47 protein-coding genes and 4 pseudogenes (2 of these 51 running past the window's edge) are annotated in these 57,671 nt (G+C 71.1%); 30 read left to right on the plus strand and 21 right to left on the minus strand.

Going from position 1 to position 57,671, the window contains the following annotated elements:
• From OG254_RS41025 to OG254_RS41040, 4 genes are all read left to right on the plus strand, one after another.
• A protein-coding gene (locus tag OG254_RS41025) for an ANTAR domain-containing response regulator (protein ID WP_405592485.1) crosses the window boundary here: on the plus strand, positions 1-436 show its 3' portion. 281 nt of this gene lie to the left of the window's left edge; only the last 436 of its 717 coding nucleotides appear in the window; its start codon lies off the left edge, out of view; it ends in the stop codon at positions 434-436.
• Positions 437-614: 178 nt separating this feature from the next.
• Positions 615-1,652 (plus strand): hypothetical protein, encoded by a 1,038-nt coding sequence (locus OG254_RS41030; protein WP_405592487.1) that lies wholly within the window; start codon positions 615-617, stop codon positions 1,650-1,652.
• 206 nt (positions 1,653-1,858) lie between these two features.
• The gene (locus OG254_RS41035; protein WP_405592489.1) at positions 1,859-3,106 is read left to right on the plus strand and encodes an aminotransferase class I/II-fold pyridoxal phosphate-dependent enzyme; all 1,248 of its coding nucleotides are present in this window, start codon (positions 1,859-1,861) and stop codon (positions 3,104-3,106) included.
• Positions 3,103-4,140 (plus strand): MBL fold metallo-hydrolase, encoded by a 1,038-nt coding sequence (locus tag OG254_RS41040; RefSeq protein WP_405592491.1) that lies wholly within the window; start codon positions 3,103-3,105, stop codon positions 4,138-4,140. Before OG254_RS41035 ends, OG254_RS41040 begins: the two co-directional genes overlap by 4 nt.
• Positions 4,141-4,219: 79 nt before the next feature.
• On the opposite strand, the gene OG254_RS41045 is transcribed toward OG254_RS41040, so the two are convergent.
• Complete coding sequence (locus OG254_RS41045) at positions 4,220-4,840, minus strand: DedA family protein (RefSeq protein WP_405592493.1); 621 nt, start codon at positions 4,838-4,840, stop codon at positions 4,220-4,222.
• Positions 4,837-5,610, minus strand: a complete 774-nt coding sequence (locus OG254_RS41050; RefSeq protein WP_405592495.1) for an MBL fold metallo-hydrolase — start codon at positions 5,608-5,610, stop codon at positions 4,837-4,839. The genes OG254_RS41045 and OG254_RS41050 overlap by 4 nt, the downstream gene beginning before the upstream one ends.
• An 84-nt stretch (positions 5,611-5,694) precedes the next feature.
• Here OG254_RS41050 and OG254_RS41055 point away from each other — a divergent pair, with 84 nt between their 5' ends.
• The 7 genes from OG254_RS41055 to dnaK all read left to right on the plus strand — a co-directional run bounded on the left by OG254_RS41055 (position 5,695) and on the right by dnaK (position 14,751).
• On the plus strand, positions 5,695-6,102 hold the full coding sequence (locus OG254_RS41055) for a hypothetical protein (RefSeq protein ID WP_405592497.1): 408 nt from the start codon (positions 5,695-5,697) through the stop codon (positions 6,100-6,102).
• A 285-nt stretch (positions 6,103-6,387) separates the two neighbouring features.
• The gene (locus OG254_RS41060) at positions 6,388-8,418 is read left to right on the plus strand and encodes a phage holin family protein (protein ID WP_405595494.1); all 2,031 of its coding nucleotides are present in this window, start codon (positions 6,388-6,390) and stop codon (positions 8,416-8,418) included.
• Between the two features lie 102 nt (positions 8,419-8,520).
• Complete coding sequence (locus OG254_RS41065) at positions 8,521-9,582, plus strand: ATP-binding protein (RefSeq protein WP_405592499.1); 1,062 nt, start codon at positions 8,521-8,523, stop codon at positions 9,580-9,582.
• Complete coding sequence (locus OG254_RS41070) at positions 9,579-11,420, plus strand: DUF2201 family putative metallopeptidase (protein ID WP_405592501.1); 1,842 nt, start codon at positions 9,579-9,581, stop codon at positions 11,418-11,420. Before OG254_RS41065 ends, OG254_RS41070 begins: the two co-directional genes overlap by 4 nt.
• A 64-nt stretch (positions 11,421-11,484) precedes the next feature.
• Complete coding sequence (locus OG254_RS41075) at positions 11,485-11,913, plus strand: OsmC family peroxiredoxin (RefSeq protein WP_405592503.1); 429 nt, start codon at positions 11,485-11,487, stop codon at positions 11,911-11,913.
• Between the two features lie 125 nt (positions 11,914-12,038).
• Positions 12,039-12,758 carry a glycerophosphodiester phosphodiesterase family protein gene (locus tag OG254_RS41080; protein WP_405592505.1) on the plus strand — a complete coding sequence of 240 codons (720 nt, stop codon included), beginning with the start codon at positions 12,039-12,041 and terminating at the stop codon, positions 12,756-12,758.
• 115 nt (positions 12,759-12,873) lie between these two features.
• Positions 12,874-14,751, plus strand: coding sequence for a molecular chaperone DnaK (dnaK, locus tag OG254_RS41085; protein ID WP_405592507.1), 1,878 nt, complete (start codon positions 12,874-12,876; stop codon positions 14,749-14,751).
• A gap of 10 nt (positions 14,752-14,761) precedes the next feature.
• Here the strand turns inward: dnaK and narI are convergent, their stop codons facing one another.
• From narI to OG254_RS41115, 6 genes are all read right to left on the minus strand, one after another.
• Positions 14,762-15,484 (minus strand): respiratory nitrate reductase subunit gamma, encoded by a 723-nt coding sequence (narI, locus tag OG254_RS41090; RefSeq protein ID WP_405592509.1) that lies wholly within the window; start codon positions 15,482-15,484, stop codon positions 14,762-14,764.
• Positions 15,481-15,975 (minus strand): nitrate reductase molybdenum cofactor assembly chaperone, encoded by a 495-nt coding sequence (gene narJ / locus OG254_RS41095; RefSeq protein WP_351193804.1) that lies wholly within the window; start codon positions 15,973-15,975, stop codon positions 15,481-15,483. The genes narI and narJ overlap by 4 nt, the downstream gene beginning before the upstream one ends.
• Positions 15,975-17,573, minus strand: coding sequence for a nitrate reductase subunit beta (gene narH / locus OG254_RS41100; RefSeq protein WP_405592512.1), 1,599 nt, complete (start codon positions 17,571-17,573; stop codon positions 15,975-15,977). The genes narJ and narH overlap by 1 nt, the downstream gene beginning before the upstream one ends.
• Positions 17,573-21,292: a nitrate reductase subunit alpha gene (locus tag OG254_RS41105; protein ID WP_405592514.1), complete on the minus strand. Its 3,720-nt coding sequence runs from the start codon at positions 21,290-21,292 to the stop codon at positions 17,573-17,575. The genes narH and OG254_RS41105 overlap by 1 nt, the downstream gene beginning before the upstream one ends.
• A 79-nt stretch (positions 21,293-21,371) precedes the next feature.
• Positions 21,372-22,187 (minus strand): SAM-dependent methyltransferase, encoded by an 816-nt coding sequence (locus tag OG254_RS41110; protein WP_405592516.1) that lies wholly within the window; start codon positions 22,185-22,187, stop codon positions 21,372-21,374.
• 106 nt (positions 22,188-22,293) lie between these two features.
• Entirely contained in the window at positions 22,294-23,157 is an 864-nt protein-coding gene (locus tag OG254_RS41115; RefSeq protein WP_405592518.1) for a helix-turn-helix domain-containing protein, read from the minus strand.
• 217 nt (positions 23,158-23,374) lie between these two features.
• On the opposite strand from OG254_RS41115, the gene OG254_RS41120 reads away from it, so the two are divergent.
• Complete coding sequence (locus tag OG254_RS41120; protein ID WP_405592520.1) at positions 23,375-23,800, plus strand: hypothetical protein; 426 nt, start codon at positions 23,375-23,377, stop codon at positions 23,798-23,800.
• On the opposite strand, the gene OG254_RS41125 is transcribed toward OG254_RS41120, so the two are convergent.
• Positions 23,782-24,612: a helix-turn-helix domain-containing protein gene (locus OG254_RS41125; RefSeq protein WP_405592522.1), complete on the minus strand. Its 831-nt coding sequence runs from the start codon at positions 24,610-24,612 to the stop codon at positions 23,782-23,784. The two genes, OG254_RS41120 and OG254_RS41125, sit on opposite strands and share 19 nt — an antisense overlap.
• 327 nt (positions 24,613-24,939) lie before the next feature.
• On the opposite strand from OG254_RS41125, the gene OG254_RS41130 reads away from it, so the two are divergent.
• The 7 genes and pseudogenes from OG254_RS41130 to OG254_RS41160 all read left to right on the plus strand — a co-directional run bounded on the left by OG254_RS41130 (position 24,940) and on the right by OG254_RS41160 (position 30,294).
• Positions 24,940-25,242: a 4a-hydroxytetrahydrobiopterin dehydratase gene (locus OG254_RS41130; protein WP_147995934.1), complete on the plus strand. Its 303-nt coding sequence runs from the start codon at positions 24,940-24,942 to the stop codon at positions 25,240-25,242.
• A 5-nt stretch (positions 25,243-25,247) separates the two neighbouring features.
• Positions 25,248-25,991, plus strand: coding sequence for a class I SAM-dependent methyltransferase (locus OG254_RS41135; protein ID WP_405592524.1), 744 nt, complete (start codon positions 25,248-25,250; stop codon positions 25,989-25,991).
• Between the two features lie 66 nt (positions 25,992-26,057).
• Positions 26,058-26,273, plus strand: a pseudogene (locus tag OG254_RS41140) (SAM-dependent methyltransferase); the annotation flags it as partial.
• 327 nt (positions 26,274-26,600) lie between these two features.
• Positions 26,601-28,475, plus strand: a complete 1,875-nt coding sequence (locus tag OG254_RS41145) for a rhamnogalacturonan lyase (protein ID WP_405592526.1) — start codon at positions 26,601-26,603, stop codon at positions 28,473-28,475.
• 107 nt (positions 28,476-28,582) lie between these two features.
• Positions 28,583-29,041: a MarR family winged helix-turn-helix transcriptional regulator gene (locus OG254_RS41150; RefSeq protein ID WP_405592528.1), complete on the plus strand. Its 459-nt coding sequence runs from the start codon at positions 28,583-28,585 to the stop codon at positions 29,039-29,041.
• Positions 29,042-29,243: 202 nt separating this feature from the next.
• Positions 29,244-30,104: pseudogene (locus OG254_RS41155) on the plus strand (MFS transporter); the annotation flags it as partial.
• A 43-nt stretch (positions 30,105-30,147) separates the two neighbouring features.
• On the plus strand, positions 30,148-30,294 hold the full coding sequence (locus tag OG254_RS41160) for a hypothetical protein (protein ID WP_405592530.1): 147 nt from the start codon (positions 30,148-30,150) through the stop codon (positions 30,292-30,294).
• Positions 30,295-30,429: 135 nt separating this feature from the next.
• Here OG254_RS41160 and OG254_RS41165 read toward each other — a convergent pair whose 3' ends face one another.
• Complete coding sequence (locus OG254_RS41165; RefSeq protein WP_405592532.1) at positions 30,430-33,345, minus strand: glycoside hydrolase family 48 protein; 2,916 nt, start codon at positions 33,343-33,345, stop codon at positions 30,430-30,432.
• 260 nt (positions 33,346-33,605) lie between these two features.
• Here OG254_RS41165 and OG254_RS41170 point away from each other — a divergent pair, with 260 nt between their 5' ends.
• Both OG254_RS41170 and OG254_RS41175 read left to right on the plus strand, forming a co-directional pair.
• A complete protein-coding gene (locus tag OG254_RS41170) occupies positions 33,606-35,084 on the plus strand; it encodes a cellulase family glycosylhydrolase (RefSeq protein WP_405592534.1) in 1,479 nt (492 codons plus the stop codon).
• Positions 35,085-35,114: 30 nt separating this feature from the next.
• Positions 35,115-36,824: a glycoside hydrolase family 6 protein gene (locus tag OG254_RS41175; protein ID WP_405592536.1), complete on the plus strand. Its 1,710-nt coding sequence runs from the start codon at positions 35,115-35,117 to the stop codon at positions 36,822-36,824.
• A 112-nt stretch (positions 36,825-36,936) separates the two neighbouring features.
• On the opposite strand, the gene OG254_RS41180 is transcribed toward OG254_RS41175, so the two are convergent.
• A complete protein-coding gene (locus OG254_RS41180; protein WP_405592538.1) occupies positions 36,937-37,707 on the minus strand; it encodes a phytanoyl-CoA dioxygenase family protein in 771 nt (256 codons plus the stop codon).
• A gap of 137 nt (positions 37,708-37,844) precedes the next feature.
• Here OG254_RS41180 and OG254_RS41185 point away from each other — a divergent pair, with 137 nt between their 5' ends.
• Entirely contained in the window at positions 37,845-38,762 is a 918-nt protein-coding gene (locus OG254_RS41185) for a class I SAM-dependent methyltransferase (protein WP_405592540.1), read from the plus strand.
• Positions 38,763-38,870: 108 nt separating this feature from the next.
• Positions 38,871-39,572 carry an SDR family oxidoreductase gene (locus OG254_RS41190; RefSeq protein ID WP_405592542.1) on the plus strand — a complete coding sequence of 234 codons (702 nt, stop codon included), beginning with the start codon at positions 38,871-38,873 and terminating at the stop codon, positions 39,570-39,572.
• A 13-nt stretch (positions 39,573-39,585) separates the two neighbouring features.
• Here OG254_RS41190 and OG254_RS41195 read toward each other — a convergent pair whose 3' ends face one another.
• Positions 39,586-40,281 (minus strand): glycoside hydrolase family 75 protein, encoded by a 696-nt coding sequence (locus tag OG254_RS41195; RefSeq protein ID WP_405592544.1) that lies wholly within the window; start codon positions 40,279-40,281, stop codon positions 39,586-39,588.
• A gap of 205 nt (positions 40,282-40,486) precedes the next feature.
• Between OG254_RS41195 and OG254_RS41200 the strand changes: the two genes are divergently transcribed.
• Positions 40,487-41,098, plus strand: a complete 612-nt coding sequence (locus OG254_RS41200; protein WP_405592546.1) for a hypothetical protein — start codon at positions 40,487-40,489, stop codon at positions 41,096-41,098.
• Positions 41,099-41,255: 157 nt separating this feature from the next.
• Here the strand turns inward: OG254_RS41200 and OG254_RS41205 are convergent, their stop codons facing one another.
• The gene (locus OG254_RS41205; protein ID WP_405592548.1) at positions 41,256-42,089 is read right to left on the minus strand and encodes an aldo/keto reductase; all 834 of its coding nucleotides are present in this window, start codon (positions 42,087-42,089) and stop codon (positions 41,256-41,258) included.
• A 285-nt stretch (positions 42,090-42,374) separates the two neighbouring features.
• Between OG254_RS41205 and OG254_RS41210 the strand changes: the two genes are divergently transcribed.
• Together OG254_RS41210 and OG254_RS41215 are read left to right on the plus strand one after the other, a co-directional pair.
• Entirely contained in the window at positions 42,375-43,157 is a 783-nt protein-coding gene (locus tag OG254_RS41210) for a Tat pathway signal sequence domain protein (RefSeq protein ID WP_405592550.1), read from the plus strand.
• Positions 43,158-43,201: 44 nt separating this feature from the next.
• Entirely contained in the window at positions 43,202-44,329 is a 1,128-nt protein-coding gene (locus OG254_RS41215; RefSeq protein ID WP_405592552.1) for a PQQ-dependent sugar dehydrogenase, read from the plus strand.
• A gap of 16 nt (positions 44,330-44,345) precedes the next feature.
• Here OG254_RS41215 and OG254_RS41220 read toward each other — a convergent pair whose 3' ends face one another.
• Together OG254_RS41220 and OG254_RS41225 are read right to left on the minus strand one after the other, a co-directional pair.
• Positions 44,346-46,172 (minus strand): AMP-dependent synthetase/ligase, encoded by a 1,827-nt coding sequence (locus tag OG254_RS41220; RefSeq protein ID WP_351193743.1) that lies wholly within the window; start codon positions 46,170-46,172, stop codon positions 44,346-44,348.
• A gap of 250 nt (positions 46,173-46,422) precedes the next feature.
• Complete coding sequence (locus OG254_RS41225) at positions 46,423-47,922, minus strand: MFS transporter (RefSeq protein ID WP_405592554.1); 1,500 nt, start codon at positions 47,920-47,922, stop codon at positions 46,423-46,425.
• Between the two features lie 118 nt (positions 47,923-48,040).
• On the opposite strand from OG254_RS41225, the gene OG254_RS41230 reads away from it, so the two are divergent.
• The gene (locus OG254_RS41230) at positions 48,041-49,012 is read left to right on the plus strand and encodes an Lrp/AsnC family transcriptional regulator (protein ID WP_405595496.1); all 972 of its coding nucleotides are present in this window, start codon (positions 48,041-48,043) and stop codon (positions 49,010-49,012) included.
• 14 nt (positions 49,013-49,026) lie between these two features.
• Here OG254_RS41230 and OG254_RS41235 read toward each other — a convergent pair whose 3' ends face one another.
• Positions 49,027-49,890 carry a LysR substrate-binding domain-containing protein gene (locus OG254_RS41235; RefSeq protein WP_405592556.1) on the minus strand — a complete coding sequence of 288 codons (864 nt, stop codon included), beginning with the start codon at positions 49,888-49,890 and terminating at the stop codon, positions 49,027-49,029.
• 182 nt (positions 49,891-50,072) lie between these two features.
• Here OG254_RS41235 and OG254_RS41240 point away from each other — a divergent pair, with 182 nt between their 5' ends.
• A complete protein-coding gene (locus OG254_RS41240) occupies positions 50,073-51,083 on the plus strand; it encodes a bile acid:sodium symporter family protein (RefSeq protein ID WP_405592558.1) in 1,011 nt (336 codons plus the stop codon).
• On the opposite strand, the gene OG254_RS41245 is transcribed toward OG254_RS41240, so the two are convergent.
• The 3 genes from OG254_RS41245 to OG254_RS41255 all read right to left on the minus strand — a co-directional run bounded on the left by OG254_RS41245 (position 51,019) and on the right by OG254_RS41255 (position 55,207).
• The gene (locus OG254_RS41245; protein ID WP_405592560.1) at positions 51,019-52,254 is read right to left on the minus strand and encodes a DUF4185 domain-containing protein; all 1,236 of its coding nucleotides are present in this window, start codon (positions 52,252-52,254) and stop codon (positions 51,019-51,021) included. The genes OG254_RS41240 and OG254_RS41245 overlap by 65 nt on opposite strands.
• A 19-nt stretch (positions 52,255-52,273) precedes the next feature.
• Positions 52,274-54,157 carry an exo-alpha-sialidase gene (locus OG254_RS41250; RefSeq protein WP_405592562.1) on the minus strand — a complete coding sequence of 628 codons (1,884 nt, stop codon included), beginning with the start codon at positions 54,155-54,157 and terminating at the stop codon, positions 52,274-52,276.
• 132 nt (positions 54,158-54,289) lie between these two features.
• Positions 54,290-55,207 (minus strand): zinc-binding alcohol dehydrogenase family protein, encoded by a 918-nt coding sequence (locus OG254_RS41255; RefSeq protein ID WP_405592564.1) that lies wholly within the window; start codon positions 55,205-55,207, stop codon positions 54,290-54,292.
• On the opposite strand from OG254_RS41255, the pseudogene OG254_RS41260 reads away from it, so the two are divergent.
• Positions 55,130-55,521, plus strand: a pseudogene (locus tag OG254_RS41260) (MarR family winged helix-turn-helix transcriptional regulator). The gene OG254_RS41255 and the pseudogene OG254_RS41260 overlap by 78 nt on opposite strands.
• A 3-nt stretch (positions 55,522-55,524) precedes the next feature.
• Here OG254_RS41260 and OG254_RS41265 read toward each other — a convergent pair.
• On the minus strand, positions 55,525-56,244 hold the full coding sequence (locus OG254_RS41265) for an SDR family oxidoreductase (protein WP_405592566.1): 720 nt from the start codon (positions 56,242-56,244) through the stop codon (positions 55,525-55,527).
• A 134-nt stretch (positions 56,245-56,378) separates the two neighbouring features.
• On the opposite strand from OG254_RS41265, the pseudogene OG254_RS41270 reads away from it, so the two are divergent.
• Positions 56,379-57,231: pseudogene (locus OG254_RS41270) on the plus strand (LysR family transcriptional regulator).
• A 70-nt stretch (positions 57,232-57,301) separates the two neighbouring features.
• On the opposite strand, the gene fdhD reads toward OG254_RS41270, so the two are convergent.
• Positions 57,302-57,671 carry the end of a formate dehydrogenase accessory sulfurtransferase FdhD gene (gene fdhD, locus OG254_RS41275; RefSeq protein ID WP_405592568.1) on the minus strand. 479 nt of this gene lie beyond the right edge of the window, so 370 of the gene's 849 nt are visible here — the last part of the coding sequence; its start codon lies beyond the right edge, outside the window — the gene reads right to left on this strand; its stop codon occupies positions 57,302-57,304.

Below are 57,671 nucleotides of genomic sequence, written 5' to 3' on the forward strand. Positions count from 1 at the left end.
CGAGCGCTGGCCGCAGTACCGCGTCCTGGCGCTCGACTCGGGCGTACGGTCCAGCGTCACGCTGCCGTTCCGCCGGTCCGGGCTGACGGTGACGCTCAGCCTGTACAGCTTCCGTCCGGGCGCCCTGGAGGACGCTCCGCACGGGCCCGTGCACGCCCTCGGGGAGTTCGCCGCGAGCTGCCTCGTCCGGGACCGCTCCTACCGCGCCGCGCTCACCGAGCTCGACCACCTCGGCACCGCCCTGCGCTCCCGGCCCGTCGTCGACCAGGCGTGCGGCATCGTCATGCACGTCCTCGGCTGCGACGCCGACGCCGCGTTCGGCGTACTGCGCCGCATCTCGCAGGGCACCAACCGCAAGCTGGCGGACGTCGCGTCCGGCGTCGTCAGCAGGCGGGGGCGCGGGCTGGAGCGGGACCTGGCGGCGCTGCTGAACTGACGGGCGTGAGGGGCGGGGGCCGCGGCGGCTTGCCGGGCCGCGCGATGTCACCCACTCGGCCGTCCCCCGTCCCGCGAATGGTGTCCGGCCGCGCGCGCCCGGGCGCCGGGCGGGCTGTCATGGCTGCGGGGGCACGACCGCCGTTCCCCCGCAGTCGTCGGCCGAAGGAGCTCACCCCATGCGCCGCACCGCCCGTGCCCTGTCCGTCGCCGCTCTGGCCGGTGCCGTCGTGGGCGCCCCCGCCTCGGCCGCCTTCGCGGACCCGGCCGCGGAGGTCAGCCCCGGCAGCGTCTCGCCGGGCGGCAGCATCACCGTCTCGGTCACCTGCGACGCCCTCGACGGGGCCGCGCCCGCCACCCTGGAGGCCACCTCCCAGGCGTTCGAGGAGGGCACCGTCGAACTGAAGCGGGTCTCCGGCACCGACGCGAAGGCCGCCGGGGCCGCCTACCGCGGCACCGCCCGCGTTCCCCCGGCCGAGAACTTCGAGGGCGACCCGGACGCGGCCGGACCGGAGTCGGCCTGGACGGTCGACGGCACCTGCCCGGCGGCGGGCGGCGGGGAGGGCAAGGAGTGGAGCGCGACCTTCACGGTGGCCGGTGAGAGCGGGAGCGGCAAGGGCGGCAAGGGCTCAGAGAGTGGCGGTGGCCACCAGAGCGGCACCAGCGGCGGCGGGGAGAGCGGCTGGGGCGGCTCCGGCGGCCAGGGCGGAACCGAGGGCGGCGGCCGTACCTGCACCGAACCCCCGTCCGACTGGACCGGAGCCGAGAAGCCCGAGGCCGGCCAGCGCCAACCCGAGTGGGACGGGACCGAAGCCGAAGGAACCGGGGCAGGTGGAACCGGCATCGGCGGGACCGGGACCGGGGCCGACGAGTCCGAGTCCGGGGCCGACGAGTCCGGAGCCGGAGGGACCGGCACGGGCGGGACCGGCACCGGTGGCATCGAGCCCGAGTGGGACACCTCCGACGCCGGCGAGCCCGACCCCCACGCGAACGCGGCCGAGCCCTCCCAGGACGAGAGCGGGCTTCACTCCGGCAAGGGCGAGTCCGGAGCCCAGGACTGCGCCGGCGCGGGCGACCAGCAGGGTGTGCAGGCCGGTACCGGCGGTACGTTCACCGACTCCGTTCCCGCCCTGGTCGCCGGCGGCGTGCTGATGGCGGGCGCGTTCGGGGGCGCGGTGTACCGGCTGCGCCGTAGGAGGCCCACGACGCAGGACTGATCGGTACGGCCGCTCCGGTGCCCGGCGCAACCCAGGCGGCCACCCGCGGGAATTGCGCCACCATAGGTACGCGGGGCGCGCGCGACGCACCTGCGGCCCCCGCACCGCAGGAGCCACAGAGCACGCAGCAGCCAGCACGCAGCATCAGCCGCACGGAGCACCCGACGACGTCGAACCACCACGGCACCAGGCACAGCGGAGGCACGATGCGCCGGACGGACCCCGAAGGCCACGGCCCCGTCCGATACGGGCCGCCGCTCCCGGACGACGGGCTGCCCGTCCTGCCCGAACTGGCCGCCGTGCTCGCCGCGGCCGCGGGCCGGGCCGAGAGCGAGCCGATCGGCGGCGGCACCGCCCTGCTGGAGGCGGCGTGCGGCTACTGGGGCCGGCGCGGACTGCCGACCGAGCCCCAACAGGCAGTGGCAGCCCCCGGCGCGCCTTCCCTGCTCCTGGGACTGACCTTCGCGATCGGCGGCGACATCCTCGTACCGCGGCCCTGCGCGGCCTGGTGGGCGCCGTACGCACGCCTGTTGGGCAGACCCGTCTTCCATGTGGCGACGTCGGCTGAGTGCGGCGGTGTCCCGGACCCGTACGCCCTGCTGGAGACCGTCCGCCGGGTCCGTGACGAGGGCGGTGACCCGCGGCTGCTCGTGCTGTCCGTCGCCGACGACCCCACCGCCACCGTCGCCCCGCCCGAACTGCTCCACGAGACCCTGGAGGCCGCCACCGGCGAGGGACTGCAGCTGGTCAGCGACGAGACCTGGCGCGACACCGTGCACACCCCGTACGACACCGTGCTGGTCAGCCCCGCCGAGATGCTGCACGAGCAGGTCACCGTCGTCACCGACCTGGCCGGCGCCCACCTCCCGCCGGGCTGGCCGGCCGCGGTCGCCCGGTTCCCCGCGCACGACGCCGGAAACGGCCTCCACGCGCGCGTGCTCGACGTGCTGACCGCACTGGGGGCCGGCGTCGCCGGCCCGGTCGCCCTCGCCGCCGGGTACGCGCTCGCCGAGCCCGAGCCGGTCGCCGAGCGGATCGGCGCCGCCGTACGCCTGCACGCGCGCGTGGCCGCCGCCGCGCACGCCGCCGCCGTGGGTGCCGGCGCACTGGCACGGCCCCCGCAGGCCGGACGGCACCTGTATGTCGACCTCGGCCCGCTGCGCGCCGGGCTGTCCGCGCACGGCGTGGGGGACGCACAGGACCTGGAGGACTTCCTCGCCGATCGGCTCGGCATGCCCGCACCGGGCGGGCACCGCTTCGGCGACGACCTCGGGGCGCTGCGCGTGCGGCTGTCCACCGGCGCGCTGCTCACGGGCACCGACGAGGAGCGCGCGGAATGCATCAGCTCACCCTCGCCGTTGGAACTGCCACACGTGCACCGCGCGTTGATCCACTTGAAGTCGGTCTTCGACGATCTCCGCGACGACGCCGAGCGATGGGAGCCTCCTCGATGACGCAGCAGTCCGAGTCGCCCACCACGCGCAAGGCCACCTCACGGCCGGCGGCCCCGCCCCCGCTGCCGCCGCTCGCCGCACCCCGCCCGCTGGGCGAACGCAGGGTGTGGCCGCGCACTTTCCATGACCGCCTCACCGCCCCGCTCCCCGGCATCAAGACCCTCGCCCGCTTCGCCCGCGAGGGCGCCGTACGCCCGGGCAGGGAGGGCCTCGCCGACATCCCGCGACTGCCCTTCGAGCCGGGCCCGCTGCCCCGCGTGGACGCCCGCACGATCGCCGTCTCCTGGGCGGGCCACGCCAGTTGGGTGGTCCGGATCGGCGGACTGACCGTGCTCACCGACCCGGTCTGGTCGCGCCGCATCATCGGCACCCCGGCCCGCATCACCCCCGTCGGCGTCGCCTGGAGCGCCCTGCCGCGCGTGGACGCGGTCGTCATCAGCCACAACCACTACGACCACCTGGACGCCCCCACCCTGCGCCGACTCCCGCGCGACACCCCCGTGTTCGTGCCGGCCGGCCTCGCCGCCTGGTTCCGGCGCCGCCGGTTCACCCAGGTCACCGAGCTGGACTGGTGGGAGGCGGCCGAACTGTCCGGCGTCCGCTTCGACTTCGTGCCCGCACATCACTGGTCCAAGCGCACCCTCCTCGACACCTGCCGCAGCCTGTGGGGCGGCTGGGTGCTCACCGCCCCCGACGGACAGCGCGTGTACTTCGCGGGCGACACCGGATACGGCCACTGGTTCACCCGCATCGGCGAGCGCTACCCCGGCATCGACCTCGCCCTGCTCCCCATCGGCGCCTACGACCCACGCTGGTGGCTCAGCGACGTCCACTGCGACCCGGAGGAGGCGGTACGGGCGGCCCAGGATCTGGGCGCGCGGCGGATGGCGCCGATGCACTGGGCGACGTTCGTGCTGTCGGCGGAGCCGGTCCTGGAGCCCCTCACGCGGGTGCGGGCGGCGTGGGAGAAGGCGGGGCTGGACCGGGAGGACCTGTGGGATCTGCCGGTAGGAGGATCGCGAGTACTGAACTAACCGACAGTCATGGGGGCAACCAAGGGGCGCGGGGAACTGCGCGACCAGCCACAACGAACCCGCACCTCGCGACGAAACATCACTTGGCAGATCGAACCCGTTTCCAAACACTCGGCGCCGCGCTGATCACCACGGTCAGCACGACCGCCGCCACAACCCCCTCCCACGGCTCGTCGAACAGTGATCCACCCAGAATCCCGATCAACTGATACGTCACAGCCCAGGCCAGGCAGGCCGGAAAGTTCCCCCGGGCAAACCGCCGCATCGGCCATTCGGCCAGCAGACAGGCCAACATCACCGGCAACCGCCCCGCCGGCACCAGCCGGGACAGCACCAGCACCGCCACCCCGTGCGCGGCGAGCCGATCCTGCGCCTGCGTGAGCCGCTCCTCCGGCGCCCGCGAGCGGATCGCCTCCAGCCAGCGCGAACCGTTCTTCGAGCCCATGCCACGCCGCCCCAGCCAGTACAGCGTCACATCGCCCAGAAACGCGGCCGTGGACGCCGTCACGAAGACCAGCGCCAGCGAGAACGGCGCCGTCTGGTGAAACGCCACCACCGCCGCCGAACTCACCAGCGCCCCCGTCGGCACGATCGGCACCAGCGCCCCGATCAGCACCAGCAGGAACAGCGACGGATAACCGATCGCCTGCTGCGTCGACTCGTGCGGCACCGTCGTCGCGGCGGCGGCCAGCACGGTCACCGGGCCACCTCCAGGCGCACACTCTCTCCGTGCGCGAGCCGGTGCACCGACACGCCGGGCGCGCGCTCGGCCGCGAGACGCGCGAACTCGTCCCCGGGCGCGTGGAATTCATGAGGGCGCACGGCGTCCATGCCGATCGGCCAGTACGTGCCGTAGTGCACCGGCACCGCACTGCGCGGCGCCAGCCGGACCAGTGCCTCGGCCGCGCGCCCCGCGTCCAGGTGGCCCGCCCCGAGATACGGTCCCCAGCCGCCCACCGGAAGCAGCGCCACGTCGACCGGGCCGACCTCCTTCGCCATGGCGTCGAACAGCCCGGTGTCCCCGGCGAAGTACGTACGTCCCTCCCCCTCGACGACATAGCCGAGCGCGGGGGAGCGGTGCCGCCCGACGGGCAGCCGCCGCCCGTCGTGCCGCGCCGGAACGGCCCGTACCGCCACGTCGCCGACCGTGGTCATGTCCCCCGGCGCCATCTCGGTCACCCGCAGATGGGAGAGCCGGCGCAGACCCGGTACCGCGCCGGGCGCGCCCCGGGGCACGAGCAGGCGGGTGTCCTGGGGCAGCCCGGCCAGTGACGGAACGTGCAGGTGGTCGGCGTGGAGGTGGGAGACCACGGCGACGTCAGCGCGCCGGGCGTCGGGCGCCGGTAGCGCGCCCCGGCGGCGGTGCAGGTGTGCGAGCCGGCGCGCGAACAGAGGATCGGTGAGGATGCGCACGTTCGAGTCCTCGATCGTGCAGGTGGCGTGACCCCACCAGGTGATCTCCACCGGCACCTTCTTTGCCTCCTTCGCGCGACTCCCCGAAGCGTACGGGCTGGAGTAGGGTCGGCGGCGAAACCCGGAGGTGAGGGGGACGCCATGGGGCCATCCATAGTGCGCGTCACGGCGATCGCCAGTCTGACGCCGCTCGAAGAGCTGGACGCCGACCCCTTCCTGGTGGACTCCCGCAGCCAGCACGCGATGTGCACGCGCTGGGCCGCCGAGCACGGGTACTTCGTGGCGCGCGAGCTGCTCGTGCGCGGGTTGCGCGCCGACCACAGCGTCCTGTGGGAGGGCGTCCGCCCCGGCCTCGACCTGTTCGTGGCGCCGAGCCGGCGCGTGCTGGAGAGCGCGTTGTCGTCGGTGGAGGAGTTCACCGCGGAGTGCGCCCGGCGCGGGGTGCGGGTGGAGACGGTGGGGCGCGCGGAGCCGTTCTACGACGCGCAGATGAAGGCACGGGTGCATCGGAGGCTGTCGATGCCGACGGCGGGGTACGACGGACGCTAGGCGCTCCGCTGGTGGTGCCGGGTTGGGTCGTCTTTTGTCTGCGGCGCCGTTGTGGCTGGTCGCTCCCCCAAGCTCTCGGCTTCGCTCGAGCAGGGGGGACCCCCATCGCGGCGGAGCCGCAGATGAATACAGCCCCGCGCCCCTTGGCGGCGTCAAAGGGAACCGGCGCCCGTGCAGAGCCGTTGTGTCAGTCTGGGGGCGTAAGGCCCGTTTCGGACGTGAGGTGGGCTGGGCGTGCGTGGGCGTTGGCGGCGGGTTGCCAGTCAGGTCGGGCGGAGTGTGACCGTGTGGGCGGTCTCCACCGTCACCATGCTCGTGCTCGCCGGGATCCTGCCGGACTTCCAGCTGCAGTCGGCGGACGGTGACAGCGCCACCCGTATCGCCGTCACCGCGGCCCTCGGCGCCGGTGCCTTCGGTCTGCTCTCCGCGCTGGTCTGGCCCCTCCTCGTCCGGCTGCTGCTCCTCGTGCCCGCGCTGGTGCTCGGCCTGCTGGTGTTCTTCCTCAACGGCTCGCTGCTCATCGTCGCCCTGCGCCTGGTGCCCTCCGGCGACAGCGAGGCCGCCCCCGAGACCGCCGTCATCGTCGCCGCCGTGATGTCCGCCGTCGCCTCCGCCACCGGCGGTGCCCTGGCCGTACGCGACGACGACGCCTACCGGCGCCGGCTGTACCGCCTCGCCGACCGCCGGCGCCGGGCCCTGCCACCCGGCCCCTCCAGCCCCGGCACCGTCTTCATGCAGCTCGACGGCGTCGGCCACGACCTCCTCCTCGCCGCCGTCGGCAAGGGCCTGATGCCCACCGTCGCCCGCTGGCTGGGGGAGGACACCGGTCACGGTGTGCGCACCACCCACCGGCTCACCCCGTGGCGCACCGACTGGTCCAGCCAGACCGGCGCCAGCCAGCTCGGCATCCTGCACGGCAGCAACCACGACGTCCCCGCGTTCCGCTGGTACGAGAAGGCCGGCCGCGAGGTGATGGTCTGCAACCGGCCCACCAGCGCCGCCGAGCTCCAGCGCCGCGCCATCGACCGCACCGGCGACGGCGGACTGCTCAGCGCGGACGGCGCCAGCCGCGGCAACCTCTTCAGCGGCGGCGCCGACGAACAGGCACTCGTGCTGTCCATCGCGACCAGGCGGCGAGATCGCCGCAACCGCTCCCGCGCGGGCTACTTCGCCTACTTCTCCGACCCCGCAAACGCCGTCCGCACCGCCCTGTCCTTCGTCGCCGAGGTCGGCCGCGAGATCGGCCAGTCCACCAGGGCCCGCGTCCGAAAGGCCCGGCCGAGGGTCTCCCGCGGCGGCCTCTACCCGCTCATCCGCGCCTTCGCGACCGTCGTCGAGCGGGACGTCGTCGTCGCCGCGGTCATGGGCGACATGTTCGCCGGCCGCACCGCCGTCTACGCCGACCTCGTGGCCTACGACGAGGTCGCGCACCACTCCGGGCCGTTCGGCCGCGACGCCGAGAAGGTCCTCGAACGGCTCGACCGGGCGCTGGCGTTGATCGAGAAGGCCGCCGAGCACGCCCCCCGGCCGTACCGGATCGTCGTGCTGTCGGACCACGGCCAGAGCCCCGGCGAGACCTTCCGCGCCCGCTACGGCCTCGGCCTCGGCGACCTGGTGCGGGCCGGCTGCGGGCTGCCGGTGCCGCGCCGTGCGCGGCGCACCCACAGCGGCGCCGAGGCCCGCGCGGCCGTGCGGGCGGCGCTGCGCCGGCCCGTCGAGGAGGGCGGCGAACAGCACCGCCCCTCGCGCCGCCGCTCCGAGCCGCTGGTGCTGGCCTCCGGCAACCTCGGCCTGGTCTCCTTCCCGGACGTGCCGCACCGCATGACCAAGGAGGAGATCGACGCCCGCCACCCGGCCCTGCTCACCACGCTCGCCAACCACCCCGGCATCGGCTTCCTGCTGGTGCGCAGCGAGCGGCACGGCGGGGTCGTGCTCGGTGCGTACGGGGCGGAGATCCCCCTGGACCGGCTGGACGACGATCCGGGGCCGCTGGAGGTCTTCGGGCCGGGCGCCGCCGACGCCGTGCGTCGTACGCACTCCTTCCCGAACACCGCCGACATCATGGTCAACTCCGCGTACGACCCGGCCGACGGGGAGGTCCTCGCCTTCGAGGAGCAGATCGGCTCGCACGGCGGGCTCGGCGGCGCGCAGGGCAGACCGTTCCTGCTGTCGCCGCTCGCCCTGTCCGCGCCGCTCGACGACGGGGAGGACCTCGTCGGCGCCGAGCATGTGCACCGGGTGCTGCGGCGCTGGCTGCGTGAGGCGAACGGGCCGCAGGTGCCGGTGGAGGCGGAGCCGCAGGAGCGGGCCGCCTGAAAATCGGATGACGACCGCAACCGTCAATTGAGAACCTCGACGGCGAGCAACCACATCCGCGAGACCGGCGCCGGTTCAGGCGCAAAGAGGGGAGCACCTGCCTTGCAGGCAGCCGTCACCGTCACGCCCACCCGTATCCCCGAACTCCTCCTCGGCCTCGCCACCGTGCGGCCGGTCTTCATCTGGGGCGCTCCCGGCATCGGAAAGTCCTCCCTCGTCAGGGACTTCGCCGAGTCGCTGGGGCTGGAGTGCGTGAGCCTGCTCGGCACCCAGCTGGCGCCGGAGGACCTGATCGGCGTGCCGCAGATCCGTGACGGACGCTCGGTGTTCTGCCCGCCGGAGGCCATCGCCCGCGACGAGCCGTACTGCCTGTTCCTGGACGAGCTGAACGCGGCGACGCCGGACGTGCAGAAGGCGTTCTACTCGCTGATCCTGGACCGCCGTATCGGCAACTACGAACTGCCCAAGGGCTCCATCGTCATAGGCGCAGGCAACCGCGCCACCGACAACGCGCTCGCCCGGCCCATCGCGTCCGCGCTGGTCAACCGGCTCACCCACGTCCACCTGGAGGCGTCCGCCAAGGACTGGCTGACCTGGGCCGCGAACAACGGCATCCACCCGTGGATCCTGGACCACCTCACCGACCGCCCCGACCACCTGTGGTCCAAGCCGCCGAAGACCGAGGAGCCGTTCTCCACGCCCCGCTCCTGGCACATGCTCTCCGACGCGCTGCACTCCTTCGGCCGCGACCTCGACGAGGAGACCCTGAAGGTCGTGGCGCACGGCACGCTGACGCCGACGCACGCCACCGCGTTCTGCGGATACGTCAAGATCGTGCGCAGCCAGTACGGCATCGAGGCGATCATCAAGGGCGACGCCCGCTGGCCGCACCGTATGCAGGACCGTGACCTGCTCTACTACCTCGCCGAGTCCTTCCGCGGCCGGCTGATCAAGGAACTGCCGGTCAGCAAGGAGCACATGTCGGCGAGCGGCCGGCAGACCGCGTACCGCGCGAAGTCGCTGCTGGTGCAGCTCGCGGAGATCTCCGTCGAGGTCGCGCAGAGCGTCATCGCCTCCGACGCCGACGGCAATCCCGTCCTGCCGGCCTGGTTCCTGGTGGAGGCCGCCCGGGACATGCCCCGGCTGGTGGAGGCGCGGCGATGAGCCGCACCCCCGACAAGGGGAAAGGGAAGAAGAAGCGGGACATCGCGGCGGAGGCCTTCGCCGAGGGCATTCGGCTCGTGCGGGCCAACCCGGCGCTCGCCGCCGTCGAGTTCAGCGTCTGCCGCCAGGAGGAGTGCGAACAGGCGCCCAGCAACGGCCTCGTCCGCGTCGACTCCCAGGGCGACCTGCACGTTCACCCCGATCTCCCCCACGCTCGAACAGACTCGCGCGGGGGCACCCCCACCGCCGAACTCGCCACCTGGGCCTGGGCCGTCGCGCACGCCGTCCTGCACCTCGGTTTCGGCCACGTCCCTTCCAGGAAGGGCACGCCCGTACAGCCCGACCGCGCCGACCTCGCCGCCCGCTGCGTCGTCGTCAACCGCTTCCTGCTCAGCTTCCCGGTCGGCACGGCCCCGGACCACCTGCCCCTGACCTACCCGGACGGCGACGAGGAACAGCTCGCCGCGCGCTGGCGGCGCGACGGCATACCGGCCGCGTACGAGCGCTGCGGCACGGCGGGCCCGGAGCCCGACCTGCTGCTCGTGGAGTGGACGGGCTGGTTCGGCTCGCCCCCGGACCACCAGCTGGCGTTCGCGACCGCGCTGACCCGGACCGTGTCGACCGCGATGGACCTGGCGGGCGGCCGCCGCGACTCCATGGACGGCGAGCCCGTCAAGAAGCGGCCCTGGCAGTGGGCGCTGGAGTGGTTCATCACCTCCTACCCGCTGCTCGGCGGCATCGCGGCCGGCATCAAGCTGGTCGCCGACGCCGAACTCGCCCGCGCGCACGGCATCGCCGTCGCCGCCGTCAACGCCGAGGCCGGCGAGATCTACATCAACCCGCTGCGCCACTTCGAGGACGAGGAATGGCGGTTCATCCTCGCCCACGAGATGCTGCACGCCGCCCTGCGGCACGGCGACCGCTGCGGGGCCCGCGACCCCTACCTCTTCAACGTGGCCTGCGACTACGTCATCAACGGCTGGCTGCGCGAGATGCAGGTCGGCGAGATGCCCCAAGGGCTGCTGTACGACCAGGAGTTGGCGGGCCTGTCGGCCGAGGAGGTGTACGACCGGATCGCCGGTGACCTGCGCCGGATGCGCCGACTGGCCACCCTGCGCGGCAAGGGCGTCGGCGATGTGCTGGGCGCCCCGCTCGGCGCGCCCGGTGACGCCTGCGACCTCGACGAGTTCTACCGCCGCGGCCTCGCTCACGGCCTCGATCTGCACCAGCAGCAGGAGCGCGGCTTCCTGCCCGGGGGCCTCGTCCAGGAGATCCGCGCGCTCAGTCATCCGCCGCTGCCCTGGGACGCCCGGCTCGCCCGCTGGTTCGACGAGTTCGTGCCACGCCCCGAGCCGGTGCGGACGTACGCCCGTCCCGCGCGCCGTCAGGCGTCGACGCCCGACATCCCGCGCGCCGGCCGCTACTTCCCGCCCGAGGAGATCGCCCGCTGCACCTTCGGTGTCGTCCTGGACACCTCGGCGTCCATGGGCAGCGTGCTGCTCGGCAAGGCGCTGGGCGCCATCGCCTCCTACGCCGCCGCCCGGGACGTACCGGCCGCGCGGGTCGTGTTCTGCGACGCGGCTCCGCACGACGCCGGCTATGTGCCGGTGACGGACATCGCGGGGCGGGTGCGGGTGCACGGGCGCGGCGGTACGGTCCTGCAGCCCGGGATCGACCTGCTGCAGCGCGCGGACGACTTCCCGCCGGGCGCGCCCGTCCTCGTCATCACCGACGGCTGGTGCGATGTGCTGCGGGTGCGGCGCGAGCACGCGTACCTCATTCCGCAAGGCCGTCGCCTGCCGTTCACCCCGCGTGGGCCGGTCTTCCGGGTGAGTTGAGCCGGAGTGTGATCGGATGGGGGCACGGACCCAGGAAACGGGCCCCCATGCGAAAGGAAGAATCGTGGCTACCACGCGCTCCGCACACACCGTTTGGGAAGGCAGCCTGCTCGAGGGCAACGGTGTCGTCCACTTCGACTCTTCCGGTGCCATCGCGGCGCAGCCGGTCACGTGGGCCTCGCGCTCCCAGGACGCGAACGGCAAGACCAGCCCGGAGGAGCTGATCGCCGCCGCGCACTCCAGCTGCTTCTCCATGGCGCTGTCGCACGCCCTGAACGGCGCGGGCACGCCTCCCACCAAGCTCGTCACCTCGGCCGACGTGAACTTCCAGCCGGGTGAGGGCATCACGGGGATTCACCTCACGGTCGAGGGGACGGTGCCGGGGATCGACGACGAGGCGTTCGCCGCCGCCGCGGAGGATGCCAAGGCCAACTGCCCGGTGAGCCAGGCGCTGAAGGGCACGAACATCACGCTGTCCGCCAAGTTGGCGTAACGCTCCGCTGGGGGAGCCGCGATGGGGCGTCTGTTGTCTGCGGCGCCGTCGTGGCTGGTCGCGCAGTTCCCCGCGCCCCTTTGGGGGCGCGGTCCCCGCCCCCCGTCTCAGGAAGTCGACCGAAGATGCCCTCACCCCCCGCCGTCTCCGCTCACCGTGGTGGGACCGAGCGTGCCGGTGCTGCTACCTGGCAGGCGTATGAGGATGCGCTCCTCAGCGGGGCCGAGTACGTCGAGTTCGATATCCGGCGGACCGCGGACGGTGTCTTCGTCGTCCATCACGACGCCCGCGTCGGACGGATCGGGCCGCTCCTCGCCCGGATCACCTACGCCGAGCTGTGCGAGCGTGCCGGGTACGTCGTGCCCGTCGTCGACGACGTCATGGAGCTCATCGCCGGGAAGCTCGAAGGGCACCTCGATCTGAAGGAGACCGGGTACGAGCGTGAGCTCGTCGAGCGGGCGGTCGCGCTGCTCGGGGAGGACGGGTTCGTCGCCACGACCCTGGAGGACCGTTCCGTCGCCGCGATCTCGCGGGCCTTTCCCCGGGTGCGCACGGCCCTGTCGCTGGGGCGGCACCGAGGAGGGGTCGGGCCGGCGCGGCTGGCCCGGATCCGGCTGAGCGAGCTGTTGCCCATGCGGCGGATCCGCGCCTGCGGTGCGACCGGTGTCGCCGTGCACCAGCGCCTCGCGCGTGCGACCGTGTTGCGGGAGGCGTCCCGCAACGGACTGTTCACCATGGTGTGGACCGTCAACGAGGACCGGCGGATGCGGGCCTTTCTGGCCGATCCGCGCGTCGACGTCCTGATCACCGACCGGCCCCGCCGCGCCCTGGCCCTGCGGGGCTGAGCGCCCGCTCAGCCCTCGTTTCGGCACCCGCCCCCGGGTCACTCGCCCCATTGACAAGAGCCCACTCAAGTTTTGTGCTGGAGTTCAAGAGGTGCCCTGGCGGAAGGGGACAACGATGGCACGCGCGGTCGGGATCGATCTGGGGACCACGAACTCGGTGGTCGCCGTCTTGGAGGGCGGCGAACCCACTGTCGTCGCCAATGCGGAGGGGGCCAGGACCACACCGTCGGTCGTGGCCTTCGCCAAGAACGGCGAGGTACTCGTCGGTGAGGTGGCCAAACGGCAGGCGGTGACGAACGTCGAGCGCACCGCCCGCTCCATGAAGCGGTACATGGGCGACGCGAACTGGCGCTTCCCCGAGCAGGGCGACATCGACGGCTCCCGCTACCGGGCCCAGGAGCTGTCGGCCCGGGTGCTGCAGAAGCTGAAGCGGGACGCCGAGTCCTATCTCGGCGAGGACGTCACCGACGCGGTGATCACCGTCCCCGCGTACTTCGACGACGCCCAGCGGCAGGCCACCAAGGAGGCCGGGGAGATCGCGGGCCTGAAGGTGCTCAGGATCATCAACGAGCCCACGGCCGCCGCCCTCGCCTACGGCCTGGACCGGGGCGAGGAGCAGACGGTGCTGGTCTTCGACCTCGGCGGCGGCACCTTCGACGTCTCGCTGCTGGAGATCGGCGACGGCGTCATCGAGGTCAAGGCCACCAACGGCGACACGCACCTGGGCGGCGACGACTGGGACCAGCGGGTCGTCGAGTACCTGGTGAAGAAGTTCAAGGGGCAGTACGGCATCGATCTCGGCAACGACAAGATGGCGCTGCAGCGGCTGCGCGAGGGCGCCGAGAAGGCCAAGATCGAGCTGTCCAGCTCCTCCGAGACGACGATCAACCTGCCCTACATCACCGCCTCCGCCGAGGGCCCCCTCCACCTCGACGAGAAGCTGACCCGCGCCCAGTTCCAGGAGCTCACCGCCGACCTCCTCGACCGCTGCAAGACCCCCTTCCACCAGGCCGTCAAGGACGCCGGCATCAAGCTCTCCGCGGTCGACCACGTCATCCTCGTCGGCGGCTCCACCCGCATGCCGGCCGTCACCGACCTCGTGAAGGAACTCACCGGCAAGGACCCGCACAAGGGCGTCAACCCCGACGAGGTCGTGGCCGTCGGCGCGGCCCTCCAGGCGGGCGTCATCCGCGGTGACGTCAAGGACGTCCTCCTGCTCGACGTCACCCCGCTGTCCCTGGGCATCGAGACCAAGGGCGGCATCATGACGAAGCTGATCGAGCGCAACACCACGATCCCGACCCGGCGTTCGGAGATCTTCACGACCGCCGCCGACAACCAGCCCTCCGTCGGCATCCAGGTCTACCAGGGCGAACGCGAGATCGCGGCCTACAACAAGAAGCTCGGCGTCTTCGACCTCACCGGCCTGCCGCCCGCCCCGCGCGGGGTGCCGCAGATCGAGGTCGCCTTCGACATCGACGCCAACGGGATCATGCACGTCTCCGCGAAGGACCTCGCGACGGGCCGCGAGCAGAAGATGACCGTGACCGGCGGCTCGGCACTGCCGAAGGACGACATCGACCGGATGATGCGGGAGGCCGAGCAGTACGCCGACGAGGACCGCAACCGCCGCGAGGCCGCCGAGACCCGCAACCAGGCCGAGCAGCTCGTCTACCAGACCGAGAAGTTCCTCCGCGACAACGAGGACAAGGTCCCGGCGGACACCAGGACCGAGGTCGAGTCGGCGATCACGGACCTGAAACAGCAGCTGGAGCAGAACGCCGACACGAACGTCCTGCGCACCGGCACCGAGAAACTCGCCACGGTCAGCCAGCAGATGGGCCAGGCGATGTACGCCCAGGCCCAGCAGGCCCCGAGCGACGGCGCCACCGGCACCGGCAACGGCACGGAGCAGACCGCACCGCAGGACGACGACGTGGTGGACGCGGAGATCGTCGACGACGAGAAGGACCAGAAGGGCGGGGCCGCGTGAGGGCCGCCGCCTAGGACCCGGTCTTCTCCCAGCCCCGCCGCTCCGGCCGCGGCCCCAGTTGCTCGGGGTCGCGGCTGCGGTACACCAGGTACGGCCGGAACAGGTACTGCACCGGCGCGCTGAACATGTGCACAAGGCGGGTGTACGGCACCAGCGCGATCAGCGCCATGCCGATCACCGCGTGGATCTGGTACAGCACCGGCACGCCCTGCATCCGGTCCAGGTCCGGCTGGAGGGTGAACAGGCTGCGGGCCCAAGGGGCGATGGATTGGCGGTAGTTGTAGCCGTCGCCGGAGGAGTGAGCCAGCTTGGCGACCATGCCCATCACGATCGCCGCCACCAGCACGACGTACATGAGCTTGTCGTTGGTCGTCGTCGCCCGGAACACCGGTGCGTTGGTGCGCCGGCGGTACAGCAGCAGCACGATCCCGGCGACCGTCACCACTCCCGCCGCCGTACCGCCGTAGAGGGAAAACAGGTGGTACGTGTGCTCGCTCACGCCGAGCGAGTCCGTCCAGGACTCGGGGATGAACAGCCCCACCAGATGGCCGACCAGCACGAACAGGATGCCGTAGTGGAAGGCGGGCGAGGCGATGTTCAGCAACCTCGACTCGTAGACCTGGGAGGAGCGGGTGGTCCAGCCGAAGCGGTCGTAGCGGTGGCGCCAGACCAGGCCGGCGACCAGCAGGGCGAAGGTGACGTAGGGCAGGACGCCCCACAGCAGCGTGGTCATGGGCGCACCCCCGGGTGTGCGGTCGGCAGGGTGGCGCACACGGCGTCCAGGACGGACGCGTACGGTGTGCCGAAGTCGGTGAGCCGGGCTCGGAGCTGCTCCAGGCACTCGCGGTGTTCCAGCAGGAGGTCGGTGTCGCCGGTGCGGGCCGCGAACTCCAGGACCGCGGGCAGGAAGTCGGGCAGTTCCTCGCCGGTGAGCTCCAGGCCGTGGGCGCGGTAGACGTCCTTGAAGCGGAGCATCGACATGCCGCGCCGCCGGGTGTCCCCGTCGAGCCACCAGGTCAGATACAGGCTGTGGCGGTTCTTGAAGTCGAAGACCTCGACGTAGTGCGCGGCCAGTTCCTGCGGCTCGGTGACCGCCGCGTGGTCGGTGAACTCCCGCAGCTGCGGGGCGGCCTCGCGCAGCAGGGGCAGCCGGGCGCGGAAGTCGTCGTCGGGGTAGGTCAGGCAGAGCGCGGCCGCCTGGTAGAGCACCTCGAAGGACGGCATCAGGTCTCCTCGGCGGTGTTGTCGGATGTCTGACGTCGGCGCAGGGCATGGAAGTTCTCCACCGTCACCAGCGGCAGCAGCTTGCGGCCCGAGTCCTGGCCGACCGGCCCGTCCCCGCCCATCCCGGGCCCGCCGTCGAAGTCGAGGCTGCACCCCTGCGGGAGCGCCGACTCCTCAAGGCGCCGGGCGTCGCCGACGGCCGCCGTCGGAATGACGTACCGGTCCTCGGCCTTGGCGATCGCCAGCAGCCGGTACATCTCCTCGATCTCCCCGGCCGCCATGCCCACCGCGGCCGGCACCGAGGGATCCGGATCTTCCCCGAGGTTGATCGCCCGCATGTAGGAGCGCATCGCGGCGAGCTTCTCCAGCGAGGAGCGGACCGGGCCGATGGCGCCGGCCGTGAACATCCCCGCCAGGTACTCCAGCGGAATGCGCAGAGAGTCGATCGCGCCGAACAGGTTCCCCGCGTCCTCGCCGTCGTGCCCGGTCTCCGCCAGCGCGTCCACCACCGGGGACAACGGCGGGATGTACCAGACCATCGGCATCGTCCGGTACTCCGGATGCAGCGGCAGCGCCACCCGGTACTTGCTGATCAGCGCGTGCACGGGCGAGCGGCGGGCCGCCTCCAGCCAGTCGTACGGGATTCCCGCCTCCTCGCACGCCCGCCGCACGTCGCTGTCCTCCGGGTCGAGGAAGACACCCAACTGCGCCTCGTACAGGTCCCGTTCGCGCGGGACGGAGGCCGCGGCCGTCACCCTGTCCGCGTCGTAGAGCACCACCCCGAGATAGCGCAGCCGGCCCACGCAGGTCTCCGAGCAGACCGTCGGCAGACCGACCTCGACCCGCGGATAGCACATCGTGCACTTCTCGGCCTTGCCGGTGGCGTGGTTGAAGTACACCTTCTTGTACGGGCATCCCGTCACGCACATCCGCCAGCCCCGGCACCGGTCCTGGTCGACGAGGACGATGCCGTCCTCCGCCCGCTTGTACATCGCCCCCGACGGGCACGCCGCCACACAGGACGGGTTGAGGCAGTGCTCGCAGATGCGCGGCAGATAGAACATGAAGCTCTGCTCGAACTCGAACCGCACCTTGTCGGAGGCCTGCTGACGGGCCTGTTCGACCAACGGGTCGAGGTCGCCGTAGGCGGGGGCGCCGGCGAGGTTGTCGTCCCAGTTCGCCGACCACTCGATCTTCATCGGCTTGCCGTCGAGCTGGGAGACCGGCCGCGCGACCGGGTAGTCGTCGCCCAGTGGGGCGTCGGTGAGGTTCTTGTAGTCGTAGGTCCAGGGCTCGTAGTAGTCCTTGATCTCCGGCAGTTCGGGGTTGGAGAAGATCCCGGCGAGCTTGCGGAAGCGGCCGCCCGCCTTCAGCTTCAGCGCGCCGCGCCGGTTCAGCTCCCAGCCGCCGCGCCAGCGCTCCTGGTCCTCGTAGCGGCGCGGGTAGCCCTGGCCGGGGCGGGTCTCGACGTTGTTGAACCAGGCGTACTCCATGCCGCGCCGGTTGGTCCACGCCTGCTTGCAGGTGACCGAGCAGGTGTGACAGCCGATGCACTTGTCGAGGTTCATCACCATCGCGATCTGGGCCATCGGACGCATCAGTACTCGACCTCCTGGCTGCGGCGGCGGATGACCGTCACCTCGTCGCGCTGGTTGCCCGTCGGGCCGAGGTAGTTGAACGCCCAGGAGAGCTGGGCGTACCCGCCGACGAGGTGGGACGGCTTGAGGATCAGCCGGGTGAGCGAGTTGTGGATGCCGCCGCGCTTGCCGGTGGCCTCCGTCTTCGGGACGGCGAACGTGCGCTCCTGCGCGTGATGCATGTAGACGGTGCCGGGCGGCATCCGGTGGGAGACGACGGCCCGGGCGACGACCACGCCGTTGCGGTTGTCCGCCTCCACCCAGTCGTTGTCGACGACGCCGATCGCGTCGGCGTCCTGCGGGGACATCCAGATGTTCTGGCCGCCCCGGGAGAGGGCCAGCATGAACAGGTTGTCCTGGTACTCGGAGTGGATGGACCACTTGTTGTGCGGGGTCAGGAAGCGGACCGTCACCTCCTTCTGCCCGTCCGGTCCCAGACGCGGTTCGCCGAACAGCTTGTTCATGTCCAGCGGCGGCCGGTAGACGGGAAGTGCCTCGCCCAGCTCGTGGATCCAGTCGTGGTCGAGGAAGAAGTGCTGGCGGCCGGTGAGGGTGTGCCAGGGCTTGAGGTGCTCGGTGTTGAGGGTGAAGGCGGTGTAGCGCCGCCCGCCCGACTCGCTGCCCGACCACTCCGGCGAGGTGATCACCGGCACGGGCGCGGCCTGCGTGTCCGCGTACGTGATCCGCTTGCCCTCGTGCTCGGCCGCCAGGTGCGCCATCTTCTGCCCGGTGCGCGCCTCAAGCGTGCGGAAGCCCTGGGTGGCGAGGCGGCCGTTGGTGGTGCCGGAGAGGGCGAGGATGGTGTTCGCCGCCTTCACCGCCGTGTCGACGCAGGGCCGGCCGTCGCCCGTCACGCCGTTCAGCCGGCGCAGGTCCTCGACCTCCTCGTCCGGCCGCAGCGTGATGCCCTTGGCGGGCAGCCCCAGCTGCTCCACCAGCGGCCCGAGCGAGGCGAACTTGGCGCCGATCGCCGTGTAGTCCCGCTCCACGACGGTCAGGTTCGGCAGGGTCTTCCCGGGCACCGGATCGCACTCCCCGCGCCTCCAGTCCAGGACGACCCCGCCCGGCTGGGCGATCTCGCCCGGGGTGTCGTGCTGGAGCGGGGTGGCCACCAGGTCCTTGCGCACGCCGAGATGGCCGACGGCCAGCTCGCTGAGCCGCTCGGCCAGCGCCTTGAACGCGTCGAAGTCGGTGCGCGCCTGCCACGGCGGATCGACGGCCGGGGTGAAGGAGTGGACGAAGGGGTGCATGTCCGTGCTGGACAGGTCGTGCTTCTCGTACCAGGTGGCGGCGGGCAGGACGACGTCCGACAGCAGTGTGGACGACGTCTGGCGGAAGTCCAGCGACAGCAGCAGGTCGAGCTTGCCCTCGGGTGCTTCGTCGCGCCAGGTCACCTCACTCGGCCGGACGTCCTCGGGCGCCTCCTCGGCCCGGAGCGAGGAGTGCGTGCCGAGCAGGTGCCGGGTGAAGTACTCCGCGCCCTTCGCCGACGAGCCGAGCAGATTGGCCCGCCACAGCGTCACTATGCGCGGCCAGTTCTCCGGCGCGTCCGGGTCCTCGCAGGCGAACTTCAGCGTCCCCGCGCGCAGTTCGGCCACCACCCGCGACACCGGATCGCCGAACACCCCGCCGAGCTCCAGCGGGTTGCGGTCGAAGGTCGGATACGACGGCATCCACCCCGCACGCGCCGACAGCGCCAGGCAGTCCGCGCCCGTCATCCCCCGGAACCGCCCCGTGCCCAAGGGCGAGGCGAGCACGTCGGCCGTGAAGCGGTCGTAGCGCCACTGGTCGGTGTTGAGGAACCAGTACGCCGTGCCGATCATCTGGCGCGGCGGACGCGACCAGTCCGACGCGGCCGCGAGCGTCGCCCAGCCGGTCACCGGGCGGCACTTCTCCTGGCCGACGTAGTGCGCCCAGCCACCGCCGTTGCGGCCCTGGCAGCCGGTGAGCTGGAGCAGGGCGAGGAAGGTGCGGTAGATCGTCTCGGAGTGGAACCAGTGGTTGGTGCCGGCGCCCATCAGGATCATGCAGCGGCCCTTCGACCGCTGGGCGGTGTCCGCGAACTCCCTCGCGATCCGTACGCACTTGGCCGCCGGGACGGAGGTGTGTGCCTCCTGCCAGGCGGGCGTGCCGGGTGAATCGGCGTCGTCGTACGACGCGGGCCAGCGGCCCGGCAGACCCGGCCGCGCCACCCCGTACTGCGCGAGCAGCAGGTCGAAGACGGTCGTCACCAGCGGGCCGTTCGCGCCGCCGAGCTTGGTCACCGGGACGCCACGGCGTATGACCTCGCCGCGCCCCTGCCCGTGCGGCCCACCCTCGGTGTCGAAGCGGGGCAGCAGCACCTCGACACCCGCGGACACCGCACTGCCGTACAGGCTCAACCGGGGCTGGATGTCGCCGAGTTCGAGGTTCCAGCTGCCCTTGCCCGACTCGGTCCAGCGAAAGCCGAGGGAGCCGTTCGGGGCGACCGCGCGACCCGACACCTCGTCCAGCACGACCGTCTTCCACGCGGCGCCCTCGCCCTCCTGACCCAGGTCCGAGGCGCGCAGGAATTTCGCGGGGACGTAGGCGCCGTCCCGCTCCTCCAGGGTGACCAGGAAGGGCAGATCGGTGAACTGCCGTACGTAGTCCGCGAAGAACGGGGTCTCCCGGTCGACGAAGAACTCCTTCAGGACGACGTGCCCCATGGCCAGGGCCAGCGCGCCGTCCGTGCCGGGATGCGGATGCAGCCACTCGTCGGCGAACTTGGCGTTGTCGGCGTAGTCCGGGGCGACCACCACGACCTTCTGGCCCCGGTAGCGGGCCTCCGCCATCCAGTGCGCGTCGGGCGTGCGGGTCACCGGGACGTTCGAGCCCCACATCATCAGATACGCCGCGTCCCACCAGTCGCCCGACTCCGGTACGTCGGTCTGGTCGCCGAAGACCTGCGGGGAGGCGACCGGCAGATCCGCGTACCAGTCGTAGAACGACAGCATCGGGGCGCCGATCAGGGAGTGGAAGCGGGCGCCCGCCGCGTGCGACACCATCGACATCGCCGGGATGGGGGAGAAACCGGCGATGCGGTCGGGGCCATGAGTCTTGATGGTGTGGACGTGCGCCGCCGCGACCATCTCGACCGCCTCGTCCCAACTCGCCCGCACCAGGCCGCCCTTGCCGCGCGCCTGCTGGTAGCGGCGGCGGCGCTCGGGGTCGCGCTGGATGTCCGCCCAGGCCAGGACGGGGTCCCGCAGGCGTTCCTTCGCCTCCCGGTACATCTGCAGCAGGACGCCCCTGATGTACGGGTAGCGGACCCGGGTGGGGGAGTAGGTGTACCAGGAGAAGGCGGCGCCGCGCGGGCAGCCGCGGGGCTCGTACTCGGGGCGGTCGGGGCCGACGCTCGGATAGTCCGTCTGCTGGGTCTCCCAGGTGATGATGCCGTCCTTGACGTACACCTTCCAGCGGCAGGAGCCCGTGCAGTTCACGCCGTGCGTGGAGTTCACGACCTTGTCGTGGCTCCACCGGTCCCGGTAGAACGCGTCCGCCTCCCGCCCGCCGGTCAGCGCCACGCTGTGCAGATCGCGCGCGGGCGTGCCCGGCCGGAAGAACCTGCCGGCCTTCAGCAGCGCCGCGCCCGGCTCGACGGGTGGCGTGGGCGTAGGCGTGGGCGTGGGCGTGGTGGGCGGTATCCGGGTGTCGGTCACAGGCGCGCTCCCTTGCTTGCCCTGATCACGAACCTAGGGCGAGGTCGGGGAGCGCACCCGTTCTCGGCGCCCGTACGGGTCAGGGCTTGCGGGCGACCCCCGCGTACACGGGCACGATGCCCTCCGCCTGGGCCGCCACGTCCGCCGGCTCCGGGCGCCAGCCGTAGACCGGGATGACACCCGGGCCGAGCAGCTCCAGGCCGTCGAAGAAGCGCGAGAACTCGGCGAGCGAGCGAGGGAAGAACGGGGTGCCGCTGCGCCGGAAGTGGTTCGCCGCGTTCTCGATGGCCTGCGGGCTGAGGTCCGGGGTGACCTGGGACAGGATCAGGTAGCTGCCCGGGGCCAGCGCGTCGACGTACCTCTCCAGCAGGCCGTACACGTCGTCGCCGTCGGGGTCCTCGCCCAGGTAGTGGGTCAGCGCCACCAGCGACAGCGCGACCGGACGGGCGAAGTCCAGGGACTCGCCGGCCCGGCTCAGCAGGGCGTCCACGTCCCGGACGTCGGCGTGCACATAGTCCGTGCCGCCCTCGGCGGACCCGTGCAGCAGCGCCTCCGCGTGCCGCAGCACGATCGGGTCGTTGTCGGCGTAGACGACCCTGGACTCCGGCGCGACGCCCTGCGCGACCTGGTGCAGATTGGGCTCCGTGGGGATGCCGGTGCCGATGTCCAGGAACTGGCGCACCCCGGCCTCGGCGGCCGTGCGCACGGCCCGGTGCATGAACCGGCGGTTCGCGCGCGCACCGCGCAGGACCGTGCCGTCCACGGCGAGGATCTTCCGGGCCAGCTCCTCGTCCACCGGGTAGTTGTCCTTGCCGCCCAGCCACCAGTCGTAGACGCGCGCCGGATGCGGCCGGCTGGTGTCGACGCGGGCGGGCGCGGACTCGGATCCGGTCATGCGGTGTGGTCTCCTCGGGGCTCGATCGCCTTGGTGGTGCTCTGATGGTGCTCTGTCGGTGCTGTGCCTCAACGGGTCTCGCGGGACTCAACGGGTCTGGCGGTACTCAACAGGTCTCGCGGTACTCCCGCAGGATCTTCTTCGTGCGCTCCGCCGACGCGGCAGCCGTCGACATGTGGTCCAGGACCTCCAGATGCGCGGCGACCTCCGTGCGGGAGTCCAGATACAGGGCGCCGCTCAGATACTCCGTGTAGACCATGTCGGGCAGCTCCGGCTCTCCGAAGCGGAACAGGGTGAAGGGCGCGTACGTCCCCGGGTGCGGGCCGAAGGCGAACTCGGCGATCTGGAGCGTGACACGGTCGCGCTCGGCGAACTCCAGAAGCCTGTCCACCTGGTCGCGCATCACCACGCCACCACCGCTCACCGGGCGCCGCAGCACCGTCTCGTCCATGATCACCCACAGGTGGGGCGGGTCCGGGCGCTCCAGCAGCCGCTGGCGCTCCATGCGCAGGGACACATGCCGCTCCACGGTCTCCGGCCCGGTCTGCCCGATCGTCCCGGCCCGCATCACGGCACGGGCGTACTCCTCGGTCTGGAGCAGGCCGGGCACGAAGTGCGGCTCGTAGGACCGGATGATCCGCGCCGCGCCCTCCAGGCTCACATACAGACTGAACCAGTCCGGCAGCACGTCGTGGAACCGCTGCCACCAGCCCGGCTGGTTGGCCTCCTCGGTCAGCGAGACGAACGCGGCCGCCTCGTCGTCCGGGACGCCGTACGTCTCCAGGAGCACCTGCACGTACGGGATCTTCAGGGCGACCTCGGCCGTCTCCATGCGGCGTATCGTCGCCGCGGTCACGCGCAGGACCTGCGCGGCCTCGTCGCGTCCCAGCCCGGACGCCTCTCGCAGTTCCTGCAAGCGTTTGCCGAGCACCACCTGGCCCACGGTGGGCGCGGGCCGCCGCTCACTCACGCCACGCCTCCCCTACGCGCCGGAAGTACGTCGAGCAGTGTGCCACGTTCCGGTTCCCCATGGGGGTTGCCATTACCCCGCGGGTAATCGACCGGCCCGCTTCTCCGCGAGACCTTTGAGTCACCGGGTTCCGGGCCGGCGCACTCCGGTCCGGAACCCGGGTCCGGCCGCATCGCAACTCGACCTCGACCTCGACCTCGACGGAGGGTGATCGACCATGTCCGCCACCTCGCTCGCCTCGCTCGCCCGGACCTCCGACCCGCAGACCCTGCTGCGCCGCTTCCTGGCCCTGGACGCGGTGGTGACCGGGGCGAACGGGCTCGCCTATCTCGTCGCGTCCGGCCCGCTCGGGCGTCTGCTCGGTGTCGACTCGGGGCTGCTGCTGGCCCTCGGCGGGATCCTCGTGGCGTACGCCGCTGCCGTCGGCGCGCTTGCCTCCCGCCCCCGCCCCGCCGCCCTCCCGGTGCGTGGCGTGATCGAGGCCAATCTCGCCTGGGTGGTGCTGAGTCTCGTCGCCCTCACGTTTTGGTTGTCGCCGTCCGCGGCGGGTGCCGTCTGGACGGTTCTGCAGGCGCTGGTGGTCGCCGGGTTCGCGATCGTCCAGATGATCGCCCTGAAGGCTCGTCAGGGCAGCAGCGACTGAAGGTACTTGACCGTCGCCGGGTCGGCCGGGAGCAGTGTCTCGATGGCCAGCTCGGCGACGGTCACGTCCATGGGCGTGTTGAAGGTGGAGATGGAGGAGATGAAGGACAGCACGCGGCCCTCGTGCTCGATCTGCATCGGCAGCGCGAAGTACGGGACGGGCTCGTCCGGTTCCGAGCCCGGCGTCTCCTCGGGCACCGGGTACGCGGCGACCTCCTCGTACAGCGCGCGCAGCGGTTCGGAGCGGTGCAGGGCGATCTGCCGTTCCATCTGGGAGAGGAGATGGCCGCGCCACTCGCGCAGGTTGCGGATGCGCGGCGCGAGGCCCTCCGGGTGCAGGGTCAGGCGCATCGCGTTGAGCGGGGGCTGAAGGAGGTGCTCGGGGATGTCGTCGAGGAGCATGAGGATGCCCCGGTTGGCCGCGTGCACGTTGTACATCGCGTCCACCACGAGCGCCGGGTACGGCTCGTAGCCCTGGATCAGCTGTTCCATGCCGGCGCGCAGCGCGTCCAGTGCCGGGTCGTCGAGGGGGGTCTCCGGGTAGCGCGGGGCGTAGCCGGCGGCCAGCAGCAGCGCGTTGCGCTCGCGCACCGGCACGTCCAGGTGTTCGGCCAGCCGCAGCACCATCTCCTCGCTGGGCCGGGAGCGGCCCGTCTCGATGAAGCTGATGTGCCGTGCCGAGGAGTCGGCCCGCAGCGCCAACTCCAGCTGGCTGACCCGCCGTTGCTCCCGCCAGGCCCGCAGCAACGGGCCGACGCCCTGGCCGGAGGGGGCGATGACGGGCTGGGCGTTGCCGGACGGGACGATGGTCATGAATACGACCGTAGTCGAGGAGCGGGTGGAATGGCCGGGCTGGGGCGTCGTCCCTGGTGGGGGGACCGTGTACCGCGCCCGTGTGGGCCTTCACCCTGGCCGCCCGTGCCGCGCGTGCCGCCCAGATCACCCACGGTCACCCACGGTCACCTCACCGGGTACTAGTCGGCGGGCGCAGTGGATCGCCGCGCTCGCCGACGACCCGGCGGCCGAAAGTGTGCGCCGCTGACCATGGGGCATGCGTCTGACCAGGGCCGTCGCGCCCGGCCTGTGGCAGGCTGAAGACGAACCATCCCGTAGCCCTCCCGCGCAGGAAGGAGCGAGGCCATGCCCCTTGAACCGCTGTCGCAGAAGGAGATCGAGGACCGGCTGGCGGAGCTGCCGGGCTGGTCGCAGGAAGGCGACCGCATCGCCCGCTCCTACCGGCTCCCCTCGCACTTCGCGGCCACGGCGATGGTCGTGCACATCGCCCAGGTCCAGGAGGAGCTCGACCACCACACCGACCTCACCCTGGGCTACAACACGGTGTCGCTCACCGTGAACACCCACACCGTGGGCGCCGTCACCAAGCGGGACTTCACCCTAGCCCGCAGGATCGAGGAGCTCGCCCCCGGCCACGGGGCACAGTGACGCACGTGCTGGACTACGACAAGGAAGCGGAGCGGTACGACGCCTCGCGCGGCGGCGAGCCCCGGGCGGCGGCCGCCGCGCAGGCCGTGCTGGGCTTTCTGCCGGACGGCACCCGGCGGCTGCTCGACGTCGCCTGCGGCACCGGCATCGTGACGCGGCGGCTCGCCGCGGGGCGGGACGGCCTGTGCGTGACCGGCGTCGACCTCGCGCCCGCGATGGCCCGGCAGGCCGCCGCCCGCATGCCCGGCGCGGTGGTGCTCGCCGACGGCCGCCGGCTGCCGTTCCCGCACGGCCGGTTCGACGCGGTCAGCAGCGTGTGGCTGCTGCATCTCGCGCAGTGCACCGAGGACGTGCGGACCATCGTCGGCGAGTGCGCCCGGGTACTGAGGCCCGGCGGGTTCTACGTCACCACGGTCGACAAGGCCGCCGCCCACAACGTGGGCAGTGACATCGATGCCGTGATGGCCACCCGCCCACGCCGCCCGGCCCGGGACACGGCGGCGCTCGTCGAGTCGCACGCCCTCTCCCACGGCCTGGTCCCGGTGGGCGGTACCCGTTTCACCGGTCACGGTCAGGGCCGCAGCCCCCGCCGGACGGTGGCGGACCTGCGCCGGGGCTGGTTCGTCACGGTGCCGCCCGGCGGTGCGCTCGCGGACGGTTTCGCGGCCCGTCTGGCGGAGCTTCCGGATCAGGACCGTCCTCGGCCGGACCCGGTGTTCACGCTGCGGGCGTTTCGTAAGCCCGGGTGATGTTCGCCCGGAGGGCGGTCCAACTGGCGGGCGTCGTCGCGTAGTTGTACGCGCTCGCCCCGCTGCCTGGTCCCGCTAGGCGGGGCCCGTTTCACCGGTCACGGTCAGGGCCGCAGTCCTCGCCGGACGGTGGCGGATCTGCGCCGGGGCTGGTTCGTCACGGTGCCGCCCGGCGGTGCGCTCGCGGACGGTTTCGCGGCCCGTCTGGCGGAGCTTCCGGATCAGGACCGTCCTCGGCCGGACCCGGTGTTCACGCTGCGGGCGTTTCGTAAGCCCGGGTGATGTTCGCCCGGAGGGCGGTCCAACTGGCGGGCGTCGTCGCGTAGTTGTACGCGCTCGCCCCGCTGCCTGGTCCCGGCAGGCGGGGCCCGTTTCACCGGTCACGGTCAGGGCCGCAGTCCTCGCCGGACGGTGGCGGACCTGCGCCGAGGCTGGTTCGTCATGTGCCGCCTGGCGGCCGGCGGGGCGCTCGCCGACGATTTCGCCGCCCGGCCCGGGCGGCGCCCGCCCGCAGCGCGGCCCAACTGGCCGACGAACGCGGCAACTTACGCACGCACGGCGGCGACTTAGGGAACGGAACCCGTCCGTCCTCCCGAGGAGGTACGTCACGTGCAGCACCCGCGCAAGCACCGTAGACGCCGGGCCGCCCTCGCAGCGACCCTCGCCACCGCCGCCCTGATCGCCGCCGGACTCACCACTCTGAACGGCGCCGGAACAGCCGAGGCCGCCACCGCCCGGCAGGTCGAGAAGCTCGACCGGGGTGTGGTCAGCGTCCACACCGCGAGCGGAAACCTGGTTAGCTGGCGCTGGCTCGGCACCGACCCGAACGACGTCTCCTTCAACGTCTATCGGGCTGGCACAAAGGTCAACTCGACCCCGGTCACCGGCTCCACGAACTACTTCCATTCCGGCGCCCCCGAACAGGCCGACTACACCGTCCGCGCCGTCGTGGGCGGCGTCGAGCAGGCCGACTCCGTGCACGCCGTCCAGTTCCGCCCGGGCTACAAGGACGTCCCCATCAGCCCGCCCGTCGTCGGCACGACCCCCGACGGAGTCGCGTACACCTACGAGGCCAACGACGCCTCGGTCGGCGATCTCGACGGCGACGGCGCCCTCGACTTCGTCCTGAAGTGGCAACCCACCAACGCCAAGGACAACTCCCAGTCCGGCTACACCGGCAACACGATCGTCGACGGCATCAAGCTTGACGGCACCCGGCTGTGGCGCATCGACCTGGGCCGCAACATCCGCTCCGGCGCGCACTACACGCAGTTCCAGGTGTACGACTACGACGGCGACGGCAAGGCCGAGATCGCCATGAAGACGGCCGACGGCACGGTCGACGGGACGGGGGCCGTGATCGGCAACTCGTCCGTCGACCACCGGAATTCGAGCGGATACGTCCTCTCCGGACCCGAGTACCTGACCATGTTCAACGGGCAGACCGGCAAGGCGATGGGGACCGTGGACTACGTCCCGGCCCGGGGCACGGTCTCGTCCTGGGGCGACTCGTACGGCAACCGCGTCGACCGATTCCTCGCCGGTACCGCCTACTTGGACGGCTCCCGACCCTCGCTCATCATGGCCCGCGGCTATTACACCCGTACGGTCATCGCCGCCTGGGACTGGCGGGGCGGTGCCTTCACCCGCCGCCGGACCTTCGACACCAACTCCTCCACCAACACCGGCAAGGGGTTCGACGGCCAGGGTTCGCACAGCCTGTCCGTCGGGGACGTGGACGGCGACGGCAAGGACGAGATCGTCTACGGCGCGATGGCCGTCGACGACAACGGCAACGGCCTGTGGACCACGAAGACCGGGCACGGGGACGCCCAGCACCTCGGCGACCTCGACCCCTCGCACGCGGGACTTGAGTACTTCAAGGTCTCGGAGTCGACTGCCCAGCCCGCCGAGCTGTACATCAACCCGGCCAACGGCACGGTGAACTGGTCCCTCGCCGCCTGCTGCGACAACGGTCGCGGAGTCGCCGGGGACATCTGGGCCGGCAACGACGGCGCCGAGATGTGGTCCGCCTCCGACTCCTCGGTCCGCGACGAGGCGGGCGCCACCAAGGGCCGCGAGCCGTCCTCCGCCAACTTCCTGTCCTGGTGGGACGGCGACACCGTCCGCGAACTCCTCGACGGCACCCACATCGACAAGTACGGCACGGCGTCCGACACCCGCCTGCTGACCGGCTCCGGTGTCTCCTCCAACAACGGCACCAAGGCCACACCCGTGCTCTCGGGCGACATCCTCGGCGACTGGCGCGAGGAGGTCGTCTGGCGCACCAGCGGCAACACGGCGCTGCGGATCTACTCGACGCCGTACGAGACGAACACGAAGATCACGACCCTGCTCCACGACACGATGTACCGCACGGGCCTTGCATGGCAGAACACCGCCTACAACCAGCCCCCGCACCCGAGCTTCTTCCTCGGCAACGGCATGGCCACAGCGCCCAGGCCCGCCGTATATACGCCCTGACCAGGTGAAAAGGCGGTCACCCCGGGCATCGTGCTGCCCCGGGTGGCCGCCTCTCTTACCCAATTTTTAATAGGGAAACTATATAGGCACGTGATATGAATTTGGACATGGAGCGGATGGAGCCGGAAGAGATCGCCCAGGCACTGGCCGAAGTCGCGGGCAGCGTGATCCGCAGCCTCGTGGACCGGCGGGGCATGAGCTTCACGACCGCCTCCACACTGGGGCGGCTGGAGCGGGAAGGCCCCGTCCGGCTGACCGCGCTCGCGGCGGCGGAAGGTGTCGCGCAGCCGTCGATGACCCAGCTCGTGCAGCGGCTGGAGAGCCAGGGGCTGGCCACGCGGGTCAGCGACCCCGACGACGGACGGGTCACCCTGGTCGCCGTCACGGACCTCGGGCGGCAGGTGCTGGCCGAGCGCAGACGGGAGCGGGAGGCACGGCTGGTGAGCCTGCTGGCCACCCTCTCCGAGGACGAGCGAGCAGCGCTGGGCGCGGCCATGGAGACGGCCGTGCCGCTCGTCCGGCGGATGCTGCACGAGCCCGCCCGCCCCGGCGACCTTCAGCGCTGACACGGCCCGACCGAAGCGGACGGCCCGGTCCCGGAACGCAGCAGAGAAAGCAGGCCATGGCCACCGAGGAGACGACCAACCGCAAGGCCGGCACCCACCCCGCCCGGCAGCGCGGACGCACCGCCTGGATCGGCGCCGACCACCCCCGCTACAAGTGGGTGGCGCTGACCAACACCACCCTCGGCATGCTGCTCGCCACCATCAACAGCGGGTCGCCGAACCGATGTTCCCGCTGCGGCTCTTCCGCGACGCGGCCTTCGCGGGCGGCAACCTCGCCGCGCTGCTCGGCGCCATCGCGCGCGGCGGCCTGCAGTTCATGCTCATCATCTGGCTCCAGGGCATCTGGCTGCCGCTGCACGGCTACGACTACGCCGACACCCCGCTGTGGGCCGGCATCTACATGCTGCCGCTGACGGTCGGCTTCCTGGTCGCCGGACCGGTCTCGGGGTATCTGTCGGACAAGTACGGTGCGCGGCCGTTCGCCGCCGCAGGATTCGTGGTGATGGCCGCCTCCTTCGCCGGACTGCTCGCCCTGCCCACCGACTTCGGCTACGGGCTGTTCGCGCTGCTGGTCTTCCTCAACGGCCTCGGCGGCGGTCTGTTCGCCGCCCCCAACACGTCGATCATCATGTCCAGCGTCCCCGCCGAGGCGCGCGGCGCCGCCTCCGGGATGCGGGCCACCTTCCAGAACGCGGGCATGGTCCTGTCCATGGGCGTCTTCTTCTCGCTCATGGTCGCCGGACTCTCCGGCTCCCTGCCGCAGACGCTCACCTCCGGGCTGACCGCACAGGGCGTCCCGGCCGGGGCCGCGCACACCGTCGCCGGGCTCCCGCCCGTCGGCGTCCTGTTCGCCGCGTTCCTCGGCTACAACCCCATCCAGCACCTGCTGGGCGGCAACATCCTCGGCGGACTCCCGCCCGCCAACGCCGCGCACCTGACCGGACGGGAGTTCTTCCCCCATCTGATCTCACAGCCCTTCCACGACGGCCTCGTCGTGGTCTTCTCCCTGGCCATCGCGATGTCCCTGGCGGCGGCGGCCGCCTCCCTGATCCGCGGGCGCACACGACGATGATGGCAGGCGCCAACTCCACGAAAGGACAAGGAAGTTGCCCAACAGCGCCCTCTTCGCTCCGCACCCGGGCGACACCGTCGTCACCAAGCGCCGGGTGGGCGCCTTCGTGGGCGGCGACCTCGACATCGAGCTCAGGGCGGGCGCGATCGACACCCTGATCCTTACCGCCGTGGCGGAGTGAGTTCAGGGGCACGGGGGTCCCTTCTTCGAAGAGGGTGGCGACAGCGTCCCTGAAGGGGCGCGGGGAACTGCGCGACCAGCCACAACCAGCCGATAGTCGCCGTACTCCCGCGCCCCCCAATCGCTCTGCGAACCGCTACTCGAGCAACTCCGCATACGAACCCATGGCCAACGCAATGTCCGCCTGAGCCCAGAACCGGTGATACGTGAACGACGGCGCCGCCCCGCCCGCGAGATACGCCTCGACCTTCGACCAGGCCGGATCGTCCTCGTAGAACGACCGGATCGAGTCGAACGTCGACGACGAGCTGATCGCGTCACCGTTCGGCATCCTGCCGCTCCACCCGCTCGGCACGTAGACGCCGTCGTCGAAGCGGTTGTAGTCGGCCCGCGTCTCCGGAACAGCGATGCCCAGCGCGTCCTGATGGTTGTCCCACATGCCGTCCAGCAGAGCCTTCGCCGTCGTCGCGGCCCCCGTGTCACCGGACCGGTCGGCGTAGTACGTCAGGGTCTTGGCATACGCGGCCGCCACACCGACGTCGTTCGTGTAGTCGGCGACGGTGACATGAAGTCCGGTGTTGGCACCGGGACTTGACGCGTTCCAGGTGTCGGGCTGCCCCGACCACTGGAGCGTCGACGGGATCCGGTACGTGCCGTCCGGATTGACGGTCGTCTCGGACAGCGCCCAGTCGACCCACTTGTCGAGCACGGCCTTCGCGGACGCGTTCCCCGTCTGCTGGTAGTACTCGGCGACCCGCTCCATCGACCACGCCTGGAAGCCGAACCACTGGTTGGACGGCGGGTCGTGATAGACGGGCTGCTGGTCGTAGTACATGCCGTAGAACGTGGACTTCCCGGCCGGCGGCGTCGCATACCGCCCCGCCCAGCTGTTCGTCGCCCCGCCCGCGATCGCGCCCTCGCTGGACTGCAGCCAGCGATAGAACTCGACCTGCCGCTCCAGGGACTTGGCCCAGTCCGCCTGCCCCGTCGCCGACTTGGGCAACAGATCGGCGTAGCTCGCCAAGGCGTACGCGGCCATCGGGTTCTGGTAGCCGCCGTGCGCATGGCTGGAGCCGATGCGCCAGGCCCAGCCCGCCGAGGTGTCGGTGGCGCCGCCCCAGGCGTAGTACCAGGAGAGCAGATAGTGCGAGGCGTCCTTGCCGGTGCCGGCCGGGCAGGAGGAAGCGCCCACACAGTTGCCGACCTTCTTGAAGTACTTGTCGTACATGGCGTAGCGCAGATAGTCGCCCATCTTCGCGGCCTTGCCCACGGTCGCGGAGATCTCGCCGCCCTTGCCCTGCGCGTCGGCCCACTTGTCGGCCCAGTACGCGGCCTGCACCGCACGGGCGTCGGCGTCCGGGGCGTTGGTGAACTTCCACTGCTTCGCGTACGACGCGTCCCCGGTGAACAGGTCCAAGTACCCGTTCGTCCCCCCGTACTTGAACGCGTCGCAGGTCGGCTGCGGCACCGTCTCCCACACCGACTCCTGCGCTCCGCGCTGGAAGGTGTTGAGGTACGACGGCCCGGTGTCGCTCGGCCCGGCCTCGCACTTGCCCGGCGAGTTGCCGTAGCCGTAGACGTTGTCGACGTCCTGCAGCCAGTGCATGCCGTAGACGTCGTCCGTGCCGTAGGCGCTCTTCAGCTCACCCGCGATCGGGTCGGAACCGACCGGGACCGACGAGTCGAGCCGTGCCGGGTACTCGTTCGGGGTGTCCAGCTCGGGCGCGTACGTCGCCGGCTTCGAGGCGTTGTAGAAGGAGTTCGTCGGCTGGTCGGCGTGGGTCGGGATCATGTACTTCTCCATGATGTCCCAGGCCCCGTTGAACTTGGACCAGTCGCCCGTGACCTTGCCGTACATCGCCTGCAGCCAGAGAAGGTAGCTGTAGGCCTCCGACGTGGTCTCATGCCCGTGGTCCGGCGCCTCGACGATCAGCGTCTCGACCGAGTGGTAGGGGATGCCCTCGGGCGAGAAGTAGCCGTTCGCCGGGTTGGTGATCTTCCCGTACAGCTCCAGGAAGCGGGCGTCGTACGCCTTCGTCGCCCCGATCTGGGTGACCGTGACCGACGCCTTCGCGTGCCCGTTGGCCGTCGACTCGAAGGTCGCCGCGCCGGTCCCGGAGGCGTCGGCGGTGACGGTCACCTTCTGGGCGGTGCTCCAGTTCGAGGGCGTGAAGGTGAGCGAGGCGCCGCCGGTCACCGACAGGCCGGAGTTGCCGCTCGTGCGGGCGGTTGTGACGGTGACATCGGCCGACGGCCGGGTCGACAGCTTGACGTCGTACGTCGCCGTCTTGCCTTGCTGGACCGGGAGTTGGGCCGGCGCGGCCACCACGGCGGGACCCGAGGCGACCGTGATGCCGACCGGCGTGGACTCCGCGGACGCGCCCAGGCTGTCGTACCCCTTCGCGAGAAGCGAGTGACCGCCCACGGCCAAGCTTGAGACCGAGAGCGAGTACGGCGCCGTCGTGTCCGTGCCCAGCAGTGTGGTGTCGTCGTAGAACTCGACCTTGCTGATCGTCGCGCCGTCCGCGGCGGCGGCCGTGGCCGCCAGCGGGACCGCGTCGCCCTGCGAGTAGATCGCGCCCGCCGCCGGGCTGGTCAGCACGGTGATGGGGGGCTGGTGGGCGCCGGTGCAACTCGTGCCGTTGATCGCGAAGTTCGCCGGGGCGGTGTTGCTGCCGCTGTAGGTGAACTGCGCGCCCGTCGTGACCGCCGCTCCGGCGGCGATCCGCCCGTTGTAGCCGGCGTCCTTCACGGTGATCGACTGACCGGACTGGGACCAGGTGCCGTTCCAGCCGTTGCTCAGCTTCTGGTTGCCCGAGTAGCCGTACGTGAGCGTCCAGCCGTCGATGACGTCAGTGCCGCGGTTGCTGAGGGTCAGATCCGCGGTGAAGCCGGAGCCCCAGTCGTTTGTCCGGTAATCGACACTGCACTGAACTGCCGCTGCCTGAACGGGTGTTGAACCCGTGCTCAGCATGGTCAAGGGGAGCGCCAGGGCCGCTGCGACGGCCGTCCACAACCGTCGTACGGTGCTGCGTCTGCGTGGGGGATGCATGTGCTGGTTCCTCCTTGCGGCTCGGAGAAGTCAAGGCTTGAACCAGTGGGAGCAGTGGGAGCGCTCCCATAGTGGAGATGAGGGTGCAAGGGGTCAAGGTGCTTGAAGAGTCGAAAAGATTCGACGAATTCCGTTGAGCGAAAGTCAGTAACTCCTCTGTCCTTTACCGTCACTCGGCGCTAGCTTCATGGACACCAGTGGGAGCGATTCCATCAGTCGGCGCGTCCGCCACGGCGGGCCCGATCTGCAAGGAGTCGCTCATGCGACACCCCCCGCGTTCAGTACTTTTAGCCGTCACCGGCGCGGTCGCCCTCGTCGCGGCCGTGACGGTGCCAGTGGTCACGGCACAAGGAGCCACACCCGCGTGCACGGTGGAGTACTCCGTCACCGGTCAGTGGGACAGCGGCTTCCAGGGTGCGGTGGAGATCACCAACAACTCGGCGCCCGTGAACAGTTGGAGCCTGAGCTTCGACTTCGCGAGCGGCCAGAAGGTCACCCAGGGCTGGAGCGCCAAGTGGTCCCAGTCCGGTACGACGGCGACCGCGACCAATGAGAGCTGGAACGGTGCGCTCGGCACCGGTGCGAGCGTCGGCGCCGGGTTCATCGCGTCCTGGTCGGGGAACAACGGCGTACCGACCGCGTTCAAGCTCAACGGCACGACCTGCAATGTCGACGCCGAGCCGTCGCCGACCGATCCGACCGATCCGCCGGACCCCGGTGACGGGACCGTGCCCGCCCTGCACGTCTCCGGGAACAAGTTCGTGGACGCCGACGGCGCCACCCGTCGACTGCTCGGCGTCAACCGTTCCGGCGGCGAGTTCATGTGCGTCCAGGGCTACGGCATCTGGGACGGCCCGGTCGACGACGCCGCCGTCGAGGCGATCGCCGACTGGAACGCCAACACGGTCCGCATTCCGCTGAACGAGGAGTGCTGGCTGGGCCTGTCCAACATCAAGCCCGAGTACGGCGGAGCGAACTACATGGCCGCCGTCAAGGACCTGGTGGCCCGGGTGAAGGCGCACGGCATGACGCCGATGCTCGAACTCCACTGGTCCTGGGGCCAGTACACCGGCAACTCGGCGGGCTGCTCCGACGTGCACGCCAGCTGCCAGAAGCCGATGCCCGACATGCAGTACGCGCCTGCCTTCTGGGCGTCGGTCGCGAGCACCTTCAAGGACGACCCGACCGTCGTCTTCGACCTGTTCAACGAGCCCTACCCGGACCGCGCGACGTCCACGACCACCCAGGCGTGGCAGTGCTGGCGCGACGGCGGCACCTGTCCCGGCATCGGGTACGAGGTCGCCGGCATGCAGGATCTCGTCGACGCCGTACGGGCCACGGGCGCCGGCAACCCGATCCTGCTGGGCGGGCTCGCGTACGCGAACGACCTGAGTCAGTGGCTGACGTACAAGCCCACCGACCCGGCCGGCAATCTCGCCGCCGCCTGGCACGTCTACAACTTCAACACCTGCGCGAACGAGAGCTGCTGGAACTCCACGCTCGCCCCGGTCGCGGCCCAAGTGCCGCTGGTGGCAGGGGAGATCGGGGAGAACACCTGCTCGCACTCCTTCGTGGACCGGGTCATGAAGTGGTTCGACGACCGGGACCTGTCCTATCTCGGCTGGACCTGGAACACCTGGGACTGCTCCTCGGGCCCGGCCCTGATCTCCGGTTACGACGGAACCCCCACGTCGTACGGCATCGGGCTGCGCGACCATCTGCGCGCCCTCGACGGATAACTCCTCTCACTCAAGAAGGAACCCGCACTCATGAGTCGTACCAGAACAGCGATGCTCGCCGCCCTGGCGCTGGTCGCCGGGGCCTCCGGTACCGCGCTCGCCGCTGACCCCGGCGGAATCGGCGCGGCCGCCGTCCCCTGCACCGTCGACTACAAGGTGCAGAACCAGTGGGACACCGGCTTCACCGCCGCCGTCACCGTGATCAACCAGGGCGCCGCCAAGGCGAGTTGGGCGGCGAAGTGGTCGTACGCCGGAAACCAGAAGGTCACGAACGGCTGGAACGCGAAGATCAGCCAGAGCGGCGCCGACGTCACGGCGGGCAACGAGACGTACAACGGCACGCTTGCGACCGGCGGTTCGGTCAGCTTCGGCTTCCAGGGCTCCTACAGCGGCACCAACGCCCTCCCGGCCACCTTCACGCTCGACGGTGTGACCTGCAACGTCGACGACGGTGGCGGCCCCACCGACCCACCGGACCCGACCGGCCCGCGGGTAGACAACCCGTACTCCGGCGCCAAGGTGTACGTGAACCCCGAGTGGTCCGCGAAGGCCGCCGCCGAGCCGGGCGGCAGCCGGATCGCGGGCCAGCCGACCGGTGTCTGGCTCGACCGGATCGCCACCATCAACGGCGTGAACGGCCGTATGGGCCTGCGCGCCCACCTCGACGAGGCCCTGACCCAGAAGGGCTCCGGCGAACTGGTGGTCCAGCTGGTCATCTACAACCTGCCGGGCCGCGACTGCGCCGCCCTCGCCTCCAACGGTGAGCTCGGTCCGACGGAGCTCGGCCGGTACAAGACCGAGTACATCGACCCGATCGCCGCGATCCTCGCCGACCCGAAGTACGCCTCGCTGCGGATCGTCACCACGATCGAGATCGACTCGCTGCCGAACCTGGTCACCAACACCGGCAGCCGTCCGACGGCCACCCCGCAGTGCGATGTGATGAAGGCCAACGGCAATTACCAGAAGGGCGTCGGCTACGCGCTGGGCAAGCTCGGTGACGTGGCCAACGTCTACAACTACATCGACGCCGGGCACCACGGCTGGATCGGCTGGGACGACAACTTCGCCGCCAGCGCCACCGTGATGAAGGAGGCCGCCACCTCCGAGGGCGCCACCGTCAACGACGTGCACGGCTTCATCGCCAACACGGCCAACTACAGCGCCCTGAAGGAGAACAACTTCACCATCAACGACTCCGTCGGCGGCAAGTCCGTCCGCGAGTCGAAGTGGGTCGACTGGAACCGGTACACCGACGAGCTGTCCTTCGCGCAGGCCTTCCGCGGCCAGCTGGTCACGACCGGGTTCAACTCGGGCATCGGCATGCTGATCGACACGTCGAGGAACGGCTGGGGCGGCAGCGCACGGCCGGCCGGTCCGGGCGCGACGACCGACGTCGACACGTATGTCAACGGCGGCCGTTACGACCGTCGTATCCACGTCGGCAACTGGTGCAACCAGTCCGGCGCCGGGCTCGGTGAGCGTCCGCAGGCCAGTCCGGCGGCCGGGATCGACGCGTATGTCTGGATGAAGCCGCCGGGGGAGTCCGACGGTTCCAGTAGCGCGATCCCGAACGACGAGGGCAAGGGCTTCGACCGGATGTGCGACCCGACCTACACGGGCAACCCGCGCAACGGCAACAACCTGTCCGGTGCGCTGCCGGGCGCTCCGCTGTCGGGGCACTGGTTCTCGGCGCAGTTCCAGCAGTTGATGCAGAACGCCTACCCGCCGTTGTCGTAGTGCCTTGAATGGGGACTGCGGGTCCGTCGTGGCTGGTCGCGCCCACGCGGCGGAGCCGCAAATGGATGCAGCCCCGCGCCCCTGAAGGGGCGCGGTAGTCGCCGGGGTCTGGTCAGTTCTCCTGGGCCAGGCCCCGGCGGATCGCGAACTCCACCGCCGAGTAGTTTCCGTCGGCCCGCTCCAGCTCCAACGGCTGCGCCGGGTGCAGCGGCGGCTGGGCCATGAAGCGTGGGTGGGTGCCGTGGTGGGGCTGGGCCGCGTGGACCAGGAAGGGGTGGCAGAGGTAGACGTCGCCGGGGTGGCCGGTGGCGTAGGCGAGTGGGCGGTGGGCGCTGGCCTCGGCGACCTTCGGGCCGAGCTCCAGGAAGGAGGCGCCGGCCTCGCCGTACGGGGCCAGGACCGGGGGTACGTCGAGATGTGAGCCGGCCCGGATGCGGGTCGGGGCGTTGTCCTCGGTGACCTCGCTGAACAGGAACAGCATCAGCAGCGCTCGGCCCTTCGAGTGCACATTCGTGTGCGGGTGCTCGGCGCCCTCGGGCACATAGCTGCCCTCGATGTGCCAGCCCGCGTCGTCCGGCTCCTCCTCGTGCGGGAACCGCAACGGGAAGCTGCCCAGCGAGTAGCGCGACTGCCAGCGGCCGTCACCCACCAGCACATCGAAGGCCTCGTGCAGGACGGGCGTGTTCACGGCGGCCGCGAACGGGCCCTGCGCCATGTCGTACACCCAGTGCACCGGGTCCTTCCAGGTCCCCGGGTCCTGAGGGTCGTACCCCGTCTCCCGCCACAGCAGCCGGGCGCAGTGCTCGGCGACGCGTGGCGGAAAAGCGCCCTCGATCTTCACGAACCCGTCCTCGAGGAAGCGCTCCACCATCTCGTCGTCCATCGGGCCATGGTGGGCGACCGTTGCCCGCCGCCGCATCCCATTTTCTTTGCCCCGTTTTTGCCGCCACGGCAAGGACAGTGGCCCCGGGGCGGTGCGGGGGAGCAGGCTGGCGGCAAGCGGACGAGAGGCTGACCACCATGGCGCACGAGGACCACCGGCACCACCGGGACGACCACCAGCAGGGCCACCATCACGCCCACTCCCATGATCACTCCGACATCGACTGGAGCGAGATGGGCCCGCTGCTGGAGGCGCAGGCGGAGCTGTTCATGCCCCTGTACGAGCACGCCATGGCCTGGCTGGGCAAGCGCCAGACCGAGCCGGGGCTGATCGTCGACGCGGGCAGCGGCCCCGGCGTCGTCGCCTGTCTGCTCGCCGACACCTTCCCCGGCGCCCGTGTCGTCGCCGTCGACGGGTCCGAGCCGCTCCTGGAGCGCGCCCAGACACGGGCCGAGCGGCTCGGTGTCGCCGACCGCTTCGGCACGCTGACCGGTGAACTCCCCGGCGTCCTCGACGAGTTGGAGTATCCGGTGGATCTGCTGTGGGCCGGCCGCAGCCTGCACCACCTCGGCGACCAGCGCGCCGGCCTCACCGCGTTCGCCGCGCGACTGGCCTACGGCGGCACGCTGGCCCTCCAGGAGGGCGGTCTGCCGGCGCGGTTCCTGCCGCGGGACATCGGCTTCGGGCGGCCGGGACTGCAGGCGCGGCTCGACGTGCTGGAGGCGGAGTGGTTCGCGCGGATGAGGGCCGAGCTCCCCGGCTCCGTCGCCGAGACCGAGGACTGGCCCGCGCTGCTCGCCGCCGCCGGCCTCAGGCCCAGCGGCACCCGCACCTTCCTCCTCGACCTGCCCGCCCCGACCACGGACCGCGCCCGCGCCTACGTCGCCGCCTCCCTCACCCGAACCCGCGACGGCATCGGCGACCAACTCGACGCCGACGACCGCGCGGCCCTCGACCGCCTTCTCGACCCGGACGACAAGGCGAGCGTGCACCACCGCCCCGACCTGTTCGTGCTGGCGGCGCAGACGGTGTACACGGCGGTCCGGACGAGGTGACAGCGCGGACGCGGGCCGGCGGCGGGGCTTGACTTAGAGAGCTCTCCAAGTGATGGACTCCCTGTCGTCCGAACCGGGTTCACAGACCGCATCACAGGGGGAATCACCATGACCGACTCTCCGGTCGCACTCATCACCGGCGGCGGCAGCGGCATCGGCGCCGCCGTCGCACGGCAACTGCTGGACGCCGGGCACCGGGTCACCGTCACCGGCCGCGGCGAGGCGCGGTTGCGGGCGTTCGCCGAGCAGCTCGGTGAACCGGAAGGACTGTTGACAGTCGTCGGGAACGCCGCCGAGTACGCCGACGTACAGGCGGCGGTCGACGCGACGCTGAAGGCGTTCGGCCGACTGGACACGGTCGTCGCCAACGCCGGGTTCGCCACCCACGACTCCGTCGCCGAGGGCGACCCCGAGGGGTGGAAGGAGATGGTGCTGACCAACGTCCTCGGTCCCGCCCTGCTGATCCGCGCCTCCATCGACGCCCTGAAGGAGACCCGCGGCCGGATCGTCCTGGTCGGCAGTGTCGCCGGGTTCGTGCCCGGGCCGGGCAACATCTACGGGGCGACGAAGTGGGCGGTGACCGGGCTCGCCGAGAACACCCGGCGGCAGGTCACCGACTGGGGTGTGGGCGTGACCCATATCGCGCCCGGCCGGGTGGAGACGCCGTTCTGGGACAGCTACGGCAGCCTCCCGCCGGGGCATCTGCTGACCGCCGACCAGATCGCCGACTCGGTCGTGTGGGCCGTCCGGCAGCCCGACGGCGTGGATGTGAACACCGTCGTCGTACGACCGATCGGACAGCCCAACTGACGCATGCCCGGCCTCAGTTGTTCTGTATGAACTCCTTCGCCAGCCGCTCGCCCAGCGTGACCGCCGCGCTGTGGTTCTCGATGGGCGAGACCTTGGAGTTCTTGAAGAGGATGTACGTGACGCCGGAGTCGGTGCCGCCGGTCTCCGGGTCGGGGTCGATCCCGAGCCTCTCGGCGGCGGAGTAGGAGGCCTCGCCGATGATCTTCTCGGGGCCGGTGTCGCCGACAACGGCGTACAGGACCTGGTTGCCGCGGATGACTGCGACGACCCCGCCGCCCTTGATGCCGGCCGCCGAGTAGTTCCAGGTGCCGCTGATGCTGGGGACGACGACGTAGGGCAGCGTGTCGGAGCGCAGGGGTTTGCCGTCGGACTGGTGGAACGCGGTGTCGGGCAGGAACCAGGGGTCGGTGTCCTCGTTGCACTTGGCGGTGCGCTGGCCGTCGCAGTCGATGTCCATGTCGGCCTTCCAGAAGACGGCGCCGTTCTTGCCGCAGACCGGGATGGTGGCCGACGTCTCCTCGTCGGTGCGGTATTTGCCGTTCGAGATCTGCGAGCAGGACGTCACCTTCGCGAGCAGGTCGGCCGCGCTGACCGACCCCTCCCGGAGCGAGGGCGGTTGCGGGTGGCCGGAGGCGGTCGTGGGGAGCAGACCGGCGCCGAGCAGTGCGGCGCCGGAGGCCGCGGCCAGGGTCAGTGTTCGGATGCGCACTGTGGGGGACCCTTCTGTCAGGAAGTTCTTCTGTTAGGAAAGTTTCCTTATCGGGTGCCGTACAAGGTGGCCCTCTTTACGTGACCCCGTCAAGACCTGGCGCGTGACCTCGGGTCCGCGGGTGCTGATTGCGGCGCCATCACGCCGGTAGAACACTGGACATGCCGAAGATGTCGGATGCGTGACCGGGTTTTCGGGAGGTGCCATGTTCGTACGGGCCATCTACACGACCGGCGATCCCACGAAGATCGACACGGCCATCAGGGCGATGAACACAGAGGGGCGGGACCTGCTGGAGGACCGTCCGGGATACCGCGGAGCGAGCGTCTTCGTGGACCGCACGCTCGGGAAACTGCTCGCGGCCAGCTGGTGGGAGTCGGAGCGGGCCCGGCGCAACAGCGACGAGGTGCTGCGGGAGCGGCGGGCGGCGATGCTCGACCCGTTCGCGGGGACGCTGTCGGTCGACAACTTCGAGGCGCTGGTCTTCCATCAGGCGCGGCAGCCGCAGGCGGGCGGCGGACTGCGGCTCACCAGGCTGGAGTTCGACCCCATGGACACCGACCTGCTCGCCGACACGTTCCGGGCGACGGTGGTGCCCCGACTCGAAACCCTTCAAGGTCTGGCCAGGGCCTCCCTGCTGGTCGACCGGGAGCGGGGGCGCGGCATGGTCGGGGTGATCTTCGTCGACCAGCCGTCCCTGGCCGCGTCCCGCTCGGCCCAGGCATCGGCCCGGCACGAGGGCGCGGCCAAGGCGCATGTGACCGTGACCGGGCTGGAGGAGTTCGAGGTCGTCTTCACCGACGTGCGCGGCGAGTGAGGCGCGGGGCGCGGGCGGCGGGCCGAGGCCCCAAAAGCCGGTATCGGCAAGGGAGTTGGCCCCTGCTGGGCGGCCCCACGTACGCGTCCGCCCGCCGTTCGGTCGAGCGGCGGGCGTTCGGGTGTGCGGTGGCGGGGGACTCGCCGGCGCGCGGGCCTCAGCCGCCGAACGTCGCCGGGTCCGGACCGATCCGACGGTCCTCGTTCAGTGCGCTGATCGCCGCCAGGTCCTCGTCGTCCAGGCTGAAGTCGAAGACCTCGATGTTCTCCTTGATGCGCGACGGCGTCACGGACTTCGGGATCACGACGTTGCCGATCTGGAGGTGCCAGCGCAGCACGATCTGGGCCGGGGTGCGGCCGTGCTTCTGTGCGATGGCGACGATCGCCGGGACCTCCAGCAGGCCCTTGCCCTGGCCGAGCGGCGACCAGGCCTCGGTGGCGATGCCCTGCTCGGCGTGGACCTCACGGGAGGCGTGCTGCTGAAGGTGCGGGTGCAACTCGATCTGGTTGACCGCCGGAATGACCGACGTCTCGCCGATCAGCCGCTCCAGGTGCTCCGGAAGGAAGTTGGAGACGCCGATCGCGCGGGCGCGGCCCTCGGCGTGCAGCTTCTCGAACGCCTTGTAGGTGTCGACGGCCTTGCCGCGCGAGGGCAGCGGCCAGTGGATGAGGTACAGGTCGACGTAGTCGAGGCCCAGCTTCTCCAGTGACTCGTCGAAGGCGCGCAGGGTGCTGTCGTAACCCTGGTCGCCGTTCCAGAGCTTGGTGGTGACGAAGATGTCCTCGCGGGGGACGCCGGAGGCGGCGATGGCCTGGCCGGTGCCCTCCTCGTTGCCGTAGATCGCCGCTGTGTCGATGCTGCGGTACCCGGCCTCGAGCGCGGTGCCGACCGCCTTCGCCGCCTCGTCGTCCGGCACCTGCCAGACGCCGAAGCCCAGCTGGGGCATCTCGACGCCGTTGTTGAGGATGATCGGGGGGACCTTGCTGCTCACGAGCTCTTGATCCTTACGGTTGTCGTCAGGTTGTACTCACATCGTCAACGATCACGGGTCGCCATGCATTCCTGACGGTGGAATCCGTCGCGGGAACTCCTGCAACTGACCGGCGGATCAGTTGCGGTGCGGCGAGATTGGCCGGAAACGCATCCGACGTCATCGGTCCGGACCATTGACCGTGGACCGTCATGCCGCGACTCTGTATCGCGCTACGAACGTGTTGATGAACCTGGTGCACGGATGTGAACGCGTCACCCTCACCCTCACCCCGAAGGAGCAGTCTTGAGCAGCAGCCGTAGAACCCTGCTCGGCGCGGCCCTCGGCGGCGCGGTCGGCGCCACCGTCGGTCTGCCCGCCACCCCCGCGAGCGCCGCGTCCTGGCAGCTGAAGTGGTCCCCCTCCGCGAGCTCCGACGGCCTGCGCGCCTTCGAGACGCTGGAGGACGACCGCGCCGACTCGCACCCTGCGGGGCAGCCGCACATCCGCCCGGACGGCGACAACTGGCGCTTCACCATGCACACGGTGGACCGGGACACCAGTACCGACCGCCAGCGCCAGGAGGTCACCGGACTGCGCACGTCCTCCGGCTATCTGAAGTGGCTGCCGGGCCAGACCTGGCGGGTGACGTACTCCATGTACATCCCTAGCTCGCTGAAGGCCACGACCACCTTCACGCACATCATGCAGATGAAGCAGCCCGGCACCGGCTCCTCGCCGATCGTCGTGCAGTCGCTGCGCCGGGTGAACGGCGCCCAGACCATCGAACTCCAACTGCCCATCTCGGGCACCCTCATCGGCCGCACCTCCCTGGGCCCGCTGCACGACACCTGGACCGACGTCGACTTCCAGATCAAGGTCGGCGACGGCTCGTCCGGCTCGGTGCGCTGGATCCTCAAGAGCGCCGGCACCACGCTGATCGACAAGTCGCGCAGCGGCGTCGACACCTTCCTGGCCGACCGGGTGCGCCCCAAGTGGGGCATCTACCGCAGCCTCGGCGACACTTCGGGCTCCCTCCAGGACTGCCACCTGCTGCTCAGGAACCTCCGCGGCTACCAACTCGTCTGAGCCCTGCCCGCTCGACCTCCCCCCACCACTTGGAGGTGGCCCCCATGTACCTCAGCACCGCCAGACGCCGTCCCCACACCGGCGTACTCCTCACCGCCCTGTCCGGCCTGCTGTTGTCCCTTCTCACCGCAGCCCCGCCGTCCCGTGCCGCCGACGCGGCGTACGACCTCCGCAGCGGCGCCGCGGACGGCGGCGTGCCCTCCTCCATAGACACGCTGTCGACCGGCTGGACCATCCCCTGGGGCACGGAGTGGATGCCCGACGGCGCCAGTGCCCTGCTCACCGAGCGCGACACCTTCAAGGTGTTCAGGCTGACCAAGGAGGGCACCAGGACCCAGGTCGGCAGTGTGCCGAATGTCGTCACCACCGGCGGTGAGGGCGGGCTGCTCGGCGTGGCCGTCGACCCCGACTGGGGCACCAACCACCGCGTGTACTTCATGCACACGGCCGCCGAGGGCAACCGCATCGCGCGCATGACCTACGACGGCAGCAGCCTGAGCGGCTACACGATCCTGCTCCAGGGCATCAAGAAGAACCGCTACCACAACGGCGGCCGCCTCGCCTTCGGCCCGGACGGCTACCTCTACGCCTCCACGGGCGACGCCCAGAGCGCCGCACTCGCCCAGGACAGGAACTCCCTCAACGGCAAGATCCTGCGCCTGACGACCGACGGCGCGCCCGCCCCCGGCAACCCCTTCGGCAACCACGTCTACTCCCTGGGCCACCGCAACCCCCAGGGCCTCGCCTTCGACCGGGGCGGCCGGCTGTGGGAGGCGGAGTTCGGCAACAGCGCCTACGACGAGCTCAACCTCGTCAAGCCGGGCGCCAACTACGGCTGGCCCACCTGCGAGGGCACCTGCTCCGTGACCGGCATGACCAACCCGAAGAAGACCTGGCCCGTCTCCGAGGCGTCCCCGAGCGGCATCGCCATCGTCGGCAACGTCGTCTACATGGCCGCCCTGCGCGGCGAACGCCTGTGGCGCATCCCGATCGACGGCGACACCGAGAACGTCGGTGCGGCGAGCGCGTACTACGTCGGGAGCTACGGCAGGCTGCGCACGGTCAGCAAGGTGCCGGGCGCCGACCAGCTGTGGCTGTCGACGACCAACTGCGACAACAACGGCGGTGAGCCGGCCGGCTCGGACAAGGTCCTCCGCGTGACCATCGGCTGACCGGCCCGGCGCTCGCTCAGGCCTGGTAGAGCGCCTCGACCTCGCCCGAGTACGCGTTCTCGATCGCCTTGCGCTTCAGCTTCAGCGACGGCGTGAGCAGCCCGTGCTCCTCGGTGAACGGCTGGGCGAGGATACGGAAGGTACGGATCGACTCGGCCTGGGAGACCAGGGTGTTGGCGGCGACGACCGCGCGCCGCACCTCGGTCTCCAGGTCGGGATCGCGCACCAGCTGGGCCGGCGTCAGCTGGGGCTTGTCGCGCATCATCAGCCAGTGCTCCACGGCCTCCTGGTCGAGCGTGACCAGGGCGGCGATGTACGGGCGGTCGTTGCCGACGACGATGCACTGCGAGACCAGCGGATGGTCCCGGACGCGCTCCTCCAGAACTCCCGGCGAGACGCTCTTGCCGCCGGAGGTGACCAGGATCTCCTTCTTGCGGCCGGTGATGGTGAGGTAGCCGTCCTCGTCGAGGGAGCCCAGGTCACCGGTGGCCAGCCAGCCGTCGTGCAGGGCCTGGTCGGTGGCCTTCGGGTTGTTGAGGTAGCCCTGGAAGATGTTGGCGCCGTGCAGCCAGATCTCGCTGTCGTCCGCGATGTGCACGGTCATGCCGGGGATGGGCTGTCCGACGGTGCCGTAGCGGGTGCGTCCGGGCGGGTTCGCGGTCGCCGCCGCCGTGGACTCGGTGAGGCCGTAGCCCTCGTAGATGTGCACGCCCGCGCCCGCGAAGAACAGCCCGAGGCGCCGGTCCATCGCCGAACCGCCGGACATCGCCTGCCGGATGCGGCCGCCCATCGCCGCCCGCATCTTGGAGTAGACGAGTTTGTCGAACAGCTGGTGCTGCATGCGCAGGCCCGCCGACGGGCCGGGCCCGATGCCCCACGCCCTGGCCTCCACGGCGTCCGCGTACTTGACGGCGACCTCGACGGCCTTCTCGAAGGGGCCGGACCGCCCCTCCTTCTCGGCCTTGCGGCGGGCGGCGTTGAAGACCTTCTCGAAGATGTACGGCACGGCGAGGAAGAAGGTCGGCTTGAACGCGGCGAGGTCCGGCAGCAGGGCGGCCGCGTTCATCTGCGGCTGGTGGCCGAAACGGACCCGGCCGCGGATCGCCGCGACCTGCACCATCCGCCCGAAGACGTGCGCGAGCGGCAGGAACAGCAGGGTCGCCGCCTCGTCGCCCTTCTTGGAGTGGAAGACCGGCTCCCAGCGTTCGATGACGGTGTCCGCCTCGTACATGAAGTTGCCGTGCGAGATGACGCAGCCCTTGGGACGCCCCGTGGTGCCGGAGGTGTAGATGACGGTGGCGGTCGAGTCCGGCGTGACGGCCTGCCGATGGCGGTGGACAACGTCGTCATCGAGGTGGGCGCCGGCGTCGTACAGCTCCTGCACCGCGCCCGAGTCCAGCTGCCACAGCTGGTGCAGCTGAGGCAGCCGGTCGATGACGGTCGCGATCGTCATGGCGTGGTCCTCGTGCTCGACGATCGCGGCCGAGCACTCGGCGTCGTACAGCATCCAGAAGCACTGCTCGGCCGAGGAGGTGGGATAGATCGGCACCACCTGCGCGCCGATCGTCCACAGCGCGAAGTCGAAGAGCGTCCACTCGTAGCGTGTGCGGGCCATGATCGCGACCCGGTCGCCGAACCGGATGCCCCGGGCCAGCAGGCCCTTGGCCAGGGCCAGGACCTCGTCGCGGAACTCGGCGGCGGTGACGTCCCGCCAGTGGCCGTCCTCGTCCTTGCGGCCCAGGACGACATACAGCGGGTCCTCCTGGGCATGCTGGAAGACGACGTCGGCCAGGCCGCCCACCGGCGGTGCCAACGCCAACGGAGGGTTGGTGAACTCGCGCAAACCCCGCTCCCCGCTCCGAATGCCTCGGCTGAAAAGCTCCGCTCAGCGCCGTGAAAGCTACCCCACCCGCCGTGAGGGCGGGAGGGGGTAGGAAGCCGAGCGAGGCTCAGGTACGCACAGGTCAGCGCAGGAAAATGCGCTCACATGGGGAAGGGTCGGACAGAAAACTGACGGTTGAGTAAGTTTCGGACCCGTAATCTCCACCGAATCTGTACGACCCGATTACCGGGTAGGGGTCCTTTCGATCATGTCATCCCCGGCGTGCCGTCGTCTCCTCTGTAAGCGCACGAGTGGCCGAACCCGTCACTGAGGTCTTGGTCACGGCCGGCCTCCTGACCAGGACGAGCACCAGCACCCCGGCCACGGCCGCCGTCGCCCACGCCGCCACCGCGACCGAGTTCAGCCCGTCGGCGAAGGCCGCGCGCAGCGTCTCCTCGCCGAAGGTGCCCCGCAGCGCACCGGCGCCGCCGCCCGCGAGGGCATGGGCCGCCTCCTCGGGCAGCGTGTCCCGCATGCGGGACGTGAGCACGGTGCCGTAGAGCGCGATGCCGAGCGCGTACCCGAGCTGCCGGAAGGTGTTCACCGCACCGCCCGCCATGCCCGCCCGCTCCGGCGGTACGGCGGCCAGCGCGGCCCCCGCGATGCCGGGCGACACCAGCCCCGTACCGACGCCCACCAGCACCAGCCCCGGTATCAGGGCGCTCGCCGTCGACCCGGCGTCCAGGGCCGCCATGCAGTACTGGCCCGCGCCGATCAGCAGCAGCCCGCCCCCGATGGTGAGCCGCGCCGGCACCCCGTGCAGCAGCCGCCCGCCGACCGCCGCGACCACGAACGACGCCAGCGACAGCCACAGGAACACCGCACCGCCGCGCACCGGGCTCATCCCGAGGAGCGTCTGCAACCAGATCGAGGTGTACGCCATGGCACCGAACGCCGCCGCGTTGAAGGCGAGCCCACCCGCCATCACCCCCGAGAACGCGGGCCGCAGGAACAGCCGCGGATCCAGCAGCGGATCGGCGACCCGCCGCTCGACGACGACGAAGCAGACCAGCGCCGAGGCCGCCCCGCCGAACCACGCGAGGGTCCCGGTCTCGCCCCACCCATGGCTGCCGGCCCGCACGGCTCCGTAGGTCAAGGCCCCCGCGAACGCCGCGAACGTCACCGTGCCCGCCCAGTCGATACGACGGCCCCGAGCGCCCCGCGACTCCGGCACCACCCGCAGCGTCAGCCACACCGCGACGACGCTCACCGGCAGATTGACGTAGAAGATCCACCGCCAGCCCGGCCCGTCGGTGAGCAGCCCGCCGGCGATCGGACCGACCGCGGCCGCCGCCCCGCTGACCGCACCCCACACGCCGAGCGCGATCGAGCGCCGCTTGCCCTGGTAGACGGAGGCCAGCAGCGGCAGCGTCGTGGCGAACATGGCCGCCGCGCCGATCCCCTGGAGCCCCCGGGCGGCGACCAGCATCCCCGGCCCGGTCGCGACGCCGCACAGCAGCGACGCCAGCGCGAACACCACCACGCCCACGACATGGACACGCCGCCGCCCCAGCACGTCGGCCGCGGCCCCCACCCCGAGCAGCAGCGCGGCCAGCGCCAGCGCGTACCCGTCCATCACCCACTGCAGATCACTCAGCGACGCGTCCAGCGCCCGAGCCATGTCCGGCAGCGCGACGATCGCGATCGTCACGTCCAGCAACAACATGAACGTGCTCAGGCACACGGCCGTGAGCGGCCCCCATGTGCGCATGTCTTCGTCCCCTCCTGTGCGAGTTGTGTATGCGTCCGTACGATGGGCCGCGAGCGGCCGAATACGGTTGCATGAGGCGTCCAAACGCCGGAACCCGACAGGAGATGCCGTCGTGAGGATGGAATCCGACGTCTTCGACGAGCTCGATCTGCAACTGCTCGACGCGCTGGAGGTCAACTCCCGGGCGTCGTTCGCCCGGCTCGCGGAGGTGCTCGGTGTCTCCGACCAGACCGTGGCTCGCCGCTACCGCCGCCTGTGCGCCGAGGGCGGCCTCAGGGTGGTCGCCGTGCGCGACGCCGTGCGCCTCGGGCAGGACCAGTGGACGCTGCGGCTGCGCTGCGTCCCGGACAGCGCCCAGGCCATCGCGGACGCGCTCGCCAAGCGGCCCGACACCAGCTGGATCGGCATCGCCTCCGGCGGCACCGAGGTCATCTTCGGCACCCGTCCGCGCAGCCCGGGCGACCGCGACGACCTCCTGCTCGGCAAACTGCCGCGCACGCCGCGCGTCCTGGAGATCAGGGCCTACCAGATCCTGCACCGCTTCTACGGCGGGCCGTCGGGCTGGCTCAGCAAGTTCCGGGTGCTCACCGACGAGCAGAAGGCCGCGCTGCGGCCCGCCCCCGGCGCCGCGGGACCGGCCCGCATCGACCCGGAGGACGAGCCTCTCGTGGCCGTCCTGGAACGCGACGGACGCGCCGGCTACCCGGAGCTCCAGCGCGCCACCGGCCGCTCGGAGTCCGCGGTCAAGCGCCGTCTCGCCGCGCTGCTGGCGTCCGGGGCGGTGTACGTCGACGTGGAGTACCACTCGGAGACCATCGGCTTTCCGATCGCCGCCGTCCTGTGGATCACCACCACACCGGCCGCTCTGAGCGCGGTCGGCAAGGCCCTCGCCGCCCACGACGAGATCGCCCACGCCGCGGCGATCGCGGGCCCGTGCAGCATCGTGGCGACGGCGGTGGTGCGGAACACGGCGGACCTGTACGCGTACCTGAGCGGCCCGCTCGGGCAGCTGGACGGGGTGCAGCACGTGGAGTCGTCGGTGTTCCTACGGCGCGTGAAGCAGCTGACGTATCAGATCCCGCCGCGCTGAAGCGCCCGGAGCACTCACCGCCGGTGCAGCCGATCCCCACCCGCCAGGATCGCCGCCGCCAACGCATCCGCGGCCCCTTGAGCCGCCGTCCGTCGCCGCCCGTGCACCAGCACGAAGTCCACCCGCCCCAGTCCCGGCAGCCCGGACCGTTCCGGCACCCGCACCAGCCCCGGCGGAATCAGCCCCCGAGAGTGCGCCATCACCCCGAGCCCGGCCCGCGCCGCCGCGATCAGCCCGTTCAGGCTGCCGCTCGTGCACACGATCCGCCACTCCCGGCCCTGCCGCTCCAGCGCCTCCAACGCCAGCGCCCGAGTGATCCCCGGCGGCGGATAGACGATCAGCGGCACCGGGCGGTCCGGCTCCAGGCGGAGCCGTTCCGCGCCGATCCACACCAGCCGGTCGTGCCAGACCAGTTCGCCGTGCGGATCCTCGGGGCGTCGTTTCGCGAGCACCAGGTCCAGTTTCCCGGCGGCGAGCTGCTCGTGCAGAGTGCCCGAGAGCTCGACCGTCAGCTCCAGGTCGACCTCGGGGTGTTCGTACCGGAAGCCCTCCAGGATCTCCGGCAGCCGGGTCAGCACGAAGTCCTCGGACGCGCCGAAGCGCAGCCGGCCCCGCAGCCGGGTACCGGTGAAGAACGCCGTGGCCTGCTCGTGCACCTCCAGGATCCGGCGGGCGAAACCGAGCATCGCCTCGCCGTCCTCGGTCAGTTCCACCGAGTGGGTGTCCCGGGTGAACAGCGGCCGCCCGGTGGCGTCCTCCAGGCGCCGCACATGCTGGCTGACCGTCGACTGGCGCAGGCCCAGCCGGCGGGCGGCCTGCGTGAAGCTCAGCGTCTGGGCCACCGCGAGGAACGTACGAAGGTGGGAGGGGTCGTACACGCCGCCAGGCTACCCCTTTGTCATCGCGGAACGTGATGACAGTCAGAGTGGTATGCGGGATTCCCGATCGCTGACCGCCGGAGGACGATGGAGAGGGCACGTCCGTGCCCGGAACCGGAAGTTCAGCGACGCTGACAGCGACGTAGTGGAGCACAGTGAAACGCCTGCAATGGCCGCGTTGGATGCCGATCGACCCGTACATCCTGCTGTTGCTCGGGACGGTGGGCCTCGCGGCTCTGATCCCGGCGCGCGGGACGGGAGCCGACGTGGCGTCCGGTGCCTCCACGGCCGCGATCGCCTTCCTCTTCTTCCTCTACGGCGCCCGGCTGTCCACCCGTGAGGCGATGGACGGCCTGAAGCACTGGCGGCTCCATGCCACCGTCCTGGCCTGCACCTTCCTGATCTTCCCCCTGCTCGGTCTGGCCGCCCGCGGCTTCGTCCCGGTGCTGTTGACCCAGCCGCTCTACCAGGGCCTGCTCTTCCTCACCCTTGTCCCGTCGACCATCCAGTCGTCCATCGCCTTCACCTCGATGGCCCGCGGCAACGTGCCCGCCGCGATCTGCGCGGGTTCGTTCTCCTCCCTGGCCGGCATCGTCGTCACCCCGCTCCTCGCGGCGGCCGTGCTCGGCAGCAGCGCGGGCTTCTCGGCCGACTCGGTGGTCGAGATCGTGCTGCAACTGCTGGTGCCGTTCGTCGCCGGGCAGGTGCTGCGCCGCTGGATCGGAGACTTCGTCGCCCGGCACAAGAAGGCCCTCGGGCTCGTCGACCGCGGCTCGATCCTGCTGGTCGTCTACACCGCGTTCAGCGAGGGCATGGTCCAGGGCATCTGGCACCAGGTGAGCCCGCTGCGGCTCGGCGGCCTGCTCGCCGTCGAGGCGGTGCTGCTGGCCGTGATGCTCGCCCTGACCTGGTACGGCGCCAAGGCCCTGCGCTTCAACCGCGAGGACCGCATCGCGATCCAGTTCGCCGGCTCGAAGAAGTCGCTGGCCGCCGGACTGCCCATGGCGAGCGTCCTGTTCGGCGCGCACGCCTCGCTGGCCGTGCTGCCGCTGATGCTCTTCCACCAGATGCAGCTGATGGTCTGCGCGGTCATCGCCAAGCGCCGCGCCCACGACGCCCAGGAGACGATCACCGTGTCGGCATCGCCCGCAGAGTCACGAACCGCGGTCGGTACAGGGACACGTTCCGGTTGAGCTGGGCCGCCGCGCTGCCGGTGTCGAGCCAGTTGACGTCGTAGCTCAGCACCAGAGCGCCGTCGCCGCTCAGTTCGGGGTGCACCTGCGGGTTGTAGGCGGCGACCTGGCCGCCCGGCGGCAGCGACGGGCTGAAGTCCTTCGTCGGCCCGCGCCACGGGCCGACGGGCGAGCAGGCCCAGTACGAGGTCACACTCGTCAGCCCGTCGGTGCCGGCGGCCATGGTGAACAGCAGGTACGTCCCCCGCACCCGCGCCACCGAGAACGCGCTGCCGACCCCCGTGCCCTGCCCGTCCCCCAGCACCGGTCGCCACCGCTTCCCCGGCTTCGCCCACGCGGAGCCGTTCCAGTACTGCCAGGCCCCCGGCTCGGCGAGCCGCCCTTCCGGCACGCGCGCGACGTAGGCGTGCGAGACCGGACGGGAGGCCGCCTGACCGTCGTCGCCGCCGAAGACGTAACTCCAGCCGTCCTCCTCGACCAGGGTCGTCCCGAACAGGACCCGCCGTGCGGGATCGGGCACCAGTTGCTGGTCGAGGACCCTCACGACCGACTCGACCCGCAGCTCCGGCAGCGAGAGCGTGGCCACCTCGGTGGCGGTCGGCACGCCGTAGATCCACGGTGACTGCCCGGCCGTGCGCACCCACAGCAGCACCCGCAGCACCCGCTCCGAGGAGCCGGGGGAGCGGGGCTCGACGCGGGCTGCGACCGGCCAGCGCCACTGGTTCGGGGCGGGATCGGGGAACAGCGGAGCCGGGAGCGTGCTCTGCAGACGCCCGTCGCGCATGACGACCGCCGAGTTGCGCACCAGGGGAGCGGACGCCTCCCGCCAGGTGTAGGACTCGCCGAACGGGTTGGGCGGCGCGTGCACCTGCCCGAGGTAGGTGTCCGAGAACAGCCACAGCATCCGGCCGTCCGGCAGCCGCACCGAGTGCGTGCCGTCGCCGCCGGTCCAGTCGTCGGTGCGGGTCGGGTCGTCGCCGTAGCGGGCGAACTCGGCGGTCAGGCCCTCGTCCGCCGACCAGGACGCGACCGAGTGCGGTGCGCACGCGCCACCGCCCTCCCGTTCGCCGTCGTCCGGGAGGGCGGTGAGCAGCACGGCCGCGAGAACCAGGGCCAGCAGGAATCCGAGGCCGGTTCCCGTGCGCTGCCGTGCTCGTGTGTCGTCGGGCACGGCAGGGACGTTAGTGGCCTCAGCCCACGTGGTCCATGGGCAACCACAGGACGGTGTCGAGAGTGTTCACCTTCTTGCGGGATGCGGCCTGCGCCGCGGCGGCGGTGAGCTCCTCCTCACCCAGCGCCCGGTTCCACACGTGGACGTCGTCGAGCGTGCCGGTGAGGAAGGCCCGGCTGTCCATGCGCTGGCCGATGTGCACGCCGAACGGCGAGTTCCGGCTGACCGAACCGGGCACGTCCGTGGTGCTGACCGACCTGCCGTCCAGGAACAGCGTCAGCCGTCCGCCGCCGCGCCGCAGGGCGAGATGGTGCCACTGGCCGTCGTTGGCGGCACCGCCGGCCCACACGGACGAGGTGTGCACGGTCCCGAACCCCTCACGCGTGGTGATCAGGGCGCGCACCCGGTCGTTGTCGGGCTCGCCGCGCAGCCAGACCTGCGGCTGGGTGCTGCCGATCCCGCCCATCCACAGGAACGGCTGCTCGCCGCTCGTCGCGGAGTAGCGGAAGAACAGCGACACGGTGAACTCGCCGGAGCCCAGCGGCAGTTGGGAGCGGTACGGCAGCCTTATGGCATCGTCGCGGCCGTCGAACTCCACCCCCTTGCCGAGCACGCCGTCCGTCACCTCGGGGCCGCCCAGGACGGTCGCGCGGGGTGCGCCGATGGCGAGGTCGGCCGTGGTCGGGTCGGGTCCGCGGCGCGGGCCGAGCCAGTCCTCGTTGAAGCGGGCGAAGCGGATCTCGTCCCGCGCGTCGACGGCACCGCCCTCGTACATCAGGCCCACCGTGGACGCGTCGATGTCCACCATGTCGGAGTACCCCGACCAGTCCGTGGTGACGACCTTGCCGCGGTCCGCGCTGTCCCAGGTGTCGCCGCCGTCGTAGGAGCTGCGGATCATCATGGTCCGCCGGCGGTCCGGGTCGCCGGGGGCGGACAGCAGTATCCGGTTGCCCAACTGGACTGTGGCGCCCTGGACTTGGGGCGTGTAGAGGTCCGGAAGGTCGTCGAACGGCCCGGTGAAGGTCTCGCCGCCGTCGCTGCTGAACGTCTGTGAGCGGTGCCCGAGGTCGGTGCCGTCCTGTTCCCGGCCGCTGATGATGATCTTGCCGTCGGTGCGCTCGGTGAGGGTCACCTCGGACGGCTTCTGGCGGAAGGTGCGGTCGGTGGCGGAGATGGGCCAGGAGTCGGTGGCGCCGACCCGCCACTTTTCGCCGCCGTCGTCGCTGATGATGAGCGCGGCGTGGTTGTCGGTGACCCGACTGCCGTCCCAGGTCTCGGTGTTGACGCCGAAGACCAGACGTCCGGCGTGCTTGCCCTTGGTGAGCTGGATGCCGTGCACGGGGCCGGTGGCGTACCAGGAGTTCCAGTCCGCAGGCAGTATTTGGCTGCTCAGATCGCGCGGCTGGGACCAGGTCCGGCCGTCGTCGTCGCTGTACTGGAGATGGGGAGTACGGTCACACGGCACGGAGCAACTGCCGCTGTCGGTGCGCCCCGTGTTGTACGTCTCGGCCAGCAGGATGCGCCCGGTCTCGCGGTCCACGATCGGCGCCGGGTTTCCGTGGGTGTTGCCGTTGCCCTCGTTGACGACCTGGAGCGGTCCCCAGGTGCGCCCGCCGTCGGTCGACCGCTTGAGCACGAGGTCGATGTCGGCGGCGTCGCCGCAGTTGAGCACCCGTCCCTCGGCGAACGCCAGCAGCGTGCCGTCCTTGCTCTTCACGATCGCGGGGATGCGGAAGCAGGCGTACCCGGGATCCTGGGACGCCTTGAACAGAACCTGCTGCTCGAACGACGGGACCGTCTTCGCCGGTTGGGACTCTGCGGGACCTAACGTCGCGGCCGTCGCCGAGAGGGCGACGGCCGCGACGAGGGCAGCTCTAAGACGTGCGCGAACTCTTGACGGCATGGTGCGGCCCGCCCTTCATCGTCTGGTCATGCGTCCAGGCATCTGAACATTCGGACATCCCACGTCCAAAGTGCGCATCACAGACGTTAGTTGGGCTATCGCATACATCACAAGAACCGTGCACGTGTCATGTCACGGATGGAGTACTGCTTTCCCTCGGTTGACCCGCGACTCGATCGCCGCATGCGCCTGAGAGGCATCTTCCAGCGCGAACTCCCCATGCACCACAGGCTTGACGGCCCCCACTTCAAACAGCCTCCACAGCTCTCGCCGCCATCGCTCGTACAACTCGGGCTCACCGCGAGCGATCCGAGCCATCTGGAACCCGATGACGGCCTTGGCGCCGACAAGAAGGTCATATGCCCGAATCGTCCCACCGCCCGAACTGTATGCCACGAGACGCCCACCCGGCGTGAGCGCCGCGAGGGCGGGTCGGAAAATGTCGCCGCCGACGGAGCGCACGAAGTCCGCCTTGGCCGGATCGGGCACCGCGCCCACGACCCGCCCCGCGCCGCGTGCCCGTGCGAGCTGCACGGCGAGATGCCCGACCCCGCTCGCCGCAGCCGTGACCAGCGCGGCCTCTCCCCGCTCGGGCCGGGCGGCCTCCAGCGCGCCGAGCGCGACGAGACCGCTGCGCACCAGGGCGACGGCGTCGACGGCCGTGGCCGTGTCGGGAATCGGCGAGGCCATGGCCTCGCCCAGCAGCGCGTAGTCGGCGTATCCGTGCCCGAAGCGCAGCCCGGTCACCGGTTTGCCGACGCGGAAACGGCCGACTCCGGCGCCCACGGCCACGACCTCGCCCGCGATCTCGCCGCCCAGCGGAACGGGCTCGGCGGCCTCGGTGACCTTGCGGACGACGGGAAGCGTGACGCCGATCGCCTCACAGCGGACGAGCAGCTCGCCGGGGCCCGGCTCCGGGACGGGCGCATGCCCGACGCTCCGCTCCCCGCGATCCGCTCCCTCCCCAGCCGGCTGCTCGGCCGTGCGGCGGCCCGGGGTCGTGCGCTGGTGACCGAGGCACTCGAGGCGCAGGGCATGAAGATGTGGCACCACGTGGTGCTCTCCGCCGTCCGCGACCTGGCTCCCGTCGCCCAGGCGGATCTCGGCCGCGGCGTCCAGCTCGACCCCAAGGACCTGGTGGGGATCCTCAACGGCCTTCAGTCCGCCGGCCTGGTCGTCCGCGAGCCGGACCCCAGGGACCGCCGTAAGAACGCGGTCTCCCTCACGGACGAGGGCGCACGCTGCTGGGGCGCTGCGAGAAGGCGGCCCGCGAGGCCAACGACGCGCTCCTCGCCCCGCTCTCGGCGGCCGAACGCGACCAGTTCATGGACCTGTTGATCCGGATCTCCGGTACGCGCGGCTGAGCCTCAGACCAGCGTTCCGCCGCCGTCCACCACCACGACCGAACCGGTGCTGTAGCCGCCGCGCATCAGGTACAGATAGGCCTCGGCGACATCCTCGGGCGCGCCGACGCGGCCGACGGGCAGCGACGCGGCGGACGAGGTGTACAGGCCCTCGCGCTCCGCCTCCGGCAGTTCCCGCCACAGCTCGGTGCGGACCACGCCAGGGGAGACCACGTTGACGCGGACCGGGGCGAGCTCCAGGGCGAGGGCACGGGTCAGCGACTCCATCGCCCCGCACAGGCTCGCCGCGACGCTCGTGCCCGGCATCGGACGCCGGGCGGCCGTGCCGGTCGTGAGCACCACCGAGCCGCCCGGCCGGATCGACCCGGCGCCGTGCTTGACGGCCGTGTACGCGCCCCACAGCCTCGTGTCCAGGAAGCGCCGGGCCCGGCCCAGGTCCGACTCGGCCAGGCTCTCCATCAGCAGCGACTCACCCGCCGTGAAGACCAGGTGGTCGAAGGCGCCGACCTTTCCGAAGAACGCCCGCACCGCTTCCTCGTCGGTCGCGTCCAGGACGTGTCCCTCCGCGCCCTCGGGCAGTCGCTTCAGCGCGGCGTCCACGCTCTCCTGCCGACGCGAGGCGACAACGACCTCCGCGCCCTCGCCCGCGGCGGCCTGCGCGACCGCCAGTCCGATACCCGCCGTACCGCCGATGACGACGATCCGCTGTCCTCGCAGGCTCATGGGGTGTCCCTTCCGTACTGCTCGACTCGTGACTGCCTTGTGCCGTCCAGCCTGCGGTCGCCCCCGTCCCGGCGTCCAAGACCTCTTTCGGCGGTGGCGATACCCTGAAGGCATCACCGACAAAAGGGGCTGCCATGGACCTCGACCTGCGGAAAGTGCGCTACTTCGTGGCGGTGGCCGAACTGCTGCACTTCGGGCGGGCGGCCGAGCAGCTGCACATCGCCCAGCCGGTGCTGAGCCGTCAGATCCGGGCGCTGGAGAAGGACTTGGGCGCCGAGCTGTTCGTCCGGGACAGCCATGGCGTGACGTTGACTGCGGCAGGCACTCAACTGCTCGACGACGCACGTCAGTTGCTGACCTCGGCCGACGCGACCCGGCGCAGGGTGCGGGGCGCCGCGCAAGGTCCGCGCCGGTTCGTCGTGGGGTTTCGCGCAGGCGTCGTCGTCACACCCGCCGTGCGCGCCTTCGGCGCCGCCCACCCCGACGTCGACGTCATGGCCCGCCGGGTGATGGGGGCACCTCCCGCTCGAGCGTAGCCGAGAGTGGGGGAGGGACGACCAGGAGCGCCTGATCCTGGATGGGACCGTCGACGTCGCGTACCTACGGCACCCGATCCGCGAGCAGGGCCTTCAGCTGCTGCCCCTGTACACCGAGGCCAGGGTGGCGATGCTGCCCGCCGAGCACCGGCTGGCCGGCAAGCAGGAACTCCTGCGCGCCGACCTGGACGGCGAGACCTGGCTGCGCTACATCGATCCCCGGCCGGACGACGTGCCGATCCGCACCATCGAGGAGAAGTTCGAGCGCGTGGCCGCCGGCACCGGCATCACCCTCGTACCGGTCTCGGTCGCCGAGCAGTACTCGCGCCCGGACATCACCTACGTGCCCGTCATCGACGCCGCTCCCGACGAGGTGCTGCTCGCCTGGGACGCCGGCCGCAGGTCCCCGCTGATCGCGCAGTTCGTGGCAGCCGCGCAGGGCCGAGACTGAGGCGGGACCCCTCGGCGCAGGGGGCGCTCCCCGCCGTCGGGGTCCCGCCGCCGTGCCGCGGGGAGCCCGGTCACCCCTGGGCGGCCGCGGTCCGCAGGGCGATGCGGTCCTCGCCCGCGTACACGTTCATGGAGCTGCCCCGCAGGAAGCCCACCAGGGTCAGGCCCGTCTCCGCGGCCAGGTCCACGGCCAGCGACGACGGCGCCGAGACCGCCGCCAGGACCGGGATCCCCGCCATGACCGCCTTCTGCGCCAGCTCGAAGGAGGCCCGGCCCGAGACCAGCAGGATCGTCCGGGACAGCGGCAGGCCGTCGTTCTGCAGGGCGCGGCCGACCAGTTTGTCGACCGCGTTGTGCCGGCCCACGTCCTCCCGGATGTCCAGCAGCTCGCCGTCCTCGGTGAACAGGGCCGCCGCGTGCAGGCCCCCGGTCCGGTCGAAG

This window comes from Streptomyces sp. NBC_01092 (assembly GCF_045039535.1).
Taxonomy (GTDB): Bacteria; Actinomycetota; Actinomycetes; order Streptomycetales; family Streptomycetaceae; genus Streptomyces.

What these genes read in the sequence shown, in the direction of transcription:
- OG254_RS41035 (WP_405592489.1), top strand. Translation starts at nt 1,859, where the DNA reads ATGCGCCGGACGGACCCCGAAGGCCACGGCCCCGTCCGATACGGGCCG.
- OG254_RS41265 (WP_405592566.1), bottom strand. Translation starts at nt 56,244, where the DNA reads ATGAGCCTGCGAGGACAGCGGATCGTCGTCATCGGCGGTACGGCGGGT.
- OG254_RS41150 (WP_405592528.1), top strand. Translation starts at nt 28,583, where the DNA reads ATGGAGCGGATGGAGCCGGAAGAGATCGCCCAGGCACTGGCCGAAGTC.
- narI (WP_405592509.1), bottom strand. Translation starts at nt 15,484, where the DNA reads ATGACCACGCTGCTGTGGGGCGTCCTGCCCTACGTCACCTTCGCCCTG.
- OG254_RS41175 (WP_405592536.1), top strand. Translation starts at nt 35,115, where the DNA reads ATGAGTCGTACCAGAACAGCGATGCTCGCCGCCCTGGCGCTGGTCGCC.
- OG254_RS41070 (WP_405592501.1), top strand. Translation starts at nt 9,579, where the DNA reads ATGAGCCGCACCCCCGACAAGGGGAAAGGGAAGAAGAAGCGGGACATC.
- OG254_RS41250 (WP_405592562.1), bottom strand. Translation starts at nt 54,157, where the DNA reads ATGCCGTCAAGAGTTCGCGCACGTCTTAGAGCTGCCCTCGTCGCGGCC.
- OG254_RS41110 (WP_405592516.1), bottom strand. Translation starts at nt 22,187, where the DNA reads ATGACCGGATCCGAGTCCGCGCCCGCCCGCGTCGACACCAGCCGGCCG.
- OG254_RS41230 (WP_405595496.1), top strand. Translation starts at nt 48,041, where the DNA reads ATGGAATCCGACGTCTTCGACGAGCTCGATCTGCAACTGCTCGACGCG.
- OG254_RS41200 (WP_405592546.1), top strand. Translation starts at nt 40,487, where the DNA reads ATGTTCGTACGGGCCATCTACACGACCGGCGATCCCACGAAGATCGAC.
- OG254_RS41080 (WP_405592505.1), top strand. Translation starts at nt 12,039, where the DNA reads ATGCCCTCACCCCCCGCCGTCTCCGCTCACCGTGGTGGGACCGAGCGT.
- dnaK (WP_405592507.1), top strand. Translation starts at nt 12,874, where the DNA reads ATGGCACGCGCGGTCGGGATCGATCTGGGGACCACGAACTCGGTGGTC.
- OG254_RS41125 (WP_405592522.1), bottom strand. Translation starts at nt 24,612, where the DNA reads ATGACCATCGTCCCGTCCGGCAACGCCCAGCCCGTCATCGCCCCCTCC.
- OG254_RS41190 (WP_405592542.1), top strand. Translation starts at nt 38,871, where the DNA reads ATGACCGACTCTCCGGTCGCACTCATCACCGGCGGCGGCAGCGGCATC.
- OG254_RS41165 (WP_405592532.1), bottom strand. Translation starts at nt 33,345, where the DNA reads ATGCATCCCCCACGCAGACGCAGCACCGTACGACGGTTGTGGACGGCC.
- OG254_RS41040 (WP_405592491.1), top strand. Translation starts at nt 3,103, where the DNA reads ATGACGCAGCAGTCCGAGTCGCCCACCACGCGCAAGGCCACCTCACGG.
- OG254_RS41225 (WP_405592554.1), bottom strand. Translation starts at nt 47,922, where the DNA reads ATGCGCACATGGGGGCCGCTCACGGCCGTGTGCCTGAGCACGTTCATG.
- OG254_RS41120 (WP_405592520.1), top strand. Translation starts at nt 23,375, where the DNA reads ATGTCCGCCACCTCGCTCGCCTCGCTCGCCCGGACCTCCGACCCGCAG.
- OG254_RS41030 (WP_405592487.1), top strand. Translation starts at nt 615, where the DNA reads ATGCGCCGCACCGCCCGTGCCCTGTCCGTCGCCGCTCTGGCCGGTGCC.
- OG254_RS41185 (WP_405592540.1), top strand. Translation starts at nt 37,845, where the DNA reads ATGGCGCACGAGGACCACCGGCACCACCGGGACGACCACCAGCAGGGC.
- OG254_RS41215 (WP_405592552.1), top strand. Translation starts at nt 43,202, where the DNA reads ATGTACCTCAGCACCGCCAGACGCCGTCCCCACACCGGCGTACTCCTC.
- OG254_RS41170 (WP_405592534.1), top strand. Translation starts at nt 33,606, where the DNA reads ATGCGACACCCCCCGCGTTCAGTACTTTTAGCCGTCACCGGCGCGGTC.
- OG254_RS41055 (WP_405592497.1), top strand. Translation starts at nt 5,695, where the DNA reads ATGGGGCCATCCATAGTGCGCGTCACGGCGATCGCCAGTCTGACGCCG.
- narH (WP_405592512.1), bottom strand. Translation starts at nt 17,573, where the DNA reads ATGCGTCCGATGGCCCAGATCGCGATGGTGATGAACCTCGACAAGTGC.
- OG254_RS41130 (WP_147995934.1), top strand. Translation starts at nt 24,940, where the DNA reads ATGCCCCTTGAACCGCTGTCGCAGAAGGAGATCGAGGACCGGCTGGCG.
- OG254_RS41180 (WP_405592538.1), bottom strand. Translation starts at nt 37,707, where the DNA reads ATGGACGACGAGATGGTGGAGCGCTTCCTCGAGGACGGGTTCGTGAAG.
- narJ (WP_351193804.1), bottom strand. Translation starts at nt 15,975, where the DNA reads ATGCCGTCCTTCGAGGTGCTCTACCAGGCGGCCGCGCTCTGCCTGACC.
- OG254_RS41240 (WP_405592558.1), top strand. Translation starts at nt 50,073, where the DNA reads ATGCCGATCGACCCGTACATCCTGCTGTTGCTCGGGACGGTGGGCCTC.